The 57,671-nt window shown below is 62.2% G+C and carries 49 protein-coding genes and 1 tRNA gene (1 of these 50 running past the window's edge); 33 read left to right on the forward strand and 17 right to left on the reverse strand.

Going from position 1 to position 57,671, the window contains the following annotated elements; all coding sequences use genetic code 11:
• Positions 1-112: 112 nt before the first annotated feature.
• The gene (gene folD, locus FHT75_RS05790) at positions 113-1,012 is read left to right on the forward strand and encodes a bifunctional methylenetetrahydrofolate dehydrogenase/methenyltetrahydrofolate cyclohydrolase FolD (protein ID WP_029868027.1); all 900 of its coding nucleotides are present in this window, start codon (positions 113-115) and stop codon (positions 1,010-1,012) included.
• A gap of 13 nt (positions 1,013-1,025) precedes the next feature.
• Here folD and FHT75_RS05795 read toward each other — a convergent pair whose 3' ends face one another.
• A complete protein-coding gene (locus tag FHT75_RS05795; RefSeq protein WP_063476339.1) occupies positions 1,026-2,051 on the reverse strand; it encodes a LacI family DNA-binding transcriptional regulator in 1,026 nt (341 codons plus the stop codon).
• A 297-nt stretch (positions 2,052-2,348) separates the two neighbouring features.
• On the opposite strand from FHT75_RS05795, the gene FHT75_RS05800 reads away from it, so the two are divergent.
• The 6 genes from FHT75_RS05800 (at position 2,349) to FHT75_RS05825 (ending at position 9,404) form a co-directional block, all read left to right on the forward strand.
• Positions 2,349-3,710, forward strand: a complete 1,362-nt coding sequence (locus tag FHT75_RS05800) for an ABC transporter substrate-binding protein (protein WP_063476340.1) — start codon at positions 2,349-2,351, stop codon at positions 3,708-3,710.
• A gap of 184 nt (positions 3,711-3,894) precedes the next feature.
• Positions 3,895-4,908: a carbohydrate ABC transporter permease gene (locus tag FHT75_RS05805; RefSeq protein ID WP_029868023.1), complete on the forward strand. Its 1,014-nt coding sequence runs from the start codon at positions 3,895-3,897 to the stop codon at positions 4,906-4,908.
• 1 nt (position 4,909) lies between these two features.
• The gene (locus FHT75_RS05810; RefSeq protein ID WP_063476341.1) at positions 4,910-6,073 is read left to right on the forward strand and encodes a carbohydrate ABC transporter permease; all 1,164 of its coding nucleotides are present in this window, start codon (positions 4,910-4,912) and stop codon (positions 6,071-6,073) included.
• A gap of 34 nt (positions 6,074-6,107) precedes the next feature.
• Entirely contained in the window at positions 6,108-7,760 is a 1,653-nt protein-coding gene (locus FHT75_RS05815) for an alpha-glucosidase (protein ID WP_097544564.1), read from the forward strand.
• Between the two features lie 25 nt (positions 7,761-7,785).
• A complete protein-coding gene (locus tag FHT75_RS05820; RefSeq protein ID WP_029868020.1) occupies positions 7,786-8,874 on the forward strand; it encodes an ABC transporter ATP-binding protein in 1,089 nt (362 codons plus the stop codon).
• Between the two features lie 176 nt (positions 8,875-9,050).
• A complete protein-coding gene (locus FHT75_RS05825) occupies positions 9,051-9,404 on the forward strand; it encodes a hypothetical protein (protein WP_047613630.1) in 354 nt (117 codons plus the stop codon).
• A gap of 82 nt (positions 9,405-9,486) precedes the next feature.
• Here the strand turns inward: FHT75_RS05825 and edd are convergent, their stop codons facing one another.
• From edd to FHT75_RS05850, 5 genes are all read right to left on the reverse strand, one after another.
• Positions 9,487-11,310 (reverse strand): phosphogluconate dehydratase, encoded by a 1,824-nt coding sequence (gene edd / locus FHT75_RS05830; protein ID WP_097622990.1) that lies wholly within the window; start codon positions 11,308-11,310, stop codon positions 9,487-9,489.
• Between the two features lie 78 nt (positions 11,311-11,388).
• The gene (gene pgl, locus FHT75_RS05835) at positions 11,389-12,087 is read right to left on the reverse strand and encodes a 6-phosphogluconolactonase (protein ID WP_029868017.1); all 699 of its coding nucleotides are present in this window, start codon (positions 12,085-12,087) and stop codon (positions 11,389-11,391) included.
• 10 nt (positions 12,088-12,097) lie between these two features.
• A complete protein-coding gene (gene zwf, locus FHT75_RS05840; RefSeq protein WP_029868016.1) occupies positions 12,098-13,573 on the reverse strand; it encodes a glucose-6-phosphate dehydrogenase in 1,476 nt (491 codons plus the stop codon).
• A 134-nt stretch (positions 13,574-13,707) separates the two neighbouring features.
• A complete protein-coding gene (locus FHT75_RS05845) occupies positions 13,708-15,006 on the reverse strand; it encodes an NAD(P)/FAD-dependent oxidoreductase (RefSeq protein WP_183844731.1) in 1,299 nt (432 codons plus the stop codon).
• A 12-nt stretch (positions 15,007-15,018) separates the two neighbouring features.
• Positions 15,019-16,455: a glutamine synthetase family protein gene (locus FHT75_RS05850; protein ID WP_047613636.1), complete on the reverse strand. Its 1,437-nt coding sequence runs from the start codon at positions 16,453-16,455 to the stop codon at positions 15,019-15,021.
• A gap of 108 nt (positions 16,456-16,563) precedes the next feature.
• Between FHT75_RS05850 and FHT75_RS05855 the strand changes: the two genes are divergently transcribed.
• From FHT75_RS05855 to FHT75_RS05870, 4 genes are all read left to right on the forward strand, one after another.
• On the forward strand, positions 16,564-17,763 hold the full coding sequence (locus FHT75_RS05855) for an NAD(P)/FAD-dependent oxidoreductase (protein WP_183844730.1): 1,200 nt from the start codon (positions 16,564-16,566) through the stop codon (positions 17,761-17,763).
• Between the two features lie 196 nt (positions 17,764-17,959).
• Complete coding sequence (locus FHT75_RS05860; protein ID WP_165932281.1) at positions 17,960-18,103, forward strand: hypothetical protein; 144 nt, start codon at positions 17,960-17,962, stop codon at positions 18,101-18,103.
• Positions 18,104-18,416: 313 nt separating this feature from the next.
• Positions 18,417-20,945: a methyl-accepting chemotaxis protein gene (locus FHT75_RS05865; RefSeq protein WP_097544568.1), complete on the forward strand. Its 2,529-nt coding sequence runs from the start codon at positions 18,417-18,419 to the stop codon at positions 20,943-20,945.
• A gap of 260 nt (positions 20,946-21,205) precedes the next feature.
• Positions 21,206-23,053, forward strand: coding sequence for a methyl-accepting chemotaxis protein (locus FHT75_RS05870; protein ID WP_097622988.1), 1,848 nt, complete (start codon positions 21,206-21,208; stop codon positions 23,051-23,053).
• On the opposite strand, the gene FHT75_RS05875 is transcribed toward FHT75_RS05870, so the two are convergent.
• Entirely contained in the window at positions 23,026-23,262 is a 237-nt protein-coding gene (locus tag FHT75_RS05875) for a hypothetical protein (RefSeq protein WP_097622987.1), read from the reverse strand. The two genes, FHT75_RS05870 and FHT75_RS05875, sit on opposite strands and share 28 nt — an antisense overlap.
• A gap of 90 nt (positions 23,263-23,352) precedes the next feature.
• Here FHT75_RS05875 and FHT75_RS05880 point away from each other — a divergent pair, with 90 nt between their 5' ends.
• Entirely contained in the window at positions 23,353-24,222 is an 870-nt protein-coding gene (locus FHT75_RS05880; protein WP_047613645.1) for a LysR family transcriptional regulator, read from the forward strand.
• A gap of 111 nt (positions 24,223-24,333) precedes the next feature.
• Here FHT75_RS05880 and FHT75_RS05885 read toward each other — a convergent pair whose 3' ends face one another.
• From FHT75_RS05885 to aceA, 3 genes are all read right to left on the reverse strand, one after another.
• Entirely contained in the window at positions 24,334-25,440 is a 1,107-nt protein-coding gene (locus FHT75_RS05885; RefSeq protein ID WP_097622986.1) for a helix-turn-helix transcriptional regulator, read from the reverse strand.
• Between the two features lie 217 nt (positions 25,441-25,657).
• Positions 25,658-25,894, reverse strand: coding sequence for a hypothetical protein (locus tag FHT75_RS05890; protein ID WP_029868006.1), 237 nt, complete (start codon positions 25,892-25,894; stop codon positions 25,658-25,660).
• 21 nt (positions 25,895-25,915) lie between these two features.
• Positions 25,916-27,205, reverse strand: coding sequence for an isocitrate lyase (gene aceA, locus FHT75_RS05895; RefSeq protein ID WP_047613647.1), 1,290 nt, complete (start codon positions 27,203-27,205; stop codon positions 25,916-25,918).
• Positions 27,206-27,394: 189 nt separating this feature from the next.
• Here aceA and FHT75_RS05900 point away from each other — a divergent pair, with 189 nt between their 5' ends.
• From FHT75_RS05900 to FHT75_RS05920, 5 genes are all read left to right on the forward strand, one after another.
• Positions 27,395-28,804: a short-chain fatty acyl-CoA regulator family protein gene (locus tag FHT75_RS05900; RefSeq protein ID WP_097622985.1), complete on the forward strand. Its 1,410-nt coding sequence runs from the start codon at positions 27,395-27,397 to the stop codon at positions 28,802-28,804.
• Positions 28,805-28,929: 125 nt separating this feature from the next.
• Positions 28,930-30,027 (forward strand): polyamine ABC transporter substrate-binding protein, encoded by a 1,098-nt coding sequence (locus tag FHT75_RS05905; RefSeq protein ID WP_029868003.1) that lies wholly within the window; start codon positions 28,930-28,932, stop codon positions 30,025-30,027.
• 113 nt (positions 30,028-30,140) lie between these two features.
• The gene (locus tag FHT75_RS05910) at positions 30,141-31,283 is read left to right on the forward strand and encodes an ABC transporter ATP-binding protein (RefSeq protein ID WP_029868002.1); all 1,143 of its coding nucleotides are present in this window, start codon (positions 30,141-30,143) and stop codon (positions 31,281-31,283) included.
• Between the two features lie 4 nt (positions 31,284-31,287).
• A complete protein-coding gene (locus FHT75_RS05915) occupies positions 31,288-32,199 on the forward strand; it encodes an ABC transporter permease subunit (protein WP_047613649.1) in 912 nt (303 codons plus the stop codon).
• 3 nt (positions 32,200-32,202) lie between these two features.
• Entirely contained in the window at positions 32,203-33,021 is an 819-nt protein-coding gene (locus FHT75_RS05920; RefSeq protein ID WP_018244860.1) for an ABC transporter permease, read from the forward strand.
• Between the two features lie 61 nt (positions 33,022-33,082).
• On the opposite strand, the gene FHT75_RS05925 is transcribed toward FHT75_RS05920, so the two are convergent.
• On the reverse strand, positions 33,083-34,975 hold the full coding sequence (locus FHT75_RS05925; RefSeq protein ID WP_063476354.1) for an AsmA-like C-terminal region-containing protein: 1,893 nt from the start codon (positions 34,973-34,975) through the stop codon (positions 33,083-33,085).
• 207 nt (positions 34,976-35,182) lie between these two features.
• Between FHT75_RS05925 and FHT75_RS05930 the strand changes: the two genes are divergently transcribed.
• Positions 35,183-37,135 carry an acetoacetate--CoA ligase gene (locus tag FHT75_RS05930; RefSeq protein WP_063476355.1) on the forward strand — a complete coding sequence of 651 codons (1,953 nt, stop codon included), beginning with the start codon at positions 35,183-35,185 and terminating at the stop codon, positions 37,133-37,135.
• Between the two features lie 242 nt (positions 37,136-37,377).
• On the opposite strand, the gene FHT75_RS05935 is transcribed toward FHT75_RS05930, so the two are convergent.
• Positions 37,378-41,232 carry an ATP-binding protein gene (locus FHT75_RS05935; protein ID WP_063476356.1) on the reverse strand — a complete coding sequence of 1,285 codons (3,855 nt, stop codon included), beginning with the start codon at positions 41,230-41,232 and terminating at the stop codon, positions 37,378-37,380.
• 214 nt (positions 41,233-41,446) lie between these two features.
• Between FHT75_RS05935 and FHT75_RS05940 the strand changes: the two genes are divergently transcribed.
• The 4 genes from FHT75_RS05940 to FHT75_RS05955 all read left to right on the forward strand — a co-directional run bounded on the left by FHT75_RS05940 (position 41,447) and on the right by FHT75_RS05955 (position 42,849).
• Entirely contained in the window at positions 41,447-41,896 is a 450-nt protein-coding gene (locus FHT75_RS05940) for a phasin (protein ID WP_063476357.1), read from the forward strand.
• A gap of 131 nt (positions 41,897-42,027) precedes the next feature.
• Positions 42,028-42,104: transfer RNA gene (locus tag FHT75_RS05945), tRNA-His, on the forward strand.
• A 95-nt stretch (positions 42,105-42,199) separates the two neighbouring features.
• Positions 42,200-42,637, forward strand: coding sequence for a DUF4174 domain-containing protein (locus FHT75_RS05950; RefSeq protein ID WP_063476358.1), 438 nt, complete (start codon positions 42,200-42,202; stop codon positions 42,635-42,637).
• 44 nt (positions 42,638-42,681) lie between these two features.
• Positions 42,682-42,849, forward strand: a complete 168-nt coding sequence (locus FHT75_RS05955; protein ID WP_088930367.1) for a hypothetical protein — start codon at positions 42,682-42,684, stop codon at positions 42,847-42,849.
• Here FHT75_RS05955 and FHT75_RS05960 read toward each other — a convergent pair.
• Positions 42,846-43,727, reverse strand: coding sequence for a LysR family transcriptional regulator (locus tag FHT75_RS05960; RefSeq protein WP_063476359.1), 882 nt, complete (start codon positions 43,725-43,727; stop codon positions 42,846-42,848). The two genes, FHT75_RS05955 and FHT75_RS05960, sit on opposite strands and share 4 nt — an antisense overlap.
• Entirely contained in the window at positions 43,724-44,038 is a 315-nt protein-coding gene (locus tag FHT75_RS05965) for a putative quinol monooxygenase (RefSeq protein WP_028758282.1), read from the reverse strand. Before FHT75_RS05965 ends, FHT75_RS05960 begins: the two co-directional genes overlap by 4 nt.
• 175 nt (positions 44,039-44,213) lie before the next feature.
• On the opposite strand from FHT75_RS05965, the gene FHT75_RS05970 reads away from it, so the two are divergent.
• From FHT75_RS05970 to FHT75_RS06005, 8 genes are all read left to right on the forward strand, one after another.
• Complete coding sequence (locus FHT75_RS05970; RefSeq protein ID WP_028758281.1) at positions 44,214-45,710, forward strand: CoA-acylating methylmalonate-semialdehyde dehydrogenase; 1,497 nt, start codon at positions 44,214-44,216, stop codon at positions 45,708-45,710.
• Positions 45,711-45,962: 252 nt separating this feature from the next.
• Positions 45,963-46,445 (forward strand): iron-responsive transcriptional regulator RirA, encoded by a 483-nt coding sequence (gene rirA, locus FHT75_RS05975; RefSeq protein WP_028758280.1) that lies wholly within the window; start codon positions 45,963-45,965, stop codon positions 46,443-46,445.
• A gap of 371 nt (positions 46,446-46,816) precedes the next feature.
• Positions 46,817-48,412: an ABC transporter substrate-binding protein gene (locus FHT75_RS05980; RefSeq protein WP_018244874.1), complete on the forward strand. Its 1,596-nt coding sequence runs from the start codon at positions 46,817-46,819 to the stop codon at positions 48,410-48,412.
• Between the two features lie 87 nt (positions 48,413-48,499).
• Positions 48,500-49,504 (forward strand): ABC transporter permease subunit, encoded by a 1,005-nt coding sequence (locus FHT75_RS05985; protein ID WP_018244875.1) that lies wholly within the window; start codon positions 48,500-48,502, stop codon positions 49,502-49,504.
• 9 nt (positions 49,505-49,513) lie between these two features.
• The gene (locus FHT75_RS05990; RefSeq protein ID WP_063476360.1) at positions 49,514-50,404 is read left to right on the forward strand and encodes an ABC transporter permease subunit; all 891 of its coding nucleotides are present in this window, start codon (positions 49,514-49,516) and stop codon (positions 50,402-50,404) included.
• A complete protein-coding gene (locus FHT75_RS05995; RefSeq protein WP_063476361.1) occupies positions 50,404-51,420 on the forward strand; it encodes an ABC transporter ATP-binding protein in 1,017 nt (338 codons plus the stop codon). The genes FHT75_RS05990 and FHT75_RS05995 overlap by 1 nt, the downstream gene beginning before the upstream one ends.
• Positions 51,417-52,370, forward strand: a complete 954-nt coding sequence (locus tag FHT75_RS06000; RefSeq protein ID WP_063476362.1) for a peptide ABC transporter ATP-binding protein — start codon at positions 51,417-51,419, stop codon at positions 52,368-52,370. The genes FHT75_RS05995 and FHT75_RS06000 overlap by 4 nt, the downstream gene beginning before the upstream one ends.
• A 26-nt stretch (positions 52,371-52,396) precedes the next feature.
• A complete protein-coding gene (locus FHT75_RS06005) occupies positions 52,397-52,933 on the forward strand; it encodes a gluconokinase (RefSeq protein ID WP_210299023.1) in 537 nt (178 codons plus the stop codon).
• Here FHT75_RS06005 and FHT75_RS06010 read toward each other — a convergent pair.
• The 3 genes from FHT75_RS06010 to FHT75_RS06020 form a co-directional block, all read right to left on the reverse strand.
• The gene (locus tag FHT75_RS06010) at positions 52,923-54,170 is read right to left on the reverse strand and encodes an NAD(P)/FAD-dependent oxidoreductase (RefSeq protein WP_047613671.1); all 1,248 of its coding nucleotides are present in this window, start codon (positions 54,168-54,170) and stop codon (positions 52,923-52,925) included. The two genes, FHT75_RS06005 and FHT75_RS06010, sit on opposite strands and share 11 nt — an antisense overlap.
• Before the next feature lie 75 nt (positions 54,171-54,245).
• Positions 54,246-54,749 (reverse strand): isoprenylcysteine carboxyl methyltransferase family protein, encoded by a 504-nt coding sequence (locus FHT75_RS06015; protein ID WP_047613672.1) that lies wholly within the window; start codon positions 54,747-54,749, stop codon positions 54,246-54,248.
• Positions 54,746-55,798, reverse strand: a complete 1,053-nt coding sequence (locus FHT75_RS06020) for a type III polyketide synthase (RefSeq protein WP_063476364.1) — start codon at positions 55,796-55,798, stop codon at positions 54,746-54,748. Before FHT75_RS06020 ends, FHT75_RS06015 begins: the two co-directional genes overlap by 4 nt.
• A 168-nt stretch (positions 55,799-55,966) precedes the next feature.
• Here FHT75_RS06020 and FHT75_RS06025 point away from each other — a divergent pair, with 168 nt between their 5' ends.
• The 3 genes in view from FHT75_RS06025 to FHT75_RS06035 are tightly spaced (at most 47 nt apart) and all read left to right on the forward strand, a layout consistent with a single transcriptional unit that may run on beyond the window.
• Positions 55,967-56,503, forward strand: a complete 537-nt coding sequence (locus FHT75_RS06025) for a tetratricopeptide repeat protein (protein ID WP_047613675.1) — start codon at positions 55,967-55,969, stop codon at positions 56,501-56,503.
• A gap of 47 nt (positions 56,504-56,550) precedes the next feature.
• Complete coding sequence (locus tag FHT75_RS06030) at positions 56,551-57,156, forward strand: RNA polymerase sigma factor (RefSeq protein ID WP_047613676.1); 606 nt, start codon at positions 56,551-56,553, stop codon at positions 57,154-57,156.
• Positions 57,153-57,671, forward strand: partial view of an anti-sigma factor family protein gene (locus FHT75_RS06035; protein ID WP_047613677.1) — the 5' portion only. 285 nt of this gene lie beyond the right edge of the window; only the first 519 of its 804 coding nucleotides appear in the window; it begins with the start codon at positions 57,153-57,155; its stop codon lies beyond the right edge, outside the window. The genes FHT75_RS06030 and FHT75_RS06035 overlap by 4 nt, the downstream gene beginning before the upstream one ends.

Genomic DNA, 57,671 nt, shown 5'->3' on the forward strand with positions numbered 1-57,671 from the left:
TTCCTTGCATTTTTGATATTGCCTTGCTGCTTTCCGACAGGATAGGGCGTTAGCGGGCATTTGACGCTCGCCGACTATCCATAGATTGACGCGAAACAGGGCGGAGAGACGTGTGACGACAGTAATCGACGGCAAGAACGTAGCTGCATCGGTAATTCAGACGGTCAAGAGTGCGACGGCAGCGCTGGAAAAGAGCAGCGGCGTCACCACCGGCCTTGCGGTCGTCATCGTCGGCGACGATCCGGCAAGCCACGCCTATGTCAGCTCCAAGAGCCGCATGGCCAAGGAATGCGGCTTCAAGTCCGTCCAGCACACGCTGCCGGCCGAAACCAGGCAGGAGGAGCTGGCAGCCCTCGTCGCCACCCTCAATGCCGATCCCTCGATCCACGGCATCCTGGTGCAGCTGCCGCTGCCGAAGCCGCTCGACAGCGAGCCGATCATCCAGTCGATCCTGCCCGAAAAGGATGTCGACGGCTTGAGCGTCGTCAATGCCGGCAAGCTCGCCACCGGCGACCTGAAGACCGGCCTGGTCTCCTGCACGCCGGCCGGTGCCATGGTCTTCGTCCGCCGCACCCATGGCGAGGATCTCTCCGGCCTCAACGCCGTCGTCATCGGCCGCTCCAACCTGTTCGGCAAGCCGATGGCGCAATTGCTGCTCAACGCCAATGCGACGGTGACGATCGCGCATTCCAGAACGAAGAACCTTTCCGAGGTCTGCCGCAATGCCGATATCCTGGTCGCCGCAGTCGGCCGGCCGGAAATGGTCAGGGCCGATTGGGTAAAGCCAGGTGCGACGGTCATCGACGTCGGGATCAACCGTATTCCGGCACCCGAAAGAGGTGAGGGCAAGACCCGGCTGGTCGGCGACGTCGCCTTCCAGGAAGTCTCGGCGGTCGCCAGCACCATCACCCCGGTTCCCGGCGGTGTCGGGCCGATGACCATCGCCATGCTGATGGCCAACACCGTCATCGCCGCTCATCGTACCGCGGGACAGACGCCGCCGCAGTTTTGAAGTTCGGGATGCTCTAAACCTGGGGAACAGGGCCGGTCGAGGCCCTGACGATCAGTTCGGTCTTCCAGAGCTCCTGGTCGGGGAAGGGGCCGGCTTGCTTTACCGTGCCGATCAGCCGCTGGGCGATACGGACGCCCGCCGCCCGCAACGAAGAGCGTGTCGTCGTCAGCGGCACCGAGAAGTTTTCCGGTTTCAGCAGCGGCAGCACGTCGTCATGGGCGATCAGCGAGATATCCTCCCCGAGCCGCAATCCCGCCTGGTTGACCGCGCGGATCGCGCCGAGCGCCAGCACCGTGCTGGAGCAGAGGATTGCCGTCGGGCGCTCCGGCAATTGCAGGAAATGTTCCATCGCCAGCAGGCCTTGTTCGTCCGTCATCAGCGTATGGCTCATGCTGCCCTCGTCGAGCACGAGTCCGCGTTCGGCAAGGGCTGATATGACGCCGTTCTTCCTGCGGATGGCGAAATCGAGATGCATCGGTCCGTTCATCAGCGCAAAGCGCGTATGGCCGAGCTGCAGCAACAGCCGCGTCGCATCGTAGAAGGCCGCTTCATTGTCGATATCGAGATAGGGATAGTCGGGCTCGGAACCGAAGGAGCGGCCGTGCACGACATAGGGCATGGAGAGCGATTTCAGCATGGCAAGCCGCGGGTCGTGCCCGCGCATATAGGCGACGAACATTGCATCGACATTGCCGCTGATCGCCAGGCGCCGGAGCGCGCCCACCTCGTCATCCGGATCGGCCGGCATGATGACGAAGTGGAAATCGTGGCGCACGGCCTCTTCGCCGAGCCCGGCCAGGAATTCGCCGAAATGCACGTCGGACTGGTGGCCGGGCGCCGTCGGCATGACGAGGCCGATCGAGCCTGCCTTGCCGGTCGCAAGCCGCTGCGCCGCCTTGTTCGGCCGGTATCCGGTTTCCTTGACAGCCTGGAGCACGCGCTCCCGGGTCGCCTCGTTGACCTCGGGATAACCATTGAGCGCTCGGCTCACCGTCGTCTGCGACAGCCCCAGCAATTCCGATAGCTGTTTGAGATTCACCTGTTATGCTTCCTCCGGGCCCGCCCTGCGGCCGTCTTGAAAAGGCCTGCCGCCTCCCAGCGACATTCAAAGCGCTTTCAAATATGTAGCATTTGGCGCGCTTGACTCAAGAAAAATCGCTCCATATTTCCCGAGGGGCGTCGCTGCGCTGCGATATCCCGCGTGTTCACGGCGGGTTTTCGCGAAATGACTTGACTCCATTCCACCGAAAGTGAAATGAGTTGGGTGTCAAAGCGCTTTGAAATTTCCATTTAAGGGAGTTCGGCGCAGTTGGGATTGTGATGGGAGGTTGATCACATGAAAAAGTCATTTTTGATGGGCGTTGCCGTGGCAGCGCTTTTTGCCGGTACTGCGTCTGCAGCCGATCTGAAATTTGCGCCGGGGCAGGATTCCAAGTTCAACTGGAAGAGCTATGACGAATTCAAGGCCGCTCATGCCGATCTGAAGGGGCAGCCGCTGACGATCTTCGGGCCGTGGCGCGGCGAGGACGAGGCGTTCTTCCAGAGCGTTCTTGCCTATTTCACCGAAGCCACCGGCATCGATGTCAAATACTCCTCTTCCGAAAATTACGAACAGCAGATCGTCATCGATACGCAGGCAGGCTCGCCGCCGAACATTGCCGTTCTGCCGCAGCCTGGCCTCCTGGCCGATCTCGCCAGCAAGGGCTTCCTGACACCGCTCGGCGATGACAACTCCAAGTGGATCAAGGACAATTACGGCGCCGGCGACAGCTGGGTCGGTTACGGCACCTACAAGGGCAAGGACGGCAAGGAAGCCTTCTACGCCTTCCCTTATAAGGCCGACGTGAAATCGCTCGTCTGGTATGTTCCGGAGAATTTCGAGGAAGCCGGCTACAAGATCCCGACGACCATGGAAGAGCTGCATGCCCTGACCGACCAGATCGTCAAGGATGGCGGCGTTCCCTGGTGCATCGGTCTCGGTTCCGGCGGCGCCACCGGCTGGCCGGCGACCGACTGGGTCGAAGACCTGATGCTGCGCATGCAGCCGCCCGAAGCCTACGACAAGTGGACGACCAACGAGCTGAAGTTCACCGATCCGGCCGTCGTTGCTGCGATCGACGAATTCGGCAAGTTCGCCAAGAACGAGAAATACGTCGATGGCGGCGTCGCCGCGGTGGCCTCGACCGATTTCCGCGACAGCCCGAAGGGCCTCTTCGCCGTTCCGCCGAAGTGCTACATGCACCATCAGGCCTCGTTCATCCCGTCCTTCTTCCCTGAGGGTACGAAGCTGGGCCAGGATGCCGACTTCTTCTACATGCCGACCTATGCGTCGCATCCCGAGCTCGGCAAGCCGGTTCTCGGCGCCGGCACGCTCGTCTCGATCGCCAAGGACTCGAAGACGGCCCGCGCCTTCATCGACTTCCTGAAGACCCCGATCGCGCATGAGGTCTGGATGGCGCAGTCGAGCTTCCTGACGCCGTACAAGGGTGTCAGCACCGAGGCCTATGCCAATCCGCAGATGAAGAAGGAAGGCGAGATCCTGACCTCGGCCACCACCTTCCGCTTCGACGGTTCCGACCTGATGCCGGGCAAGATCGGCGCCGGCGCCTTCTGGACGGGCATGGTCGATTTCGTCGGCGGCAAGTCCGCCGAAGAGGCCGCTGGCGAAATCCAGAGCGCCTGGGACGGCATCAAGTAATCTTCAAATTATGCCGCCGGCTTGCCGGCGGCATGGCTTGCATGACTGGCCGGGCTCGCAAAGAGCCCGGCCATCGCAGGATATATTGTGACTGGGCAATACAAAGAGATTGACCATGACCGGCGTTGACCCGTCAGCATAAAACCGGTTGGGATAAGATCAGGGGAAGCAGGGGAGGGACGAAATGCTGTCGCAGATAGTGTCCGCTTTGGGCGTCGTGGTCGTCGCCGTTTTCGCGTGCTCGGCCTATTTCTATTTTTCGAACAAGATTCTGGATCTCGCTCTGCCGGTGAAGGATGGCGACATCCGCGCCGCATCGCGCAATCTCAACCGCCGCGCGCTGATCCGGCCGTGGTTGTTCATCGGCCCGGCGCTCTTCCTGCTCATCGTCTATCTCGTCTATCCCGTCGTTGCGACCTTCATCCTCTCCTTTTACGACCGTGCCGGTCTGCAGTTCGTCGGCCTCGCCAATTACAAATGGGCGATCGGCGACCGCGAATTCCGCCAGTCGATCTTCAACAACATCCTCTGGCTCGCCGTCGTGCCGGCCGCCTGCACCTTCTTCGGCCTCGTCATCGCGGTGATGACCGATCGCATCTGGTGGGGCAATATCGCGAAAAGCATCGTCTTCATGCCGATGGCGATCTCCTTCGTCGGCGCCTCGGTCATCTGGAAATTCATCTATGAATATCGCGGCGGCAACGACGTTCAGATCGGCCTGCTGAACGCCATCGTCCAGACTTTCGGCGGCACGCCCGAGGTGTGGATCTCCATTCCCTTCTGGAACAACTTCTTCCTGATGGTCATCCTGATCTGGATCCAGACCGGTTTCGCCATGGTCATCCTGTCGGCCGCTCTGCGCGGCATCCCCGAGGAGACGATCGAAGCCGCCGTCATCGACGGCGCCAATGGCTGGCAGATCTTCTGGCGCATCATGGTGCCGCAGGTCTGGGGCTCGATCGCCGTCGTCTGGACGACGATCACCATCCTCGTCCTCAAGGTCTTCGACATCGTGCTGACCATGACCAACGGCCAGTGGCAGACGATGGTGCTGGCGAACCTGATGTTCGACTGGATGTTCCGCGGCGGCGGCGATTCCGGCCGAAGTGCGGTTATCGCCATCATCATCATGCTCGCCGTCACGCCGATCATGGTGTGGAACGTGCGCCGCGCCAATCGCGAACTGAAGGGGCACTGAGATGACCGCTGCCGGAAGCTACTTCAAGATCGGCCCCGCCCGTCTCTTCGTTCACGCCGCCGTTCTGGTGATCGTCATCATCTGGCTGATCCCGACGCTCGGCATCTTCGTCAGCGCGCTGCGCGACAAGGACCAGATCGTCGTCTCCGGTTGGTGGACGGCCTTCGTCGGCTCGACGCAGACCGTCGCCGTCCGCTTGGGCACGCCGGACCAGCAGCAGCAGGAAGGTGCGGCCTACGTCATTGCAGGCAATGTGCTGGAAGGCCAGACCGGCCGCTCGGTGAAGGCCTTCGGCAACCGGGTGCAGCAACCCGCCGCCTACAAGGCCGGCGAGACCGCCGATCTCGGCGACGGCGAAACCCTGCAGATCAACAGCGACGGCAGCTACCGCTATGTGAAGAACGCCGCCTTTTCGCCCGACCAACGCCCGCGGCGCATTTATGCATCCGTCTCGGCGCCGCCGGAATTCACCATGCAGAACTACAACACGGTTCTAACAGGCGAGGGCATCGGCCAGTCCTTCATCAACTCGCTGACCGTGACGATTCCGGCGACGATCATCCCGATCCTGATTGCCGCTTTCGCCGCCTACGCCCTGAGTTGGATGGAGTTTCCCGGCCGCGGCCTGCTGATTGCGCTCGTCGTCGGCCTCATCGTCGTGCCGCTGCAGATGTCGCTGATCCCGCTGCTGCGCCTCTACAACGAGATCGGCGGCATGCTCGGCCAGCCGTCGAAGACCTATCCCGGCATCTGGCTGGCCCACACCGCCTTCGGCATGCCGCTCGCCATCTATCTCCTGCGGGCCTATATCGCCGGCCTGCCGAAGGAGATCATCGAATCCGCCCGCGTCGACGGCGCCAGCGACTTCGAGATCTTCGTCCGCATCGTATTGCCTCTGTCCTTCCCGGCACTCGCCTCCTTCGCCATCTTCCAGTTCCTGTGGGTGTGGAACGACCTGCTCGTCGCCATGGTCTTCCTCGGCACCGACAAGGACCACCTCGTGCTCACCGGCAGCCTGAACGCGCTGCTCGGCTCGCGCGGCGGCAATTGGGAGATTTTGACGGCGTCGGCCTTCGTCACCATCATCGTGCCGCTGCTCGTCTTCTTCGGGCTGCAGCGCTACCTGGTGCGCGGTCTGCTGGCTGGCTCGGTCAAGGGAGGCTGACCATTCCCGAACGTGACTTCAAACAGGATATTCCATGAACGTGGCTTCCCAATCGATCTCGACCCCCGACAAGGACTGGTGGCGTGGGGCGGTGATCTACCAGATCTACCCGCGCTCCTACCAGGATTCGAACGGTGACGGCATCGGCGACCTGAAGGGCATCACCGCCCGCTTGCCGCATGTGGCAAGCCTCGGCGTCGATGCGATCTGGATCTCACCCTTCTTCACCTCGCCGATGCGCGATTTCGGTTATGACGTTTCCGACTACGAGAATGTCGATTCGATCTTCGGGACGCTGGTGGATTTCGACACGATGATCGCTGAGGCCCATCGCCTCGGCATCCGCGTGATGATCGACCTCGTCATCTCCCACAGCTCGGATCAGCATCCCTGGTTCGTCCAGAGTCGCTCCAGCAAGACCAATGCCAAGGCCGACTGGTATGTCTGGGCCGACGCCAAGCCGGACGGTACGCCGCCGAACAACTGGCTGTCGATCTTCGGCGGCTCGGCATGGGCGTGGGATCCGACCCGCATGCAGTATTACCTGCACAATTTCCTGACCTCGCAGCCGGACATGAACCTCCATAATCCCGAAGTTCAGGATCGTCTGCTCGATGTCGTGCGCTTCTGGCTCAATCGCGGCGTCGACGGCTTCCGCCTCGACACCATCAATTTCTATTTCCACGACACGCAACTGCGCGACAATCCCGCGCTCGCTCCCGAGCGTCGCAACGCTTCGACGGCGCCAGCGGTCAATCCCTATAATTTCCAGGAGCATATTTACGACAAGAACCGCCCGGAGAACCTTGCCTTCCTGAAGCGCTTCCGCGCCGTTCTCGAGGAATTCCCGGCAATTGCCGCCGTCGGCGAAGTCGGCGACAGCCAGCGCGGCCTCGAGATCGTCGGCGAATACACTTCCGGCAACGACAAGATGCATATGTGCTACGCCTTCGAGTTCCTGGCGCCCGATCCCCTGACGCCGGAGCGCGTCGAGGAGGTGATGGAGGATTTCGAAGCTGCCGCGCCAGATGGCTGGGCCTGCTGGGCCTTCTCCAATCACGACGTCATGCGTCATGTCAGCCGTTGGGGCGGGCTGGTTGCCGATCACGACGCCTTCGCCAAGCTTTATGCCTCGTTGCTGATGACGCTGCGCGGTTCCGTCTGCCTCTATCAGGGCGAGGAACTGGCCCTGACCGAGGCCGATCTTGCCTACCAGGATCTGCAGGACCCCTATGGCATCCAGTTCTGGCCGGAATTCAAGGGCCGCGACGGCTGCCGCACGCCGATGGTCTGGGACAGCCAGGTCGCCCAGGGCGGCTTCTCCAGCGTCAAGCCTTGGCTGCCGGTGCCGGTCGAGCATATCCTGCGCGCCGTCAGCGTCCAGCAGGGCGACGAGGCTTCGGTGCTGGAGCACTATCGCCGCTTCATCGCCTTCCGCAAGCTGCACCCGGCTTTTGCCAAGGGCGAGATCGAATTCGAGGAGCAGCAGGGTGATGCCCTGGTCTTTACGCGCGAATACGGCAATGAGAAGCTGCTCTGCATCTTCAACATGAGCCCGGCCGAGGCCGCCGTCACTCTGCCGGCGGGAGAATGGCAGGCATTGACGGGCCATGGCTTTACCAGCAACAACTATGGCGACAAGATCGATATTCCGGCCTGGGGGGCGTATTTCGCCCGTCTGGCCTAAGGAACCGAACATAGGGGAGAGAAAAATGACTGGACTGACGCTGAAGGATATTCGCAAATCCTACGGTTCCGTGGACGTTCTCCACGGGATCGACCTCGATATCAAACAGGGCGAATTCATCGTCTTCGTCGGTCCGTCCGGCTGCGGAAAATCCACGCTTCTGCGCATGATCGCCGGCCTTGAGGCGATCACCGGCGGCGAGATGTATATCGATGGCCATCTCGTCAATGACGTGCCGCCCTCCAAGCGCGGCATCGCCATGGTGTTCCAGTCCTATGCGCTCTACCCGCACATGACCGTCTTCGACAACATGGCTTTCGGCATGAAGATCGCCGGCGAAAGCAAGCAGGAAATCGACCGCCGTGTCCGGGCGGCGGCCGAGAGCCTGCAGCTGACCAAATATCTCGATCGCCTGCCGAAGGCGCTTTCCGGCGGCCAGCGCCAGCGCGTGGCGATCGGCCGCGCCATCTGCCGCGATCCGAAGGTCTTCCTGTTCGACGAGCCGCTGTCCAACCTCGATGCCGCGCTGCGTGTCGCCACCCGCATCGAGATCGCCCGCCTGAACGAACAGATGGCCGATACGACGATGATCTACGTGACCCACGACCAGGTCGAAGCGATGACGCTCGCCGATCGCATCGTCGTTCTCTCCGCCGGCAATATCGAGCAGGTCGGTGCGCCGCTGGAGCTCTATGAGCGCCCGGCCAACCTCTTCGTCGCGAAATTCATCGGCTCGCCGGCCATGAACATCATCCCGGCGACGGTGGCCGGAACCGGAAGCCAGACGACGGTGACGCTGACCGGCGGCATGTCCGTGACGCTCGATGTGGCGACCGACGCGTCGGAAGCCGGCAAGCAGGCAAGCTTCGGCGTTCGTCCGGAGGATCTGAGGATCGCCGACGGCGCCGACTACCTTTTCGAAGGCGAGGTGTCGATCGTTGAAGCGCTCGGCGAAGTGACGTTGCTCTATATCGAAGGCCTGGTCCCGGGCGAACCGATCGTCGTCAAGTTGCCCGGCATTTACGATGTGAAGAAGGGCCAGCGGATGCGGTTTGCCGCCGACAGGCAGAAGTTGCATCTCTTTGACGCAACCGGTCATACCTACCGGAAATGAGGCGGCCATTTTTGGGGTAATCATCCCAAGAATTGTACGAGACGGGCCAAATTCTCACTTTCTGTTAAAGATCGGCTGCTACCTTTTCCTCGTTAATTTATGAGGGGGATAAGCACGTGGCCGCTTCCAATCCGTCACAGCCAAAATCTCATTTCCTGAGCAAGGAAGAATCCTTCATGTACGACCGCGAGGCGCGGTTCAAGATGGAGGACACCATGAATGCCGCGCGCATCGAATATACGGAAAAGGGCGTCATGCATGCGGCGTCGCGTCGCTGCGACATTGTCCGGATCTCGATGAGCAGCGCGACACTCGCGATTCTGACCCAGTTTAACCTGCCGAAGCAGTTCTATCTGGATATTCCGGATGCCCGCATCACCAAGGTCGGTTGCCTGCTGATGAAGGTCAATGCCAACAATACGATCGAGGTCCGCTTCCTGCGCCTGCTGACGCAGAAGGAGCTGAATAAGATCTTCGTCTACAGCACCCATCCGGCGCACCGCGACTACGTTCTCGATATTCGCGCCTGACGGGTAGCGCAGGGACTGATACAGAAAACCCGCGGGGTGCTTCGTGCGCTCCGCGGGTTTTGTCGTCTGTGGTCGGCCACGCTCAGTGGTGGAAGAGCACGCTCGCGCCCTGGTCCGAAGCGCCGACGGCGCGGCGGAACGGCGCGAAGAGCTCGCGGCCCATGCCGAATTCATTGTCGGAGAGATCGACGGTCACTGGCTCGCGCTCGGCCAAATCAGCCGCATCGACGAGCAGTTCCAGCGTGCCCTTGATCGCGTCCAGGCGAATGATGTCGCCTTCGCGGATGCGGGCGATCGGGCCGCCGTCGACCGCTTCCGGGGTGACGTGGATTGCTGCCGGCACCTTGCCGGATGCGCCGGACATGCGCCCGTCGGTCAGGAGCGCCACGCGGAAGCCGCGGTCCTGCAGCACGCCGAGCGGTGGCGTCAGCTTGTGCAGTTCCGGCATGCCGTTCGCCTTCGGGCCCTGGAAGCGCACGACGGCGATGAAATCGCGGTTGAGCTTGCCTTCCTTGAAGGCGTCCTGCAGCTCCTGCTGGCTGTGGAAGATGATCGCCGGCGCCTCGATGATGTGACGCTCCGGCTTGACGGCCGATATCTTGATGACCGCCTTGCCGAGATTGCCGCGCAGCATCTTCAGCCCGCCATTCGCCTGGAACGGCGTTTCGATGCTGGAGAGAACCTTGGGATCGACGCTCTTGTCAGGCGACGGCTCGCGCAGGACGGCGCCGTTTTCGCCGAGACGTGCATCGACCGTATAGGCTGCGAGACCCTGGCCGAAGACGGTGCGCACGTCGTCATGCACCAGCCCGTGCTTCAGGAGTTCCTTGATGAGGAAACCCATGCCGCCGGCCGCCTGGAAATGGTTCACGTCGGCAAGCCCGTTCGGGTAGACGCGGGCAAGCAGCGGCACGATTTCCGAAAGCTCGGCGATGTCCTGCCAGGTGAGATGGATGCCAGCCGCCCGCGCCATGGCGACGAGGTGCAGCGTGTGGTTGGTCGAACCGCCCGTCGCATGCAGGCCGACGACGCCGTTGACGATCGAGCGTTCGTCGATCATCTCGCCCGCCGGGGTGAATTCGTTGCCGAGCGCGGTGATCGCCAGCGCCCGCTTGGCGGCTTCGCGCGTCAGCGCTTCGCGCAGCGGCGTGCCGGGATTGATGAAGGAGGAGCCGGGCATGTGGAAGCCCATGATCTCCATCAGCATCTGGTTGGAATTGGCGGTGCCGTAGAAGGTGCAGGTGCCGGGGCCGTGATAGGATTTCGATTCCGCCTCGAGCAGCTCGGCGCGTCCGACTTTGCCCTCGGCGAAGAGCTGGCGCACGCGCGACTTTTCGTCGTTCGGCAGGCCTGTCGTCATCGGACCGGCCGGAACGAAGATCGACGGCAGGTGCCCGAAGGACAGGGCCGCGATGACGAGGCCTGGCACGATCTTGTCGCAGACGCCGAGGAAGAGGGCGGCATCGAACATGTTGTGCGACAGGCCGACGCCCGCCGACATGGCGATCAGGTCGCGCGAGAAAAGCGAGAGCTCCATGCCCGGCTGTCCCTGGGTGACGCCGTCGCACATCGCCGGCACGCCGCCGGCCACCTGCGCCACGCCGCCCGCCTCGGCGGCCGCCTCGCGGATGATCGTCGGATAGGTCTCGAACGGCTGGTGGGCCGAGAGCATGTCGTTATAGGCGGTGATGATGCCGAGATTGGCGATGCGGTCGCCGGCGAGCGCATCTTTCTCGGCGGGGGAACAGACCGCAAAGCCGTGGGCAAGGTTGGCGCAGCCGAGCACGGAGCGGGCGACACCCTTGGAAGCGGCGGCGCGCAGGCGTTCCAGGTAGCGCTCGCGGCTTGGCTTCGAGCGTTCGACAATGCGATCGGTGATCGCGGAAATGCGTGCGTGAGCGGACATGGAATATCCCTGCCTTGTTCGTTGTCTCTATCTGTTTCGGCGGCTCTGGCCTGAATCTCGGTCCGGATTGACGGCCGATCAGGGAGCCCAGTAGATCTCGACCGGGGAAGTGGCCCGGCGCAGAACGGCGCGGATCGGCATTTCTGCTTCGTCACCGCTGCCTTCCGCCTTGGCGAGAACGTCTTTTTTGCCTTCGCCCTCAATATGGAGAACCAGGAGTGCGGCATCCTCAAGACTGGAGAAGGTGAAGGTCAGGCGCGGCTCGCCGGCTCCTTCCGCTTCCATGGTGATGATGCCGCGCGGCGTCGATGGATCGAGCGCCTTGGCAAGATTGCTGCCGCCGGGAAAGAACGAGGCCGTGTGGCCGTCGCCGCCCATGCCGAGGATGACGATGTCGAAGGGTGAGCTGATCGCCCTGGTCTTCTCGGTTGCGAGCGAGGCTGCCTCCTCCACGGAGGCTGCATCCTGATAGAGCGGCAGGAAGCGTGCCGCCTTTGCCTTGTTCTGCAGCAGATTGGCATCGACCAGCAGATGGTTCGAGCGCGGATTGTCGGCCGGCACGAAACGTTCGTCGACGAGGGTGATCGTCACCTTGTTCCAGGCGATGTCGCGCGTCGACAGCGCCTGAAAGAAGGCCTTCGGGGTGGAACCGCCGGAAACGGCGATGGACGCCGTTCCACGGGCGGCAATCGCCGCCGAAAGCGTGCTCGCGACCTTGTCGGCGAGGCTGCCGGCAAGGTCTGCGGCGCTGGCGAAGGAATGCAGGGTCGATGCCATCGATGTCGTCCTAGATCTCGTCGTGCCAGGTGCGGCCGTCGCGCTCGATCAGCGCGATGGCCTGGCTCGGACCCCAAGTGCCGGCCGTATAGCCCTGCACCTGCTGGCCGGTCGTTTCCCAACCCTTGAGGATCGGATCGACCCATCTCCATGCGGCTTCGACTTCGTCGCGGCGCATGAACAATGTCTGGTTGGAGCGGACCACATCCATCAGCAGACGCTCGTAGGCGTCGGGATTGCGGACGTTGAAGGCCTGGGCGAAGCTCATGTCGAGCGACACGTTACGCAGGCGCATGCCGCCCGGACCCGGATCCTTGATCATCAGCGACTGCTTGACGCCCTCGTCCGGCTGCAGGCGGATGATCAGCTGGTTGGCGACGATGCGCCCGGCCGCCTGGTCGAAGATCGCATGCGGGATCGGCTTGAAGGTGATGACGATCTCGGACATGCGTCCGGTCAGGCGCTTGCCGGTTCTGATGTAAAAGGGAACGCCGGCCCAGCGCCAGTTGTTGATCTCGGCCTTGATGGCGACGAAGGTTTCGGTGTTCGAAACGCCGCCTTCGAGTTCTTCGAGGTAGCCCTTGACCGGGCCGCTGCCCGATGCGCCGGCGCGGTACTGGCCGCGCACCGTCGCCTGCTCGACATTCGAGGCATTGAGCGGCTTCAGCGCCCGCAGCACCTTCAGCTTCTCGTCGCGAACGGCTTCCGAATCCATCGACGAGGGCACTTCCATCGCCGTCAGGCAGAGCAGCTGCAGAATGTGGTTCTGCACCATGTCGCGCAGCGCGCCGGCCGTATCGTAATAGCCGGCGCGGCCTTCGAGGCCGACCGATTCAGCCACGGTGATCTGCACGTGGTCGATGTAGTTGGCGTTCCACAGCGGCTCATAAAGCGCGTTGGCGAAGCGCAGCGCCATCAGGTTCTGCACCGTCTCCTTGCCGAGATAGTGGTCGATGCGGAAGATCTGCTCTTCCTTGAAGGCGCGGCCGATCGTGTCGTTGAGCTGCAGTGCCGAGGCGAGGTCGCGGCCGATCGGCTTCTCGACGACGATGCGGGTCGACTTGGTGATCAGCTTGTGGTCGTGGATCTTCTGCGAAATGTCGCCGAAGATGCCGGGCGCGACCGCCAGATAGAAGGCGCGCACGCGTTCCTTGCCTTCGTCGAGCAGCTTCTTCAGCTGATCCCAGCCGGCATCGGTGCGGGCGTCGACCGAGACGTAGTAGAGGCGGGCGCAGAATTTCTCGACCTCCGCCTCGTCATATTCTCCCTTCTTCAGGTGCTCCTTCAGCGCGTCCCTGGCGAATTTGCGGTATTCCTCGTGCGTCAATGGGCTGCGCGAGGCGCCGATCACGCGGGTCGGTTCGGTAAATTGGCCTTCGATTTGGCGATGATAGAGGGCGGGCAACAATTTGCGTTCGGCAAGGTCGCCGCTGCCGCCGAAGACGACGTAATCAAAGGGCTCAACGGGAATGATCTGGCTGCTCATGAGCTTGTCTCTCAATCAGGCTGGTTGGCGGCCCTTTTAATCTAATCGATTTAAAAAAGCCAGTGTGCAGTGCAATGAATCTGTCAGGCACCGGTTTTAGAGCGAATTTCCGGAAGAGGAAATCCGCAATCGGACTAAAACTTGTCGCGAAGCGCAAACCACGACAAGGCGAGGAAAAGCAACGGCGCGCGCATGCGGGCTCCGCCGGGAAAGGCGGGAATATCGAGCGATGTGAACAGGTCGAGATCGCCGGATTTCCCAAGCACCGTTTCCGCATAGAGCTTGCCACAGTAGTTTGACAGCATGACGCCATGGCCGGAATAACCGCCGATCGAGATGACCCCGGGCATGACCTCGCGCACGAAGGGCTGGCGCGGCATGGTGATGCCGACGCTGCCGCCCCAGGCATGGGTGATGTCGATGTTTTTCAGATCGGGATAGATCTCGGCGATCTGCCGGCGAATATGCTGCGAAATGTCCCGCGGATTGTCCGCCGTATAGGCTTCGCGCCCGCCGAAGAGCAGACGGCCGTCGCCGAATTTGCGGAAGTAGCGCACGACGAAGCGCGAATCGGCCACCGCCTCGCCGCCCGGCAGCACGCTGGGATGCCCGTCGAGCGGGGCCGTGGCGCCGATGAAGGAGCGGATCGGCATGATATGGCTTGCCGTCACCGGTTCGAGGCCGTCGATATAGGCGTCGCAGGCGATCAGCGCGCGCTCGGCGGTGATCACACCCCTTTCGGTTTCGATCGTCACCTTGCCGCCGCCCTGGCGGATCGCCGTTGCCCTTGTCATCTCGAAGATCGCAGCTCCGGCATTGGCGGCGACCCGCGCCAACCCCACCAGCAGCTTCAGCGGATGGATATGGCCGGTGCCGACATCGCGCACGCCGCAATGGAACCGCTTCGAGCCAAGCCGCTCCTGGGTTTCCTTCTCGTCCATGGAGCTGATATGCGGATAGTCGTAACGCAGTGCGGCAATCTCGGCATTTTCGTAATAGGCGCGTTTGTAGCTCGCCTTATGTGCGACGTTGAGCTGGCCGGGCACATAGTCGATCTCGATCTGATGTTCGCGGGCGAAATCGAGGAGATGGCGCTTGGCCGCCTCGGCAAGATTAAACAGCGCCTTAGAGCGTTCGTAGCCGATCGTCTCCTCGAGTTCTTCCGGCCACCAGCGCTGGCCGGTGCCGAGCTGACCGCCATTACGCCCGGATGCCCCGTCGCCGAAGCGGCAGGCCTCGATCAGGACCACCGAAACGCCCGATTTGGCAAGATGATAGGCGGCCTGCAGGCCGGTATAGCCGCCGCCGATGATGGCGACGTCCGATGTTATCGAACCGTCGAGAGCGGCATAGGTCGGCCGCTCCCCGACGGTTGCCTGATACCACGATAGCCCGGGCGCGATCGGGCTCTGCCACATCTCCTGCGATGCCATGGATGCTTTCCCTCACACGTTGAGCAGAAGGAATTCCCGCTCCCAGGGGCTGATCACCTGCATGAAGGTCTCGAATTCGCCACGCTTGACGCCGGCATAAAGGCCGATGAACTGCTTGCCGAATATCTCCTCGAAAGCGGGCTCGTCCTCGAGCAGCGCCACGGCTTCGAGCAGGCCGCGCGGCAGGTCGATCGAACCCTCATTGGCCGAATCCTCGGTCGGCGCCGTCGGCTCGATCTCTTTCATGATGCCGAGCAGGCCGGCGGCCAGCGAGGCGGCGAGTGCCAGATAGGGATTGGCGTCCGAGCTCGGCAACCGGTTTTCCACGCGTCGCGCCTGCGGATCGGAAACCGGAACGCGGAAGGCGGTCGTCCGGTTGTCGTAGCCCCAGGCATTGTTCACCGGGCAGGACATATCGGGCTGCAGGCGCCGGTAGGAATTCACGTAGGGCGCCAGCATCGCCATCGCGCTCGGCACGAATTTCTGCATGCCGCCGATGAAATGGAAGAACTCCTTCGAGGCCGATCCGTCCGCATTGGAGAAGATGTTCTGGCCGGTCTCGATATTGACCACCGATTGGTGGATATGCATCGCCGAACCCGGCTGGCCCTGCATCGGCTTGGCCATGAAGGTCGCATAGATGTCGTGTTTCAGCGCCGCCTCGCGGATCGTGCGCTTGAACAGGAACACCTGGTCGGCAAGCTCGATCGGATTGCCGTGGCGCAGGTTGATCTCGAGCTGCGCCGGTCCCTCCTCGTGGATCAGCGTATCGATCTCCAGCCCCTGCTTCTCCGAGAAATGGTAGACATCGTCGATCAGCTCGTCGAATTCGTTGATGCCGGCGATCGAATAACCCTGGCCGCCGAGGATCGAACGGCCGGACCGGCCTTTGGGCGGGTGCAGCGGATAATCGGGATCGTCATTCTTGGCGACGAGGTAGAATTCGATCTCGGGCGCCACGATCGGCTTCCAGCCGCGGTCATGATAGAGGCTCATGATGCGCTTCAGCACGTTGCGCGGCGTATAGGGCACTTCGCCGCCGTCCGAATCGACGATGTCGCAGATCACCTGCGCCGTCGGGTCGGTTTCCCAGGGCACGACGGACAGCGTCGAAAGGTCGGGCATCAGCTTCAGGTCGCTGTCGCGCGGCTCGTAGCGGAAGCTCTCCGTCTCGTCGGGATATTCGCCCGAAATCGTGTGCCGGTAGATCGCCGATGGCAGGGCCAACGAGGTGTTCGAGGTGAATTTCGAGCTTGGCATCATCTTGCCGCGCGCAACGCCGGCAAGGTCCGGCGTGATGCATTCGATGTCTTCGATGCCCCTGTCCCGCAGCCACCGCGCTGCTTCCTTCCAGTTCGCAACGCCGCGCAGGGATCCGGGGTCCGGGGGAGCTTTCGTCGAGGCGGGTACGTTTCTGGCAGGCTTCAGCGTCGTCTTTTTTGGGGACATGACACACCGGTTTGCGTTGATCGTGGCGCCATCATAACCAGACTTTGCCAATTGGCGAGGGGTGCCAAACGTTGACTTTCGCCCTTTGATGGAAAAGAAGACGCTGTCTTGATCGGGGAAACGGGTTTGCAGCGCAAAAGCGACGTCATCGTCATCGGCGCCGGGGCGGCGGGCATGATGGCGGCCATCCGCGCGGGAAAACGCGGCCGGTCGGTCGTGGTTCTCGATCACGCAAGGGCGCCTGGCGAGAAGATCCGCATATCGGGCGGCGGCCGCTGCAATTTCACCAATATCCATGCCGGCCCGAAGAATTTCCTCTCCGCCAATCCGCATTTCTGCAAGTCGGCGCTCGCCCGTTTCACCCCGGCCGATTTCATCGCCATGGTCGACCGCCACGGCATTCCCTGGCATGAAAAGACGCTGGGCCAGCTTTTCTGCGACGACAGCGCCAAGGACATCATCCGCATGCTGCTGGATGAGATGCGCATGGCCGGCGCAGCGTTGCATCTCGGCGCCGAGATAAGAGGCGTCGAGAGGACGGACGCCGGCTTCCGCGTCTCGACCGGCGAGGGCGCCTATGAAGCATCGTCGCTGATCATCGCGACCGGCGGCAAGTCGATCCCGAAGATGGGCGCCACCGGCTTTGCCTATCGCCTCGCCGAACAGTTCGGCTTGGCCGTGCTCGAAACCCGACCCGGCCTGGTGCCGCTGACGCTCGATCCCGGCCTGCTCGAGAGCATTGCGCCGCTCGCCGGCATTGCCGCCCCGGCCGAAATCCGCCACGGCAGGACCGCCTTCCGCGAAGCACTGCTGTTCACCCATCGAGGCTTAAGCGGCCCCGCCATCCTGCAGATCTCTTCCTATTGGCGCGAAGGCGACGAGATCGTCGTTGCGATCGAACCGGATATCGACATTGCGGCGCATCTGAAGCGGGCAAAGCAGCTCAATGGCCGCCAGTCGCCGCAGACGGCACTCGGCGACATCCTGCCGAAGCGGCTGGCGCAATTTCTCGTCGAGCGCGAAAAGATCTCCGGCAACATGGCCGACCTGCCTGACAAGGCGCTGCTGCGCCTGGCCGCCGGCGCCCAGAGCTTGGCCGTCAAACCGTCCGGCTCGGAAGGTTACCGCACCGCCGAAGTGACGCTCGGCGGCATCGACACGGCAGCGTTGGATTCCCGCAGCATGGAGGCAAAGGCCGTGCCCGGGCTTTATTTCATCGGCGAATGTGTCGACGTCACCGGCTGGCTCGGCGGCTATAATTTCCAATGGGCCTGGGCCTCCGGTTTTGCCGCCGGTGAATGCGCTTAATACATGTCGCTCAAAAGTGCCCAGCGGTTTGGGAGAACGACTTGCATAAGACAAAGACCAAAGCCGATTCAAGACTTCTTAATAGAGGTGCGCCATCCTGTCTCAATTGGCGGTTTGCAAAATCGTTCCTAGATAATGCTTTACCGGCAAGCCGTTTTGTTGGATTGTTGTGTCAGAGAGAAGTGAGGTTTCGCGCATGACCAGAAACACACGACGCGCCCGCGCCATCGCAATTGCCGAGGCAAAGCCGAACGCCCGGATGGTGACCCTGCGTTATCTGATGCTTGCCGCCGGCGCCACTGCCGCCAGCCTCGCGCTGCTGATCTCGCACTTCATCTGATCCCGTCGGTAGACCTGGAAAGAACATTGCGGCATGCTGATCGCCGCGCTGCGGCGTTGCAGCTTACAATCTGCAACTATTTCACCGCCTTGGCTTAACCCGCCATAACCGCTTATCCGAAAATTAATATCTAATCTGACACAATTGCCCGCGATTATTTGGGCATCTCCAAGTTGTTTGGACATGAACTGGCAATGACTGCCGCCTGGTCTCCGGGTTCCCCAATGTAAATTTAAGAACGGCTTGATGTGTACCCGGCTGGCGCCATGTGGCTGCCTGCGGGAGGACTGGTGTATGAAAGGCCCGGAACGCCATGTTGATTGACAAGATTCTTTCCCGCTTCAGGATCAAGACGAAGGTTTTGATCTTCGTTCTGCCCTTCGTCGTCACCATTTCGGCGGTAGGCCTGACGGGCCTCTACGCTTCCGGACTTCTGCAGGGCCGCATGGAAATATCCAACAGCGTGCTGCAGTCGCTGAGCGGCTTCAAGGATCTCTACGGTTCGATGGACGATTTCCTGCGCGTCACCAGCCCGGAGGCACGCGACAAGCTGACCGCGGAACTGAAGACCCAGCAGGGCGTGCTCGACCGGACGCTGAACCAGGTCGGTGAAGAGGCCGCCGGCCGCGACAGCCTTGCCGAGGCATCGCACCGCACCAAGGACATATCGGGCGTCGTCGACAAGCTCTGGGCCCTGCATGAGCAGGAACAGGCTTTGCATGAGCAGATCGACGCCGCACAGAAGAGCCTGATCAGCACCCGTTTCACGGTCTCCTACCAGGCCGAGGAATTGCAGACCGCGCTCCAGAACGACGAGGGCGCCGCCACCATCACGCTGCGCACCGCCGACCGCCTGCTGAAGGGCGGCGACTTCCTCGGCACCGTCGCCAGCGGCTACAGCAAGCCGCAAACGCCGCAGGACAAGATCGCCTTCATCAACGGACAGATGCCTGCGATCATCAAAGCCCAGCGGCAGATCGCCATTTCGGTTCCGACCAACCAGAAGAACGTCATCGACGCGCTGACCGCAACCATCGACAGCATCAAGGCGATCGCTCAGCTGCCCGCTCCGACCGACGAGGACATCGCCGAACTCGGCCGCCTCGTGTCGCGCTTCCGCCAGACCTCGACCTATACGCAGCTGACGGCAACGCAGAAGATGCGCGAGGCGACCCAGCGTTTCGCCGAGCTCGAGGGCCGCATCGCCCAGACCAACTCCGTCCTTCAGGATACGCGGCGGCTGGAAAACTCCGTCTATGCGCTGCAGATCGTCCTTTCCGATTTCCTCTCCAACTCCAGTAAGGATAATCTCGTACGCCTGCAGCAGCAGGCCGGCACGCTTGGCAAGGATATGCAGGTGCTGACCACCAGCGCCAAGGGCATGGGCTTTGCCGAAGGCATATCGGGCGCGATCCAGCCGGCGCTCGACGCCATTTCCGGCGGCGGCTCGAAGATCGTCGATACGATCAGCGAGCGCGTCACCGCCTATGCCGCCGCCCGCCAGGAGCTCGACCAGATCTGGACGAAGCTGACCGATTTCGCCGAGCTGCAGAAGCAGACGGCCGGCACCGAGCGCACCCAGGCAAACAGCATCTCGGTCATGACCACCGGTCTCGGCATCCTCCTGTCGATCCTCGGCGGCATCGCCCTGGTGCTGACGCTGCAGCGCCCGATCAGCCAGATCACCGCCGCCATGCGCCGCATTGCCGAAGGGGCGCTGGAAACCAGCATCTCGGGCGAGCAGCGTCACGATGAAATCGGCGACATGGCCCGCGCGCTCGGCATCTTCAAGGAAAACGCCATCTCGAAGATCCGCATCGAGGAGCAGAGCGACGAGGAGCGTGCCGCCGCCGAACACGAGCGCCAGCGCAACGACGCCGAAAAGCACGAGATGGATCGTCAGATCGAATTCGCGGTCAATGCACTTGCCGCCGGCCTCGAACGCATGTCGCAGGGCGATATCTCGACGACGATCGAAACGCCGTTCATCGGCCGTCTCGAACAGCTGCGCCAGGATTTCAACGGTTCGATGATGCGCCTGCAGGCGACGATGAGCCAGATCCGCGACAATGTTGAACTGATCCAGGGCAACGGCAACCAGATGGCCCAGTCGGCCGAGGATCTGTCCAAGCGCACCGAGCAGCAGGCTGCCTCGCTCGAAGAGACCGCGGCCGCCGTCGACGAGATCACCGTCACGGTCCGTTCGTCGGCCGAACGCGCCAAGGATGCCGACCAGATCGTCCGCCAGGCCAAGCGCAGCGCCGACGATTCCGCCGTCGTCGTCAGCAATGCGATCGACGCGATGGGCCGCATCGAGGATGCCTCGCGCCAGATCGAGCAGATCATCGGCGTCATCGACGAGATCGCCTTCCAGACCAACCTCCTGGCGCTCAACGCCGGCATCGAAGCGGCGCGCGCCGGTGAAGCCGGCAAGGGCTTCGCGGTGGTGGCGATGGAAGTCCGCGAACTGGCCCAGCGCTCCGCAGCCGCGGCGCAGGAGATCAAGGGGCTGATTAACAAGTCGACCAACGAGGTCAATTCCGGCTCGCAGTTCGTGCAGGAGACCGGCACGGTGCTTGCCAAGATCAGCGCCCAGATCGTCACGATCAGCCAGCATGTCGAGATGATCGCCCGCGCCAGCCACGACCAGTCCAACGCGTTGCAGAGCGTCAACGCGACCGTCAACCAGATGGACCAGATGACGCAGCAGAACGCCGCCATGGTGGAAGAGACGACCGCCGCCAGCCGCGAACTGGCCGACGAGGCGGATTCGCTGCGCCGGCTGATCCAGCAGTTCAAGATCGACGGCGAGGCAGCCGCGCCGGTCTACCGCGCCGCCTGATCGCCGGCCGACCCCGTCTTCATGCGAACGGCCCCGGACTTTCCGGGGCCGTTCCTGTTTATCCCGCAGAAATCGCGCTTCGATCGAAGAGATTGAACGATAGAAGAATAACCTCGAATGCCCGCCAGTCTGTCGAGCCGCAATGGTCGGAAAACGTTCGAAAACGAGACCGGTGAATATCTCCGCCAACCCTGATTTACGGAAAATTTTCCTTAACGCTTTTGGCTTAATTTAGCCATGGTTTCTCCTCGGGGGTTTTCATGCTGCGCCTTTTCTCAACGTCGATCGTACGCCAGATCGTTGCGATCACATTGTTCCTGCTGGCGATCAGCACGGCCGCCATCGTCGGCGTGACCTATTATAATTTGAGCAATCATGTCATGGACGGGGCGATCTCCGACGCGAAGGAGGCCGCCCGCGCGATGGCCGTCCTCTACGGCGCGGCCGATCAGGGCGCAAAGATCGAGCTGAAGGACAATCAGCTCTCTGCCGTGACGGAAGACGCCATTCCGGCCCTTGCCGATCATTCGCTGGTCGACCGCACGGCGCAGTCGATTGCCGGTGTCGCGACCATCTTCCAAAAGCAGGACAGCGACTACGTCCGCATATCCACGAACGTCAAGAAGGAAAACGGCGATCGTGCCGTCGGCACCAAGCTCGCAGCCGAGCACCCTGCCCAGCCGGTTCTCGCCAAGGGCGAGGCCTATTACGGCCCGGCGGTGCTTTTCGGCCGCCAGTTCATCACCGGTTACTTCCCCATCAAGAATGCATCGAACGCCAATGTCGGCATTCTCTTCATCGGCATTCCGATGGAGGTTTATTACCAGCGCCTGAATGAGCTGCAGATCCTGGTTCTCGGCATCGGCGCCATCGTCATGCTGATCGTCGGCGTTGTCGCCTTCTACGCGATCCGCCTGTCGGTGAAGCCTTTGCAGGCGTTGACTGCGAGCGTCCATTCGATCTCCGCGGGCGATCTTGAGGGCACCATCCCTTGCGTCGCCAAGAAGAACGAGTTCGGCGACATCGGCCGGGCCCTGGCGCTTTTCCGCGACAGTGCCCGGGCGCGGCGCGATCTGGAAACCCAGGCTGCCGAACAGCGCGCTCTGAGCGATGCCGAACGCGCCAGGAACGATGCCGACAAGCGCTCCCTTGACGGCCAGATCGACTTTGCCGTCAACCAGCTTGCCGCCGGCCTGGGGCGCCTGTCGCAGGGCGATGTCTCGCAGACGATCGGCACGCCCTTCGTCGGCCGGCTGGAGCAGCTGCGCGTCGATTTCAACGCCTCACTCCTGCGGCTTCAGGATACGCTCTCCGGTATCCGCGACAGCGCCTCGACGATCCAGCGCAACAGCAGCGCCGTCTCCGTCTCTGCCAGCGAGCTCTCGAAGCGCACCGAGGCGCAGGCGGCAAACCTCGAAGAGACCGCGGCCGCGGTGGAAGAAATCACCGTCACGGTTCGGTCTTCCGCCGAGCGTGCCCGTGAAGCCAACAATGTCGTGGCTGCGACCAAGAGGACGGCCGACAATTCCGGCTCCGTGGTCGGCGATGCCGTCGCCGCGATGGAGCGCATCGAAGAGGCCTCGCAGCGCATCGAGCAGATCATCGAGGTGATCGACGACATCGCCTTCCAGACCAATCTTCTGGCGTTGAATGCCGGCATCGAGGCGGCGCGCGCCGGCGAGGCGGGCAAGGGTTTTGCCGTCGTCGCCCAGGAGGTCCGCGAACTCGCCCAACGTTCGGCCGATGCGGCGCGCGAGATCAAGTCGCTGATCGAGACATCGAGCCGGGAAGTCACGGCAGGTTCCGAATTGGTCCAGAAGACCGGCAGCGTCCTTGCCTCGATCAGCCAGGAGATCATCGCCATCAGCGGCCATGTCGAGACCATCGCCACTGCGAGCCGGGATCAGTCGGCGGCGCTGCAGGAGGTCAACGGTTCCGTCAACGCCATGGACCAGATGACCCAGAAGAACGCGTCGATGGTGGCCGAGACGACACAGGCAAGCCGCCTGCTCGCCGGCGAGGCCGATACGCTGATGGCGCTGATCGAGCGGTTCCGCATCGTCGCAGAAACCGCACCTGCTCATCTCGGGGCAAGAAGGGTCGCCTGAACCGTACGGTCGCAGCTGCCGCAGGATTGCATTGCGGCCTTGCGGGGCTTTCTCAGATCTAGATCGAGCGACGTCAGCCAGCCGCCGAAACGAATGAGGCTGTTGTCTCCGAACTCGGCATAGAATCTGTCCTCGTCTGCCCTGGAGTCGCGTCGTCTGCCGGAATGCCGATATCCGATAGTGCCTGCGATGGTCATCATGTCGATCATGGCAATGTCCTTTCCTATGTCAGACATCACCTGATCTAGGCATCGAATTTCTCTTTATAAACGGGGAAAATCCCGCTATGTTTTTCACCAATGAAAAACGCAAGCTGGGATTCCTATCAGCTTTTCCTGCAGGTCGCCCGGCTCGGCGGCTTGACCGGGGCAAGCACCGCAAGTGGACTGAGCCCGGCAACCGTCGGCCGTCGCATGCTCGATCTCGAACAGGAGATCGGCCGCGCATTGTTTTCGCGCAGCCAGACCGGATATCGTCTGACACACGATGGCCAGGCGCTGCTCGATCACCTTCAGGAGATGGAGGCCGCCGCCCGCAAGGTGGCGGCGTGGCGGCAATCCGGCGACGGCGGCACGACCGTCAGGGTCGCCGCCGGCACCTGGCTCGCCTGGCTGCTGACCGAGAATTTTGCCGCAATCCGCATGCCGGGCGATGCCTTCGCCATTTCGCTGACCATCGGCGAGGCGCGGGCAAGCCTTGCCTATCGCGAGAGCGATATCGGTATTCGGGCCTTCGAGCCCGAGGAGGCCAATCTCGCCGCACGTCAGCTCGGGGAGGTGGCCTATGCCGTCTATATCAGACGCAACACTGCCGAGACCGACGAGCGCTGGATTGCGGTTGCCGAGGAGGAGGCGATATCGGCCTATCTGCGCTGGCCGCACGCCCATGCCGCGACAGGGATCGTCGCCACCGTCAATCGGCCGCGTTCGCTGCCGGATCTGGTGCGCGCCGGCGCCGGCAAGACCGTGCTTCCCTGTTTCGTCGGCGATCTCCATCCTGAATTGCAGCGGCAGGGCGGCGAGTTGCCCGAATTGCGCCATCGGCAATGGATCGTCATGAATGCCGAGGACCGCCATCGCCCGGAGATCCGCACGGTCGCCGACCGCATGACCAAGCTCATCAGAAGTTATGCCGATCTCTTCGCCGGAAAACGGCCGAGCCGAGGTTAGAACATGTCGCGCAAAAGTGTGCAGCGGTTTTGCGATAACGACATGTGTAAAAACAAAGACTTAAAGCGTGGAAAGCGCATCTGAACGATCGCGACTCGCTCGAGCAAAAAGCTACGGCATCAACCGGCGCACCAGCGCCACCTGGCTGTTCACTCCGAGCTTGGAATAGATGCTCTTGAGATGCGAGCGGGCCGTCTCATAGCTGACATCATGCGTCGTGGCGGCTTCACGCAGTGAAAGCCCGTCGGCAATCGCCGAGGCGATCCGCATCTCGGCCGCCGTCAACTGGTTGCTGCGCGCCAGCGCCTCGTTGATATCGCTCCTCAGCGCCATGCCTGTGCGCTCGATGATCAGTGCGATCGTCGGACCTTCCAGGAAGGCGGTGATGAAATCCGATTGCAGCCTGACGAGCGTGCATCTGACGTTGCCGGCTTTCGTCTTGACGAGCGTCGTCGATGGTGGCGGGCTTACGGCTGAATGATGATGACGGCTCAGCATATCGAGCCGGGCGCCCAGCGCCGGATCATGGATGACGAGGTGTCCGGATGGGCCGGTGCCGATGCAGCTGCCCTCGGCGAGCATCCGCTCCGCCGCCCTGTTGAGCGAACGGATCTGCTGGTTCTCGCCGAGATAGACGATGCCGGCGCCGATCGCATCGAAGAGCGCCAGCCCGTTTTCATCATTCTCGGGATCGCGGCGATCGCGTCGTATGAAATCGAAGGCGCGTCTAAGATGCGGGGCGAGATCACTCAGCAGGTCGGCATTCACCCGGTTGTTGTCGGGATCGGCCGAAGAGGTCAGCGTCGACAAATTGAAGGAGCGACCATTCTCCCGCATGATGGTGACGCCGACACTGCTTTCGCAGCCGATGCTGCGGACGAAGTCATTGTAGAATTCGGTCTTGATGAGATCGCTCCTCGGCAGCATCTGCTCGGCGATGACGCCGAGGCCGACCGGCCGGACAGCGGCCTTGGGCATCCACGGATTGATCCTCGCATAATAGTGGTTATAGGCTTCGGCTTCCGTATCCTGAATGCCTGAAGCAAGCGACAGGCCGCCGGTGCGGGCGATGGCATCGTGGAAGAACAGCGTGGATTTCGCATCCGGCATCGTCCCGTTCAAAGCGTCGAGAAACGTCTGCCACGTCGTCTCGCCGAACAGGGCGGCGTAGATCAGATCGGTCAAGGCTTCGAGTTTGGGGTGCGGCGCGCCGGGCATGGGCAATTCCGTTCGAAGATGCGCCATTATGGCCCGACCAGGCGGCGGTGACAATTGCATCAAATTAGGGCGTGCAGGCGCATCGCGCCACCCGGCGCCCAAGCCCAAATCGGGACGGGTTTTCGAAAGGAATGAGCGCCCGCGCGTCTCTCCGATGCGCAGGCGCTCCGATTGGGAAATGCGGGCCGACACGGCAGCCCGCCGCTGGTCGTCTTCGTCAATGCCGGTTGGTGACGACGACCGGAATCAGCAGGTCGCCCCAGTTGCCGTCGCCGCCGTGATGACGGGCCGAGCGCACCAGTTCGACCGAGACGCCGGCCTCGACGGCTTTCATGACCGATTGGTTCAGCCGATGCAGGTCGTTGGCGAGCATGCGGATCGTCGTCTGCTGATCCTCGCTCATGCTGGTCGTCTGCTCTTCGGCCCGTTCCCGGACGCGTGTGATGGATGCCATGATATTCTCCTCCTCTTCGGGTTATTCCGCAGCCGGCTTGAACTGCGCATGTTCAGTTGAATCGTGCATCGCGGTGGTCGAAGACCGACCGCCGGTGATGGCGAGCGATACGGCGTCGAAATAGCCGGTGCCGACCTCGCGCTGATGTTTGGTGGCGGTATAGCCGTTGACCTCGGCGGCGAATTCCGCCTGTTGCAGCTCGGAATAGGCCGACATCTGCCGCTGCCGGTAGCCGCGCGCCAGTTCGTACATGCCGAAGTTCAGCTGGTGGAAGCCGGCGAGCGTGATGAACTGGAACTTGTAGCCCATTGCGCCGAGTTCGCGCTGGAACCGTGCGATCGTCGCCTCGTCGAGGTTCTTCTTCCAGTTGAAGGAGGGCGAGCAATTATAGGCGAGCAGCTTGCCGGGGTAGACCTTGTGTACGCCTTCGGCAAAGCGCCGCGCCTGCTCGAGGTCCGGCTTGGAGGTTTCGCACCAGATGAGATCGCAATGCGGCGCATAGGCGACGGCGCGCGCGATGCAGGGCTCGATGCCGTTTCTGACCTGATAGAAACCTTCGACCGTGCGGCCGGCATCATAGTCGACGAAGGGCTGGTCGCGCTCGTCGATGTCCGAGGTCAGCAGCTTTGCCGCCTCCGCGTCGGTGCGGGCGATGACCAGCGTCGCAACGCCCATGACGTCGGCGGCAAGCCGAGCGGCATCGAGATTGCGGATATGAGCGGCCGTCGGGATCAGCACCTTGCCGCCGAGATGGCCGCATTTCTTTTCCGAAGCGAGCTGGTCCTCGAAATGAACGCCGGCGGCACCCGCCTCGATATAGGCCTTCATGATTTCGAAGGCGTTGAGCGGTCCGCCGAAGCCGGCTTCCGCATCGGCAACGATCGGCGCGAACCAGGTCTCGACGGAAAGCCCCTGGCCTTCCGCGGTCTCGATCTGATCGGCGCGCTGCAGCGTGCGGTTGATGCGCTTGGCCAGTTCCGGACCGGCATTGGCCGGATAGAGGGACTGGTCGGGATACATCGCCGATGCCGTATTGGCGTCGGCCGCCACCTGCCAGCCGGAGAGATAGATCGCCTTCAGCCCGGCGCGCACCATCTGCATGGCCTGATTGCCGGAAAGTGCGCCGAGCGCATTGACGAAATCCTCCTGGTGAATGAGCCGCCACAACCGGTCCGCCCCCATTTCGGCCAGCGTATGGCGCAGCGCCACCGAGCCCCTGAGCCGCTGCACGTCGTCGGCCGAGTAGGGTCTCTCGATGCCGTCGAAACGATCAGCTGATGCGTTTGGGACAAGTTTGTAAAAATCGGTCATGCTGCTCTCCTCACTAAAAGCCGATAAAGGGTGGTGCATGACAAGATTGACAATATCAGCCGTTATGACCAGAAAAACCTTTGATTTCCTGCTCGGAAAGAGGTTAAGATGACGAGGATTGACAGAGCGGCGCTGTGAATTTGTAAAATTTTGTAAATACTGCGCTCCTAGCTTGTCAAAGGGTGTGACATGGCGGAACGGAAGATATTCGCAGGCCCGAAAGTCAGGCGCATCCGCAATGCGCTGGCGCTGACGCAGACCGCCATGGCCGAGGCGCTGGAAATATCGCCGTCCTACCTGAACCTGATCGAGCGCAACCAGCGGCCGTTGACGGTGCAACTCCTTCTCAAGCTTGCAAGCGTCTACAGGGTCGATCTGGAGGAATTGCGGGGGCAGACCGGCGGCAGTCTCGACCAGCTCAAGGAGATCTTTGCCGATCCGCTGCTGTCGGGCGAGCTGCCGGGTGATCAGGAATTGGTGGAGGTAGCGCAGGCAGCACCCAATGCCGCGAGCGGCATGATCAAGCTCTACCGCGCCTATCGCGAGCAGGCGGCAAGGCTGTCCGATCTGACGGCGCTGATGGCCGCCGAGGGGCATGCGCCGGTCGCCGCCGGCCGGTTGCCGCTGGACGAGGTGCGCGAGACGCTGGAGCGCAGGTCCGGTTATTTCGGACGGATCGAGACGGCGGCAGAAGCCTTTGCCGCAACGCTCCCCGGTGGCCTCGATCTTGCCGCCGGGCTGAAGGATTGGTTGCGTTCCGAGCGCGGTATCGCGGTGCGCGTCCTGCCCGTCCACGTCATGCCGGATCTGCGCCGCCGTTTCGATCGCCATTCGATGCGGCTTTTCATCTCCGAGCGGCTGTCGCCGGCTGACCGGGCGCATGAGATATCAATCGAGGCGGCAACTCTGGCACTGCTGCCGGCAATCGATGCCGAGCTCGACGATATCCCGCTCTCCTCAGCCGAGGCGCGCCGCATCGCCCGCTTCGAGCTTGCCCGCATCGCGGCCTTAGCGCTGGCAATGCCCTACGAGGCTTTCCTTTCGGCGGCGAAGGCGACGCGTTACGATATCGATATTCTGCGCGCGCGCTTCGGCGTCTCCTTCGGTCATGCCGCCGCGCGCCTTGCCATGCTGCAGCGCCCCGGGGCGGCGGCCATTCCCTTCTTCCTGATCGAGATCGATGCCGCAGGACACCGGCTGCGCCGGGCGGGCGCCCAGGGCTTTCCGCAGGCCCGGTTCGGCGGCGGCTGTCCGAAGCTCAATATCCACGCCGCCTTCCTGCAGCCGGGCCAGATTCTCGCCGAAACCGTGGTCATGCCGGATGGCGCATCCTTCTTGACGGTCTCCCGCACTCTGGAGGGACCGAGTGTCGAATTCGGCGAAAGGCTAAGGCGCACCGCGATCCTGATCGGCTGCGACGCTGCCCTTGGCGGAGGTGTGGTCTACGGGCAGGCGATGGCGCTCGATCCGGTCGCGATCGGTCCGGCCTGTCGCCTTTGCGAGCGACGCGGCTGCCTTTCCCGGGCTGAGCCGCCGGTGACCAGACCGCTCGGGCTCGACGAGATGGTGGCAGGGCTCAGCGCCTTCGACTTCCAGTGATGTGAAATCGTTGAGGGCGCTGGATTTTGCGCTTGTGGGCTGTGAAATTCCTTCTTAGTCTGCGTGGAAAACCAGAGGGAAAAGATGTCCGGGGATGCGGAATCTTTGAACAAACAGGAGAAGTTATGAGGTCAACCATCCTATGCGTGACGGCCGCCGCCGTTACCGCACTCCTTGCTGCCGCTCCGGCCTTTTCGCAGGAGCGCGTGGTCAACGTCTACAACTGGTCGGATTATATCGACAGTTCCATCCTCGAGGATTTCACCAAGGAAACCGGCATCAAGGTCGTCTACGACACTTTCGATTCTAACGAGACGCTGGAAACCAAGCTCTTGGCTGGTGGTTCGGGTTATGACGTCGTCGTCCCCACCGTATCCTTCATGCAGCGCCAGATCGCCGCCGGCGTCTACCAGAAACTCGACAAGTCGAAGCTGCCGAACCTGGTCAACATGTGGGACGTCATCATGAAGGGCGTGGCGTCCTTCGACCCCGGCAATGAATACAGCGTCGACTACATGTGGGGCACGACGGGCATCGGCTATAATGTCGACAAGGTCAAAGCCGCCCTCGGCACCGACGAAAAGCCCAATTGGGACGCGTTGTTCGATCCGGCGAAAGCGGCCAAACTCAAGGATTGCGGCATCTATATGCTGGATTCCCCAACCGACGTCGTGCCCTCGGCGCTCGCCTATCTCGGGCTCAATCCGAACAGCACCGATCCCGCCGATCTCAAGAAGGCGCAGGAGGTTCTCACGGCCGTCCGCCCGTTCGTCCGCAAGTTCCATTCTTCCGAATATATCAGCGCGCTGGCGAACGGCGATATCTGCATTGCGCTCGGTTATTCCGGCGATATGTTCCAGGCTCGCGACCGTGCTAAGGAAGCCAATGCCGGCGTGAAGGTCGACTACTCGGTCCCGTCGCAAGGCGCCCAGATCTTCTTCGACGTCTTCGGCATTCCGAAGGATGCGCCGCATGTCGCCGAAGCCCATGAATTCATCAACTACATGATGAAGCCGGAAGTGATCGCCAAGGCCTCGAACTTCGTCTTCTACGCCAACGGCAACAAGGCGTCGCAGCAGTTCCTCGACAAGGAGGTCCTCGACGATACGGCGATCTACCCGACGCCGGAGGTAATGGCGAAACTCTTCACCGTTCCGCCGCTCGATCCGAAGACGCAGCGGATCGTGACGCGGCTATGGACCACCGTGGTCACCGGCCAATGATAGAATAACGGCCCGGACGGAAACGTCCGGGCCTTTTTTTGACGATCCCGGCCGGGTGAAACCGGGAGCAAAAGCCAAGAATAAAAGCAAAGAATGCATTTTCGGGGAACAATATGAAGTCTCTAGGCAATATTCGCCGCTCGTTCGCACCTTGGACCGATCCGTCCGCCAAGCCCTTCATATCCATCAAGAACGTCACCAAGCGTTTCGGTGATTTCACCGCCGTCGATAACCTGTCGCTCGATATTTATCACCGCGAGTTCTTCGCGCTGCTCGGCGCTTCCGGCTGCGGCAAGTCGACGCTTCTGCGCATGCTCGCCGGCTTCGAGCAGCCGACCTCGGGCGAAATCGTCCTCGATGGCACCGATATGGCCGGTACGCCGCCCTATCGGCGCCCCGTCAATATGATGTTCCAGTCCTATGCGCTTTTCCCGCACATGACGGTCGAGAAGAACATCGCCTTCGGCCTGAAACAGGATGGCATGGCGAAGGACGAGATGACTGACCGCGTCTTGCAGATGTTGAAGCTCGTCAAGCTGGAGCAGTTTGCCTCCCGCAAACCGAACCAGCTTTCCGGTGGCCAGCGCCAGCGCGTGGCGCTGGCCCGCTCGCTCGCCAAGCGTCCCAAGGTGCTGCTGCTCGACGAACCGCTCGGCGCGCTCGACAAGAAGCTGCGCGAGGAAACCCAGTTCGAGCTGATGGACCTGCAGCAGAATCTTGGACTTACCTTCGTCGTCGTCACCCACGACCAGGAAGAGGCGATGACCATGGCAGACCGTATCGCCGTCATGAGCCACGGCAAGGTGGTGCAGGTGGCGACGCCGGCCGAGATCTACGAAGCGCCGAATTGCCGTTTCGTCGCAGATTTCATCGGCGACGTGAACATTTTCGACGGCAAGGTCGCCTCATCGGGCAACGGCACCGTCGAGATATCAGTCGACAGCGGCTTCAGCGTGCGTGTCGCCGCTTCCGAAACACCTTCTGCAGGCAGCGCCGTCGGCTTCGCCATCCGGCCGGAGAAGATGCGGGTCGGGCGCACGGCTCCCGCCAACGCGTCCGTCAACGCCGCCAAAGGCGAACTCTGGGATATCGCCTATCTCGGCGACATGACCGTCTTCCATGTGAAATTGCAGAGCGGCAATATCGTCAAGGCCTCGTCCCTCAATGCGCAGCGCTCCGTCGACGACCCCTTCACCTACGATCAGGAAGTCTGGGTCTCCTTCGACGAGAATGCCGGCGTCCTGCTGAAGGATTGACGTTATGGGCAAGCTCACCTCCGGCCTCTACAATCGCCTCGTCATCGTCATCCCTTACGCCTGGCTGCTGCTCTTCTTCCTGGCGCCCTTCTTCATCGTCTTCCGCATTTCGATGTCGACGACGGCGATCGCCATGCCGCCCTATGAGCCTGTCTTCTCCTTGGCCGACGGCTGGGCCGGCCTCTTAAGTAAGATCGGCGAATTCTCCTTCGACAATTACACCTACCTGACCGACGACCCGCTCTATTTCAACGCCTATGTGTCGAGTGTGGTGATCGCCGCGATCTCCACCCTCCTGACGCTGCTGATCGCCTATCCGATCGCCTACGGCATGGCGCAGGCGCCACGTGGCCTGCGGCCGACGCTGGTCATGCTTGTCATCCTGCCCTTCTGGACGAGCTTCCTGATCCGCGTCTACGCCTGGATCGCCATCCTCAAGCCGGAGGGCCTGTTCAACCAGCTGCTGCTGTCGCTGCACCTGATCGATGCGCCGCTGATCATCCTCAACACCAATACCGCCGTCTATATCGGCATCGTCTATTCCTATCTCCCCTTCATGGTGCTGCCGCTTTATTCGGCGCTCGAGAAGATGGACGGCACGCTGATCGAGGCAGCGCAGGATCTCGGCTGCCCGCCGATCACCGCCTTCTGGCGCGTCACCTTCCCGCTGTCGATCCCCGGCGTGGTGGCCGGCTGCATGCTGGTCTTCATCCCGGCCGTCGGCGAATTCGTCATCCCCGATCTGCTCGGCGGGTCGCAGACGCTGATGATCGGCAAGACGCTGTGGAACGAGTTCAATTCCAATCGCGACTGGCCGGTCTCCTCGGCGGTGGCGACCATCCTGTTGCTGATCCTGGTCATCCCGATCGTCTTCTTCCAGAATGTCCAGGCCAAAGCCGAAGAGCGGGGGAAATAAACCATGCTGAAATGGACCCGTTTCAATATCGTCTCCGTCACGCTCGGCTTTGCCTTCCTCTATCTGCCGATCGTGCTTCTCGTCATTTTCTCCTTCAACGAATCCAAACTCGTAACCGTCTGGGGCGGCTTCTCGACGAAATGGTATGTCTCGTTGATGAGCAATCAGGCCTTGCTCGACGCTGCCTGGGTGACGCTGCGCGTCGGACTGCTGTCGGCAACATTTGCAACCATCCTCGGCACGATGGCGGCGCTGACATTGGTGCGTTACACCCGCTTTCGCGGCCGCATGCTTTTTTCGGGCATGGTCTATGCACCGCTCGTCATGCCGGAGGTCATCACCGGCCTGTCATTGCTGCTGCTCTTTGTGGCGATCGGTCTCGACCGTGGCTTCTGGACGATCACGCTCGCACATACGACGCTGACCATGTGCTTTGTCGCCGTCGTCGTCCAGTCGCGCCTGCTGAGTTTCGATCATTCGATCGAGGAAGCGGCGCAGGATCTCGGCGCGCCGCCGGTGCGCACTTTCTTCGAGATCACCCTGCCGATCATCGCGCCCGCCGTGCTCTCCGGCTGGATCCTTGCCTTCACCCTGTCGCTCGACGATCTGGTGATTGCGAGCTTCACCTCGGGGCCGGGCGCCACCACGCTGCCGATGAGGATTTACAGCCAGGTCCGCCTCGGTGTGACGCCCGAGATCAATGCGGTGTGCACGATCCTGATCGGCGTCGTCGCCTTCGGCGTCATCTGCGCCTCGATCATCACCAAGCGCCGCGAAACACAGCGCCAGAGGGATGAGCGTGCCGCTGCGGCCGGCGCGTGAGCTGAAATTGCGTGAAACAAAAAATGAAGCGCTTCCGTTTTTCGAAGAAAACGGAAATGCTCTATTGCGCGTGCGGCGTATTGCCGAAAAGCGGCACTGGCGAGATCACCGGGTTCGGCCATGAACCGCCGACGAAGAACGGCAGCAGCGGCAGCTCTGCCGCCTTGGCCGGATCGGTTGCCTCCAGCGATCCGGAAAGCGCCAGCCCGTTCGACTGATAGGTAATGACGCCGGAAAGCGTCAGCGTCTCCGTGGCGCCGGCAATATGGGCGTCGTGCATCTCGGCGGTGCCGTTGGCGAAATCGGCCTGCAGGTTCAGCTGGTTGAAGGTGAAGGCGCCGCCTGCCGCCGCGCTCAGCGGAAAGAACGGCTTTTCGGCTGCCTGCGTGCGGAGCGCTGCGGCATCGATGCCGGGGATCGTGCCTTGCTTCGTCCAGAAGCGCAGCTTGCCGGTGACGTCGGCAAGGCCGGTCGTCCATATCGCCTTCGGCGACTGGAGGTCGAGATCGAGCGATCCTGTCGCCAGCGGCAGCGGACCTTTCAGCTGCAGGCGCTCGGCAAGAGCTGCGAAGTCGGCATCGCGGATCGACAGCTGCAGCTTGCCGCCACCGTCGAAGTCGCGCTGCGTCGCTTCCAGATGCGCGGTCATCTCGCCGCCTTCGAACTGGCTGTCGCCAATATCGAATTTCGCCTCGCCGCCGGCCACGATCATGCTGGCGCCGACATCGGAAAGCTCGAAGAGACCCATTTGCGCGCGCCGTGCCGAAAGCCTGACGTCGACATCGAGCATCTGCAGCGGCCCAGTGATGCCGGCGGAGATTTCTTCTGCCTCTCCGGCGGCGAGCCTGAGCGCGAAGGCATCGAGGAAGGGCTTGAGGTTCATCTGGTCGAAAGCGAGCGTGCCGCCGATCTTCGGCCGTTTGCCGGGCTGGGTAAAGAGATCCATCACCCCGGTGGCGCTCGCTTCGTTCAGGGAGAGGCTGAGATTGTTGAAGCGCAGCCCGCTGCCCGACGACATGATGTCGGATTCCAGCGAGGCGCTCTTCAGCGTCCCGATGCCCGGGACAGATTCGCCCGACCATGCCAGAAGGGCCGGCACATCGGGGATGCTGGCGGTGACATTGCCGGAAAGGGCCGAAAGGTTGGCGATGCTGGCAACGCCCTGGAAATGCGCCGTCAGCAGGTTTGACGTGAGCGACGTCCGTGCCTCGGCATTCCGGCCGGCAAAGGCGAGCAGCGGCTGGCGCGAGGCGAAATCGATCTTCAGGTCCTGGCCGTTGATGCGGGCGATGATGACCGCCGAGATCGCGCCGGACAGTCTCGGCCAGGCGATATCTGCGGTGACGCTGTCGAAATGAAAGGCCTTGGCGCTCTTGATGTCGGTGACCACAAGCGTGCCATCCTCGACGGTCACCGCGCCGATCTCGGCATCGAGATCGGGATCGAGCACCTCCGCTCCGTTCTCGTAGCGCACGCCGCTGATCGCGCGTGCGAGCAGGCCGGCATAACTCCAGTCGATCAGCCCCTTCTCGTCGCGCGTGAGCGCCAGGCTGGGGCGCAGCAGGTGGAATTCGTGGAAGCTCGTCCGCCCGCGGAGGGCGTCGATGAGGCTGAAATCGGCCGACAGGCTTTCAATGCTGCCGAGCAGCTTGTCGCCGCTTTCGCGCGGCTGGCGGATGGTGACCTGGTTCAGCGTGATGCGCGGCGTCGGCCAGAATTCGAGAACCGGACTGCCCTTGATCTCGGCATGGTAGCCCGTCCATTTCGACAGCGCGTCCTCGATGCCGGAGCGCACGAAGCCGGTGGAAATGAGATAGGGGGCGGCGACCCGCAGCGCCACGAAAAGCGCCAGCGCAATCAGCAGGAATACCGTCGATACACGGGCGAAGGCCGGAAGCCAGCGCGAAACGGGTCCGATCTTCCTGCGCCACCTGCGATGTCTTGACGTGCTCATGATCTCCGCCGGCAATGCAGCCGGTCATCCCGTTATGCGCTGGTTTCGGCGGATATAGGAAATATCGGGCATATGCAAATCCCATACAATGCCGCGCGTCTTTTCAAGAGGCGCAAAAGACGATGCATAGGCGACGGATCACGTCGGTTCCGCACTTTATAATGCAATGCAGCATGATATAAAGACGGCATTGGGGAGGAGGATTGAATGCAGGATAACAGACCACTTTGGGTACCTTCGGACGCCGCCGTTGCCGGAAGCCCGATCCATGCCTTCATCGAGCGTTGCAATGCCGATTTCGGGCTTTCTCTTTCGGGCTTTGAGGATCTGCATGCATGGTCGGTGGCCGAGCGGGAGAATTTCTGGTCGACCGTCTGGGATTTCTGCGGCGTGAAGGGAGAACGCGGCGCAGAGGTGCTTGCCAATGGCGACCGCATGCTGGAGGCCCGCTTCTTTCCCGATGCGACGCTGAACTTCGCCGAAAATCTGTTGTCGGGCCGCGGTGAAGGCGAGGCCATCATCTTCCGCGGCGAGGACAAGGCTGAGGATCGCTGGTCGTGGGACCGGCTGCGCGCGCTGGTCTCGAAGCTGCAGCAGGCCTTCGCGGCCCGCGGCATCGGCAAGGGCGACCGCATCGCCGCGATGATGCCGAACATGCCGGAGACCGTCGCCGCCATGCTCGCTGCCGCCTCGATCGGCGCCATATGGTCGTCCTGCTCTCCCGATTTCGGCGAGCAGGGCGTGCTCGACCGCTTCGGCCAGATCGGCCCCAAGCTCTTCATCGCCTGCGATGCCTATTGGTATTCCGGCAAGCTGCAGGATGTCGGCGCCAAGGTTGCCACGGTTGCCAAAAGCCTGGATGTCCCGACGGTCATCGTCCACTACGCCGGCGATGCGGAGGCGGTGGCGGGCAAGACGCCGGGGGCTTCGACGCTCGAGGCCTTTGTCGCGCCCTATGAGGCAAGGGAGGTCGAGTTTACGCCGCTTGCCTTCGCGCATCCGCTCTACATCCTGTTTTCTTCAGGCACGACAGGCGTGCCGAAATGCATCGTGCATTCGGCCGGCGGCACGCTGCTGCAGCACCTCAAGGAGCAGCGGCTGCATTGCGGCCTGGAGGCGGGGGAGAAGCTATTCTACTTCACCACCTGCGGCTGGATGATGTGGAACTGGCTGGTCAGCGGCCTTGCCAGCGGTGCAACGCTCTGCCTGTTCGACGGCTCGCCCTTCGCGCCCGATGGCAACGTGCTGTTCGACTATGCCGAGGCCGAAAAATTCGCGATCTTCGGCACTTCGGCGAAATATATCGATGCGGTGCGCAAGGGCGGGCTGACGCCGCGCGCAAGCCACGATCTCTCCAGCCTGCGGCTGATGACCTCCACCGGCTCGCCGCTGTCGCCTGAGGGGTTCACCTTCGTCTATGAGGGCATCAAGGCGGATGTCCAGCTCGCCTCGATTTCTGGCGGCACCGACATCGTCTCCTGCTTCGTGCTCGGCAATCCGCTGCAGCCGGTCTGGCGCGGCGAGATCCAGGGGGCCGGCCTCGGTCTTGCGGTCGATGTCTGGAACGATGACGGCAAGCCGGTGCGCGGGGAGAAGGGTGAACTCGTCTGCACCAAGGCCTTCCCTTCGATGCCGGTGATGTTCTGGAACGATCCCGATGGCGCCAAGTATCGCGCCGCCTATTTCGACCGGTTCGACAATGTCTGGTGCCACGGCGATTTCGCCGAATGGACGGAGCATGGCGGCCTGATCATCCACGGCCGTTCGGATGCGACGCTCAATCCCGGCGGCGTGCGCATCGGCACGGCCGAGATCTACAATCAGGTGGAGCAGATGGAGGAGGTGGCCGAGGCGCTGTGCATCGGACAGGAGTGGGACGACGACGTGCGCGTCATCCTCTTCGTGCGCCTTGCTTCCGGTGTGACGCTGACCGAGGATCTCGTCAAGGCGATCAAGACGCGGGTCCGCACCGGCGCCTCACCGCGGCATGTGCCGGCGAAAATCATTGCGGTTGCCGATATTCCCCGCACCAAATCCGGCAAGATCGTCGAACTTGCGGTGCGCGAGGTCGTGCACAACAGGCCGGTCAAAAACCAGGAAGCGCTCGCCAATCCCGAGGCGCTGCGGCTCTTCGCCGGTTTGAGCGAACTGAAGGATTGATGGCGATCGCAAGCTACAAGCTTTCACCCTCCATCAATCGCCTGTCATGGAAACCTTTCGTTAAGAAAGGTTTGTCAAATGTAAAGCTAACTTAGGGGTCGCACATGAACGAGGCGGCCTGAAGCCCCAGGGCTTACAACAACATGACGTTGATCGACTGAGCTCTTGTTGAACAGCACCAATTTTCGAGGCAGCCTCCGGGCTGCCTTTTCTTTATGGTGATCGCTTTCCTTTTGCGCCGATCAGCCGGCCAGCACCCGCTGCGACGGGAAGGTGATCTCGACGAGAGTGCCCTCGTTCGGCGCCGAATTGATCGAGAACACCGCCCGGTTGGCATCGACCATCGCCTTGGTCAGCGGCAGGCCGAGCCCGGTGCCGTCGCCGCGGTGGCGCGACTGGGTCGAAGAGACCTGCCTGAACGGCTTCATCGCCTGGTCGAGTTCACTGCGCGTCATGCCGATGCCGGTATCGCGGACCCTCAAGACAACGCTGCCATTGGCCTCGTAGGCGGTGGAAACGACGATCTGCCCGCCCGACGGGGTGAAGCGGATGGCGTTCGACAGGATGTTGAGCGCGATCTGCTTGATCGAGCGCAGATCCGCCACGACTTCGGGCACCGCATGCGACAGCGCCGTGCGGATGATGACGCGCTGGCCGTTCGCCTGCGGCTGCACCAGCGCCACGGCTTCGGAAACCGCCTCGTTGAGGCCGACGGCGGCAAAATCGAGGTCCATCTCGCCCGCCTCGATCTTCGAAATGTCGAGCAGATCGTTGACGATATCGAGGACGTGCCGGCCGGAGCGGCCGATGTCGTTGGCATATTCGATATAACGGGGATGGCCGATCGGCCCGAAGCGCTCGCCCGCCATCATATCGGAAAAGCCGATAATCGCATTGAGCGGCGTGCGGATCTCGTGGCTGACGCGGGCGAGGAAATCGGTCTTGTGGGCGTTGGCGGTTTCGGCCGCACCCTTGGCGTTGCGCAACTCGTCTTCGGTGCGCTTCCACTGGGTGATATCGCGGATGACGGCGCAGTAGCCATTGGAGGAGGTGAGCTGGCCCATGGTCATGAACAGCGGCACGAAGCCGCCGGCCGCCTCGCGGCCGATCACTTCGCGTCCGTCGTTCAGCACGCTGGCCACACCATGGCCGGAGAGGCCGTTCAGATAGTCGAGGACCGCCTTCTGGCTCTCATGGGCAAACAGCATGACGAAGGGTTTGCCGCGCGTCTCCTGCTCGTCGTAATTGAAAAGCGCGCTCGCCGACCGGTTCATCGAGCGGATGTCGCCCTCCGTGCCGATGACGACGACGCCGTCGGTCGCCGTTTCCAGGATCGAGCGCAATTCCTCCACTTCGACCTGAAGCTTGGCGACCTTCTCGACCATCCGCTCGGGACGGGCTTCGAAACGGCCCTCGGAGCGGCTTGCTTCACTGCGGCTGTCATCCTTGCCTTCGACCGGCATCAGCGCCAGCATCAACGCGTTGGCATCTTCCCAGCGCACCGATTGCAGCCGGGCGGTCACCGGCGCCAGCGTGTCATCGGCCTTGACCAGCATCATGGTGCTGGAGCCGGCCGCCTTCTCCTCGAGTTCGCGGCGCTGCAGCAGGGCTTCGATGCCGCCCACCTCGCGCAATGCGTCGAGCGAAGCATAGCCCGTCAGCCGCATGAATTCCGGATTGGCATGGATCAGCGCATCGCCGATATGGATGAGCACGGCGACAGGCAGTTGGTCGACCGTTCCCACCGAAAGCCCGTCGGTCATCTTGACGCGCGGCGGGATGAAGCTTGTGAGAACCTCGATCTGGCTGACCGTCTCCTCAAGTCCTTCCGTCGCCTCGTCTTCGGCGATAACAGCCGGCTCCTCGGCGACGACGTCGTCTTCGCGCTCGGCCTCGACGGCATTCTCGAAGATCGCCTCTTGCGGCGCGATTTCCTCGGGCGAGGCGATGTCAGCCTTGTCGCCGGGAGTTTCGGCCTCGGACTCTTCATGTCCAGAGGCCCCTTCGAAGCTCGCCATTTCCGCGACGGCGGATTCCACCGCCGCCGTCACGGTAGGTGCCGCCGACGCCGGGGCTGCGGGTTCCATCGGCGCTGGAGCGGCGGGCTCTTCCTTGCGCGTGCCGAAGGCTTCCAGGCGCTTGGCAATCTCGCGGAAATTCGCCTGTTCGGCGGCCGTCAGCCCGGCGCTGGTATTGTGGAGCTGAACGATCTTGTCGGAGAAACGGCGATTGGGCGTCTCGGCAATGCGAAGCGCCGGCGGCTCGTCCGAAAGATCCGCTGCCGGCCCGGCGGCAGGTGCTTCGTCGGCGCCCGTCGCCTGTTCTTCTACTGTATTCTCCGGCGCTGACGTCTCGGCGATCGCCTCTTCGGCCGTGATCTCTTCCGATCCCGTCTCTTCGGTCTCCGGTTCGGCTGCCACAAACGCCTGGTCGCCGATCTCTTCCGACACGATGGTTTCGGCCGGGACCTCCTGGGACGCGGCTTCCGCTTCATCGGCCACCGGGCCGAGGCTCGCGGCATCATGGCCGATACCATCAGGGCCAAGCGTCAGGCCGAGCGCCAGCGGATCTTCCTGCGCGTCCGAAAGCCGGACGACGCCGAAGCCGCGGAAGCCGTCGAAGTCGCGGTTGCGGGTATAGGTCGGCAGTGCTGCCAGATCGACCGGAACGACGAGGCTGGTGCCTTCGACCGGCCAGAGGATCGTCTTGCCCGACCATGTGTCGCGGCGGGCGAGCGCCTCGGAAAGCTTGCCGTCAGGATCGAGGTTGAAAAGGGCGGCGACATCGCCGAAGGCCGAACCGATGATGTGGGACGCATGTGGACCGACGGCCTCGGCAAATTCGTGGCTGACCTCGGTGAAGCAGCCATCGGCGTCGATCTTCCAGACGAAGCGCGTGGCGCGGCTATTCGGCCTGAAGACGAAGCCGGGCTCAGCCGCAAGCTCAGGAGCAGGGGCAGCGTTGGGGACCACAGGCGTTGCGATGGCGGGCTCTTCATGAACCGCTTCCGGCGCATCTTCGATAGGCGTTTCGTGGGTTTCGGCAGACGGCTCCGCCACGGCCGTTTCCACCGTCTCGGTGAAGGAGGCAAGGTCGTCCTCGATGGTCGCGGCAGGCTTGTCGGCCCCATCCGCGCTGCTATCGATCACACCGACGTCACTCGCCACCTCGGCATGTCCGGCGAGACCAGCCTCTTCGACCGCCTCGTCTTCGGATGCCGCTGCTGTCTCGGCCGGCTGTTCGTTTTCGCCGGTGATGTCCTCGAGCGTCTCCTCGACCTCTTCGATCCCCGAGACCGCGTCGATAATCTCGGTGAAGCCGGTGGCGACGGCAGGCTCGTCCTGAAGCAGTTCGGCGGCCGGCACGCTTTCCTCCTGCGCGGGCGCATCGACCGGGTCGAGCGCGGGGGCATCGATCGGGTCGAGATCGCCGATCGCGGCCTCCACGGCAAAAAGCAGATGGAGCGCCGGCTCGTCGCTGAGCTTGCCGAAGGCGGCCGGAAGATTGCCTCTGGTGGTGGCGACGGGACGCTTCACCAGCCGGTCGGGATGGGCGCCGGCAAGATTGATCAAGGTCTTTGCGGTCTGCTCTGATATGCCGAGCGACGCAAAGCCCGGCGAAGCGGCGATGACTTCGCCATTGGCGCCGATCACCGCCATATGCGTATCGGGATCATCAAGCCCTTGCAGCATCTGCGCCGCCGAGGCGCCGGCCGCCAATGGCTTTGCCGAGACCGGCACCGAAAACAGGATGGCCTTTTCGCCTGAGGAGAGCCGGATCAGTTCGGCGGCCGCCTGCACTTGGGCGCGCTGGAAGCCCTTGGCGACGCGGATCATCAGGCTTCTGTTGTCACCGATATCGGAAAGCTGGCGCGCAGCCGTTTCCAGCTGGCGGAAGGTAATGTCGCCCCGGTCGACGCCCTGGTCGAGCAGGTCATAGACCGCCGAATGGCCGAAAAGCTCCGCACCTGCGCCGTTTGCCCAGAGCAGGCGGGCAAGATCGGCCGAAAACAGGACCATCGCCTCGCCGCGTGAAAAGCGTTCCCGCACCCGTGCATGCACGGCGATATCGATGAACGGATATTGGACTGCGGGCATGTTCGAACCTTGTCGCTGTCGGCCTTCTTAAATTAACGGCTTATTAATAACTGCGGGTGGCATGCCGGTCCAGAAGAGCAGGGTGTTTTCGGCCGGAAAGGTTAACGTCTTGTGCATCGCACAATAATTGTTGCAATGCACAATGATATGTCTTATATAAGCATCATCCCAACTATCGAAGGCAGCGACTGCCTCAGCCCAAAGGATGCGACCCATGGCTACCATAAAGACCGATGACGTTTTTTCAATTGCTTCTTTCGACCCGTCCAAGTTCGCCGAATCCTTCCGTGATTTCGCCGAAAAGGGCGCCCAGCAGTCGAAGGATGCCTATGCCAAGCTGAAGACCGCTGGCGAGGAAGCCGGCAAGACGCTCGAAGCCACCGTCCAGACGGCTCAGGCCGGCAGCGTTGAGATCGGCCTGAAGGCGATCGACATCCTGCGCGTCAATTCCGAGAACTCGCTGTCGCACTTCGAAGCGCTGCTCGGCGTCAAGTCCGCCGCCGAATTCTTCGAACTGCAGACCTCCTTCATCCGCAAGCAGGCCGAACTCACTGTCGAGCAGGCGAAGTCGATCCAGGAAACCACCAAGCAGGTGGCCGAAAAGCTCGCAAAGCCTTCCAAGGACGCCGCCGAAAAGGCCCTGGCTTCCTTCAAGGTCGCCTGATCGGTCTTTTACCGATCGCAGACAAAAGGCTGGACCTCGCGTCCAGCCTTTTTGTATATTGACGAGGAAGGGGGCTTGAATTCATCGCCAAGTCCTCGTATGTGACCCCCGTCGCGCCAAGCGTGATTTATGCGGTTGTAGCTCAGTTGGTTAGAGCGCAGGTTTGTGGCACCTGAGGTCGGAGGTTCGAGACCCCCCAACCGTACCATTTCTTCCCCCACGATCAGAATGAAAACCCGGTTCCCGCCGTTTCGATGGAACCCATGCCGGCCCGCGCCGTTCTCCAGTTAACGGGAGATACGCATGTCGAAAACCCTTCTCTACGGTGCGACCAAGATCGATCAGACCAACAGCGCCTATGCGCCGGTCGAAAGCCTTGCTGCGTTCCAGTGGAAGAACCGCGTTTTCGTTGTTTTCGCCGACAGGGACAATGCCCGCGCCGCCCGCCAGGAGAACCAGCTGCTGGCCGATCGCTCGGCCCTCGATGAGCGTGACCTGGTGGTGCTGAAGATATCAGGCGCCGGCGTTCGGCCGCTCTTCGGTGCCCCCGATGGTCTCGACGGCGAAGCGATCCGCCGCGATCTCCAGGCGCCCGATGTGGGCGAGTTCGCGGCCTTTCTTGTTGGCAAGGACGGCACTGTCAAGCTGAAGGCCAGCGAGCCGATCACCGATGGCGAGCTCTTCGCCATCATCGACAGCATGCCGATGCGCGCTGCCGAATCGCTGAAGCCGGACAAATAGTCCCGAACATCGCGTCAAACCAAGATCATGAAAGGGAGGCGGTCATGTCCGTGCCCAACGAACCCATTCCCGACCAGCCGCCGATGCCGGCACCCGGCTGGAAGCCGGTGCCTCCGATCACGGAACCGGAGCCGGACAGGCTGCCCGACGAGGCGCCGGTTCCGAACCCGGACGAGAACGACGAGCCGGCAAAGCACGTGCGGGACGTTTAAAGAAAAATATGGCGCTCGGCGCTGACGAGTTCCTGCAGGAAATCGGCAACGCTCCTGACGCGCACGAGATCGCGCGCCGTTTCGTGATAGGTCGTCCAGTAGGCCCGCCGGATCGAAATTTCAGGCAGGATGCGCTGGAGCTCCGGATACTGCCGGGCGATATAATCGTGCAGAATGCCGATGCCGGCGCCTGATCGCACCGCCTCCGTCTGCCCGATCGCCGTCGATATCTCGAAGCTCGCATCCCAGCTGCGCATCACCTCGCCGGAGAAATTCAGCGAGGCGGTGAAGATCAGGTCTTCGACATAGCCGATGCGCGGATGCGCCTTCAGCGCCTCGATATCGCCGGGCGTGCCCTGGGTGGCGAGGTAGTCGCGTGAGGCATAGAGGCCGAGCGTGTAGTCGGTGAGTTTGGAAGAGACGAGCCGGCCTTGTACCGGCCGCTCCAGCGTGATGGCGATATCGGCCTCGCGCTGCGACAGCGAGAAAGAGCGCGGCACGGGTACGAGCTGGATCTTCAGTTCCGGATGGCGCTCGATCAGTCTGCCTATGCGCGGCGCCAGGAAGGATACACCGAACCCATCGGGCGCGCCGACGCGCACGGTCCCGGCAATAGCCGTATCGGTGTGGCCGAGGCTGGCCTGTACTGCGAGCATTTCGGTTTCCATCCGCTCTGCGGATGCCAGGAACACTTCGCCTTCGGCCGTCAGCTCGCAGCCATTCGTGCGGCGGATGAAAAGCCGTGTCTTCAGCGCCTCTTCCAGCGACGTCAGCCGGCGCGAGAGCGTGGCGTGATTGAGCCCCAGCCGCTTCGAGGCGGCAAGGATCTGCCCGGTGCGGGCGACGGCCAGGAAAATACGCACATCGTCCCAGTTCATGGCTTGGCACGCATGGCGATCGGATCGACCTCGATCAGCGCCAGCGATGTCACCATGCCCGCCGTCTGGTTCTTGTATTTCAGGAAATGCGGTGCCTGCAGATGGGCCTCATATGCCGCCTGGTCGGTGTAGACCTCCAGAATACGGATGCGGTTTGGGTGGTCCCTGATGGAAACGGCGCAGAGGGAAAGGACGCCGTCTTCCAGCGCCACCGATGCCTCGATTTCCTCTGCGAGCAATGCGCTATAGGTTTCCAGCGTCTCCGGAGCGATCTCCAGCTCCGCCATTCTGACGACGGGTTTCCGGCTCAACGGTTTGACCTCCCCTTGGGATTTGACTTGTCGACGTGCCGTGCCAAGTTTGTAAGCAGCAGGCCCGATGCAACGACAGGACTACAATCTACGCACAACAGTTCCTTATATCAGCGCATTGATTTGTGCAAATTGAAGTGCGATTGTCGGTCATCCAAAAACAGGAGGAACACCCATGCATGAGATCGGTCATTTCATCGGCGGCAAGCATGTTGCCGGCACCAGCGGCCGCGTGAGCAACGTCTACAATCCGGCAACCGGCGAAGTGCAGGCGACGGTCGCGCTTGCAAGCGTCGAGGAACTGCGCGCCGCAGTCGAAAACGCCAAGGCCGCGCAGCCGAAATGGGCTGCCACCAATCCGCAGCGCCGCGCCCGCGTCTTCTTCAAGTTCGTCGAACTCCTGAACAAGCACATGGATGAACTTGCCGAATTGATTTCCAAGGAACACGGCAAGACGATCGAGGATGCCAAGGGCGACGTCATCCGCGGCCTCGAAGTCTGCGAATTCGTCTGCGGCATTCCGCATCTCGCCAAGGGTGAATTCACCGAGGGCGCAGGCCCGGCGATCGACATGTATTCGATCCGCCAGCCGGTCGGCATCGGCGCCGGCATCACCCCTTTCAACTTCCCCGGCATGATCCCGATGTGGATGTTTGCGCCGGCGATCGCCTGCGGCAACGCCTTCATCCTGAAGCCCTCCGAGCGTGATCCCTCCCTGCCGATCCGTCTCGCCGAACTGATGATCGAGGCCGGTCTGCCCGCCGGCATTCTCAACGTCGTCAACGGCGACAAGGGTGCTGTCGATGCGATCCTTACCGATCCCGATATCGGCGCCGTCTCCTTCGTCGGCTCGACGCCGATCGCTCGCTACGTCTATGGCACGGCGGCAATGAACGGCAAGCGCGCCCAGTGCTTCGGCGGCGCCAAGAACCACATGATCATCATGCCGGATGCCGATATGGACCAGGCCGTCAACGCGCTGATGGGCGCAGGCTATGGTTCGGCCGGCGAGCGCTGCATGGCGATCTCGGTTGCCGTTCCGGTCGGCGAAGAAACCGCCAACCGCCTCGTCGAGAAGCTGACGCCGAAGATCGAATCGCTGCGCATCGGCCCCTACACCGATGACAAGGCCGACATGGGCCCGCTCGTCACCAAGGATGCCTATAACCGTGTCCGCGGCCTGATCGACCGCGGCATCGAGGAAGGCGCCAAGCTCGTCGTCGACGGCCGCGATTTCAAGCTCCAGGGCTATGAAGACGGCTATTTCGTCGGCGGCTGCCTGTTCGACCACGTCACGCCCGAGATGGACATCTACAAGACCGAGATCTTCGGACCTGTCCTCTCCGTCGTCCGCGCCGCGAACTATGAGGAAGCGCTGTCGCTGCCGATGAAGCACGAATACGGCAACGGCGTCGCCATCTACACCCGTGACGGCGATGCCGCCCGCGATTTCGCCTCGCGCATCAATATCGGCATGATCGGCATCAACGTTCCGATCCCGGTTCCGCTCGCCTACCATTCCTTCGGCGGCTGGAAGGCATCGAGCTTCGGCGACCTCAACCAGCACGGCACGGATTCGATCAAGTTCTGGACGAAGACCAAGACGGTCACCGCCCGCTGGCCCTCGGGCATCAAGAGTGGCGCCGAGTTCGTCATGCCGACGATGAAGTGATCTTCACGACATTCCAATCTGCAATCTGCAATTCGGGGGCCTTTCGGCCCCCGAATTTTTCGATTATAAGTTGTTGATTTTTGGTGGCGTTGTTCTCAGATGAGTTGCCGGTCGCGTGACCCCCGTGATGGGGGCGGATTGACGTCGCGGCAAATGGCCTCATAAGCTGAATGCGAATTTCATATTTTGGAATTGTTCAAAACTAGCAAACCGCCTATATAGGTCTGAACAGGCACGAGTCAGGAGAATGGCATGCGGTTGACGAAGCAGACCAACTATGCGGTTCGCATGTTGATGTATTGTGCTGCCAACGACGGGCACTTGAGCCGGATTCCGGAAATCGCCAAGGCCTATGGTGTTTCCGAGCTCTTTCTTTTCAAGATTCTCCAGCCGCTCAACAAGGCGGGTCTGGTCGAGACCGTGCGCGGTCGCAACGGCGGCGTGCGCTTGGGCAAGCCGGCGGCCGACATTACCCTCTTCGACGTGGTTCGGGTCACGGAAGACAGTTTCGCCATGGCCGAATGCTTCGAGGATGACGGTGAGGTCGAATGCCCGCTGGTCGACAGCTGCGGCCTGAATTCGGCGCTGCGCAAGGCGCTCAACGCCTTCTTCGCCGTGCTTTCGGAATATTCCATTGACGACCTCGTCAAGGCCCGTCCGCAGATCAATTTCCTTCTCGGAATCACCGGTGAGCAGCAATATCGCAAACCCGCGATCGTTGTCCCCGCCGCCTGAACTATCCCTTGTGCGTCCGAAAGGACGCACGGCGCTCTAAGCGCAGATCATGCTTCTGAACCGCGGTTGCTCCAGCAGCCGCGGTTTTTGTTTTTGCGGCGTCTCCCGGTCTCGGAAATGCGGGGGGATGGCGTCCGCGTGTCGCGATGGCGGCGCTTTTATACCAAATGCGACAAAATTCCGGTCTTTTTTGTCCGAAAATTTCCAAATGCGGCTGATTTTTGACTGAAAATTTCTAAAATTGTCCAGCTGGAAAATTTTTCTCCGTAGCCCGTTGCTTTCAGTAGATAAATATCGTTCCATCAACCGTCGATCGTGATGCCATTCTACGATCTCCAAACATCAAAAAAGAACAACCGGGAAACAATACTATGAAAAAGATCTCTGTCCTCCTGGCAGCGACGGCCCTGATTTCCGTCATGGCGACGTCGGCCTGGTCAAAGACCCTTGTCTATTGCTCCGAGGGCTCGCCGGAAGGCTTCGACCCGAGCCTCTACACGGCAGGCACGACCTTCGACGCGTCGTCGCGCACGGTCTATAGCCGTCTCGTCGAATTCAAGCATGGCGGCACCGAGATCGAGCCGGGCCTGGCCGACAGCTGGAGCGTTTCGGCCGACGGCAAGGAATACACCTTCAAGCTGCATCCGGGCGTCAAGTACCAGACCACCGACTTCTTCACGCCGACGCGTGACTTCAATGCTGACGATGTCATCTTCTCGTTCGAGCGCCAGCTCAAGGCTGACAATCCCTGGAACAAGTATGTCGAGGGCGGCTCTTACGAATATGCTGCCGGCATGGGCTTCCCGGAGCTGATCAAGTCGGTCGAGAAGGTCGATGACCTCACCGTCAAGTTCACGCTCAACCATCCCGAAGCGCCGTTCCTCGCCGACCTCGCCATGGACTTCGCCTCGATCGTCTCCAAGGAATATGCCGACAAGCTCGCCGCCGACGGCAAAATGGCGCAGATGAACCAGCAGCCGCTCGGCACCGGCCCGTTCACCTTCGTCGCCTACCAGCCGGATGCCGTCATCCGCTACAAGGCCAACGAGACCTATTTCAAGGGCAAGGAAAAGATCGACGATCTGGTTTTCGCGATCACCTCTGACGCCGCCGTCCGCGCGCAGAAGCTGAAAGCCGGTGAATGCCACCTCATTCCTTATCCGAATGCGGCTGACGTCGCCGAACTCAAGAAGGACGAGAACCTGACCGTGCTCGAGCAGGCCGGCCTGAACGTTTCGTATCTCGCCTACAACACCTTGATTGCTCCATTCGACAAGGCCGAAGTCCGCAAGGCGCTGAACATGGCGATCAACAAGCAGGCGATCGTCGATGCCGTCTTCCAGGGTGCCGCGGCCGTTGCCAAGAACCCGATCCCGCCGACGATGTGGTCCTATAACGATGCCGTCGTAGACGACAAGTACGATCCCGATGCGTCGAAAAAGATGCTGGCAGATGCCGGCGTCAAGGATCTGAAGATGAAGATCTGGGCAATGCCGGTTTCGCGTCCGTACATGTTGAACGCGCGTCGCGCCGCCGAATTGATGCAGGCCGACCTGGCCAAGGTCGGCGTCGATGCGGAAATCGTCACCCATGAATGGGCCGAATATCTGAAGCTCTCGTCCGACAAGAATCGCGACGGTGCCGTCATCCTCGGCTGGACTGGCGACAACGGTGATCCCGACAACTTTATGGATACGTTGCTTGGCTGCGACGCTGTCGGCGGCAACAACCGCGCGCAGTGGTGCAACAAGGAGTTCGACGATCTGATGACGAAGGCCAAGCAGACGGCCGACGTCGCCGAGCGCACCAAGGCTTATGAGCAGGCTCAGCTGATCTTCAAGAAGGAAGCTCCCTGGAATACGCTCGACCACTCGTTGGTCTTCGTTCCGATGAGCAAGAAGGTCTCGGGCTTCTTCATGGATCCGCTCGGCATCCACCGTTTCGACGGCGTGGACATTTCCGAATAATAAAAAATCTGTAAACTACCCGGTCAACGCCGGGTGCGGCCGGCGGTCAGGTTGCCCTGACCGCCGGAAACTATTGGAAAACCTGCTATGTTGCGTTTTTTCATCGGCCGCCTCGCGGTGCTGATCCCGACGTTTCTCGGCGTTTCGCTCATTGCCTTCTCGTTCATCCGCCTGATTCCCGGTGATCCGGTCATGCTTCTGTCGGGTGAACGTGTCATGGCGCCGGAACGTCACGCCCAGATCATGCACGATCTCGGCTTCGACCGGCCCATATATGTGCAGTATTTCGATTATATCGTAAAAGTGCTGCACGGCGATCTCGGCACCTCGATCGTCACCAAGCGGCCCGTTCTCGGCGAGTTCTTCACTTTGTTCCCGGCAACGCTGGAACTTTCGCTCTGTGCCATCATCATCGCGGTCTGTCTTGGCGTGCCCGCCGGCGTCTTTGCGGCCGTCAAGCGTGGCACCTGGTTCGATCAGAGCGTGATGGGTGTTGCCCTCATCGGTTATTCCATGCCGATCTTCTGGTGGGGTTTGCTGCTGATCATCTTCTTCTCCGGCTATCTCGGCTGGACGCCGGTTTCCGGTCGCATCTCACTGATGTATTTCTTCAAGCCGGTCACCGGCTTCATGCTGATCGACAGCCTGCTGTCAGGCCAGAAGGGCGCTTTCGCCTCGGCCGTCAGCTATCTCATTCTGCCGACCATCGTGCTGGCGACCATCCCGCTTGCCGTTATCGCCCGCCAGACGCGTTCGGCGATGCTCGAGGTTCTGGGCGAGGATTATGTCCGCACGGCGCGCTCGAAGGGCCTGAAGCCGCTGCGCGTCGTCGGCGTGCATGCGCTGCGCAATGCGATGATCCCCGTCATTACCACGATCGGCCTGCAGATCGGCGTCCTTCTTGCCGGCGCCATCCTCACCGAGACGATCTTCTCCTGGCCGGGCATCGGCAAATGGATGGTCGATTCGGTGTTCAAGCGCGATTATGCCGTGGTCCAGGGTGGCCTTCTCCTGATCGCCGGCGTCATCATGCTGGTCAATCTGATTGTTGATGTTCTCTACGGCTTCATCAATCCGCGCATTCGTCATTAGGAGCGGTTCATGAGCACCGTCACCGTCAAAACCGGTCAGCCATCTGCTGTTGCGGAGTTCTGGCATTATTTCTCTCGCAACAAGGGCGCCGTCATCGGCCTCGTGGTGTTCACCATCATCCTGGTCGTCGCAGTCCTCGCACCGCTCTTTGCGCCACATCAGCCGAACGAACAGAACCGCGCGGTGCTGCTCGCCGTGCCGGCCTGGATGGAGGGCGGCAGCGCCTCCTTCCCGCTCGGAACGGATGCCGTCGGCCGCGATATCCTCTCGCGCCTGATCTATGGCGCGCGCTTTTCGCTCTTCATCGGCGTCGTCGTCGTCACACTTTCGGTCATCTGCGGGGTGCTGATCGGCCTCATCGCCGGATATTTCCGCGGCAAGGTCGACACCGCGATCATGCGCCTGATGGACATCATCCTGGCCTTCCCGTCGCTACTGCTCGCGCTCGTGCTGGTGGCCGTCCTGGGGCCTGGCCTCACCAACGCGATGATCGCGATTTCGCTGGTCAATCAGCCGCATTTCGTGCGCCTGACGCGCGCCTCGGTCATTTCAGAGCGCGAGAAGGAATATGTGATCGCCTCGCGTGTCGCCGGTGCCGGCACCTTCCGGCTGATGTTCAAGACGATCCTGCCGAACTGTCTGGGGCCGCTGATCGTTCAGGCGACGCTCGCCTTCTCGGCGGCGATTCTCGATGCCGCCGCCCTCGGCTTTCTCGGCATGGGCGCCCAGCCACCGACACCGGAATGGGGTACGATGCTGGCCGAATCCCGTGAGTTCATCTCGCGCGCCTGGTGGGTGGTGACATTTCCGGGTCTTGCCATCCTCATCACCGTCCTCGCCATCAACCTGATGGGCGACGGCCTGCGCGATGCGCTCGATCCCAAACTGAAGAGGTCGTGATGTCGCTCCTCGAGATTGAAAATCTGACTGTCGAATTCCAGACCTCTTCCGGTCTGTTCCGCGCCGTCGACGGCGTGTCGCTTGCCTGCGACAAAGGCGAAATCCTGTCGGTCGTCGGTGAATCCGGCTCGGGCAAATCCGTTGCCATGCTGGCGCTGATGGGGCTTCTGCCCTGGACAGCGAAGATCACCGCCGACCGTCTGCAGTTCGACGGCAAGGATCTGCGCGGCATCTCCGCCCGGCAGCGCCGCAGGATCGTCGGCAAGGATATGGCGATGATCTTCCAGGAGCCGATGTCGAGCCTCAATCCGTGCTTCACGGTCGGCTTCCAGCTCGGTGAGACCCTGCGCTTTCATATGGGCCTCAACCGCAAGGAACGCCGCCAACGCTCGATCGAGCTCTTGAATCTCGTCGGCATTCCGGCGCCGGAAGACCGCCTGTCGAACTTCCCGCATCAGATGTCCGGCGGCATGAGCCAGCGCGTCATGATCGCCATGGCGCTCGCCTGCAATCCGAAGCTGCTCATCGCCGATGAGCCGACGACCGCGCTCGACGTGACGATCCAGGCCCAGATCCTCGATCTGCTCGTTCGCCTGCAGAAGGAGCAGGGCATGGCGCTGGTGCTGATCACCCACGACATGGGTGTCGTCGCCGAAACCGCCGAGCGCGTGCAGGTGCAATATGCCGGCCAGAAGGTTGAGGAGCAGCCGGTGAGGGCACTCTTCCGCGATCCGCATCATCCCTATACCGCAGCCCTGCTTGCGGCCCTCCCGGAACGCGCCAAAGTCGGCCAGCGCCTTCCCTCGATCGCCGGTGTCGTGCCCGGTCAGCACGGTCGCCCGACAGGCTGTCTTTTCGCGCCGCGCTGCGGCTTCGCCACGGTCGAATGCGATCGCGGCGTCGTTCGTCAGGGGCCGGAGTTGGGCCTGGCGCTCTGCAACTATCCTTTGAAGGACGGCAAGCCGCTCGGCCATCCGGGCGTGATGGCCGTTGAAACTGCAGGAGACCTCGTATGACGGATGCTGTTCTCGAGGGCAGGGATCTCGCCCGCTTCTACACCGTCAACCGTGGTTTCTTCAAAGCCGACGCCACCGTCAAGGCGCTGAACGGCGTCAGCTTCAGCCTCCATTCCGGCAAGACGCTCGCTGTCGTCGGCGAATCCGGCTGCGGCAAGTCGACGCTCGCCCGCCTGGTCACCATGATCGAGGATCCGACGTCAGGGCAGTTGCTGATCGACGGCAAGCCCGCCAATGTCGGCGACCGCAGCCTGCGCAGCCAGGTGCAGATCGTCTTCCAGAATCCGTACGGCTCGCTCAACCCGCGCCAGAAGGTCGGCTCGATCCTCGAAGAGCCACTGAAGATCAACACCGATCTCAACGCCGCCGCCCGCCGCCGCAAGGTGGAGGAGATGATGGCGCGCGTCGGCCTGCGTTCGGAGCATTATGGCCGTTATCCCCACATGTTCTCAGGCGGCCAGCGTCAGCGCATCGCCATTGCCCGCGCCCTGATGCTGCGGCCGAAGGTGCTGGTGCTCGACGAACCGGTCTCGGCGCTCGATCTGTCGATCCAGGCGCAGGTGCTGAACCTCTTGATGGACCTGCAGAAGGAGATGGGTCTTGCCTATCTCTTCATCTCGCATGGCCTGTCCGTCGTCCATCATATCGCCGACGAGGTGATGGTGATGTATCTCGGCCGCCCGGTCGAAACCGGTCCCGCCGCCGAGGTCTTCGCCAGGCCACGCCATCCCTATACGGCCGCCTTGCTGTCGGCCACGCCGATTGCCGATCCCGACCGCGAGAAGAGCCGCATCCGCCTGCAGGGTGAGCTGCCGTCGCCGTTGAAGCCGCCGTCGGGCTGCCACTTCAATCCGCGCTGCTGGAAGGCGCAGGACCATTGCCGCCAGGTTTCTCCCGAATTAAGGGGAGAGGGCGCACAACAATATGCCTGTCACTTCCCGCTCGATTGAGCGGGAAACATCGATTGGGAGGAATCATGTCGGAGCAGATGAACAAACCCCATGCGATCATCGTCATGGGGGTCAGCGGCTGCGGCAAATCCTCCGTCGGCGAAAAGCTCGCCGAGGCCCTGCACCAGGCCTTCGTCGAAGGCGATGCGCTTCATCCGGCCGCCAATGTCGAAAAGATGTCGAAGGGCATTCCGCTGACGGATGAGGACCGGATGCCCTGGCTCGACCTAATCGGCGAGGACATGCAGGCCTCGCTTGACAAGAGCGAGGGCATCATCGTCTCCTGCTCGGCGCTGAAGCGCGTCTATCGCGACCGGCTGCGGGCGGCTGTCGGCGGCAATCTGTTCTTCGTCTATCTCGAAGGCTCCAAGGCGCTGCTGACGAAGCGGATGGGCGAGCGCAAGGGCCATTTCATGCCGGTCTCGCTGCTCGAAAGCCAGATGGCGACGCTTGAGGTGCCCACGGGCGAGCCGGGCGTCGTCACCGTCGATATCGACGACACGGTGGACGGCATCGCGGCGACCGCTCTCAAAGGTCTCTCTGCTCTCGGCATCACGGCTTGAAACGCTGCGGCGAATAGGCCGCAATATCGATGAACGGCGTCTCGCCGGTGATGAGTTCGGCAAGCACGCGGCCCGTCACCGGCCCGAGCGTCAGCCCGTGATGGGCATGGCCGAAGGCAAACCACAGGCCCTGATGGCGCGGCGCCTTGCCGATAACCGGCATCATATCGGGCGTGCAGGGGCGAGCACCCATCCAAGGCTCGGGATCGAGCCGCCTGCCGAGCGGGAAGATGGTGCGCGCGACGGCTTCGGCCCGGTCGAGCTGGACCGGCGTCTTCGGCGCGTCGAGCGTTGCAAACTCCGCCCCGGTCGTCAGGCGGATGCCGCGGTTCATCGGCGCCAGCAAGTAGCCGCGTTCGGCATCGAGCATCCAGTTGTTGAGCACGGCATCGCCCTCGGCGGCATAATGCATGTGATAGCCGCGTTTGACCCCGAGTGGGAGGGAATAGCCGAGCCGGCGCGTCGCAACGGCCGCCCAGGGGCCGAGCGCTATGACGGTATCCTCGGCTTCGAGCGGACCCTCTGTCGTCATGATCTTCCAGCCGGAGCCGAACGGACCGAGCGAGGCGGCATCCCCGGTGACGAAACGGCCGCCGAGGCTTTCGAAATAGCGGCGATAGGCCGATGTCAGCGCATGCGGGTCGAGCACCGACCAGGGGTCGCGCCAGCGGATAGCACCGGCGAAATCGCCGGAAAGATCAGGTTCCATGCGGGCGATATCGGCCGGAGCCAGGCTGTCGTACTCCACCCCGAATTCATTCTGCCAAAGTGCTGCCTCCGCAAGAGCCGCGTCGCGCTTGGCCTGCGTGCGGAAAAGCTTGATCCAGCCATCCTTGCGGATCAACGCTTCAGCCTGCGACGCTTCGATCAGGTCCTTGTGTTCGGCAATCGAATTTTCGATCAGCGGCGCATAAGCCCGGGTGATGAGCGCGTGGCGGCGCGCATTGGAGTTCCACCAGTAGCGGGCGAGAAAGGCGATCTGGCTCGGCAGCGTGCGCAGGTGATAATGCGCATCGATGCGGTTATTCAGCGCATAACGCAGCAAAAGCCCGAGCTGCTGGGGAAAGCCGTAAGGCGCGACACCTTCGCGCTGGATCAGGCCGGCATTGCCGAAGGAGGTTTCGTTGCCCGGATCCTTGCGGTCGATCAGCGTCACCTGCCGGCCGCGCCGCTGAAGATGGATGGCCGTGGAAACCCCGACGATGCCGGCGCCGAGCACGATTGCGTTCTTCGTCATTTCCCCTGCATTCCGCGTTGTTTGTCGGGGTGAAAATGCCCTTGCCGATGATGCGGCGCAAACGAAAAATCGCATTCATTTCAAAATCATTGCGCTTTTCAGTGCGGCATTTTCAGCCTTCACGCGGACATGGAGGATAAGCGCGTTGAGCAGCGAAAAGACGATCGCGTAAAGCGGCAGGCCGAAGGCGAGGGGAAGGGCGGCGATCTCGCCAATGACGATCGCGTAATTCGGATGGCGCAGGAAACGATAGGGCCCGGATCGGACGAGCGGCGCACCAGGCAGGATGACGATGCGTGTCGTCCAGCGGCCCTTCAGCGTCGCCAGCACCCAGAGCCGCAGCACCTGCAGCCCCATGAACACGACAAACCAGAAGAACTCGACCGGCCTGCCCAGTGCGAGCAGCCACAGGCCGATGATCCAGCCGGCATGCAGCGCCACCATGGCGGGATAGTGCTCTGCTGCCACCTCTCTGGCGCCTCTGGCGAGAAGGGCGGCGGTGTTGCGCCGGGCGAGCACGAGCTCGCCTAGCCGCTGCAGCGTCACGAAGGCCAGAAGCGCGATCGATGGCCACATCATGCCACCCTCCGCAGCGTCACGCAGCTCGCCGAAAAGCCCGGCCCCATGGCGATCATCGCGGCACGCTCCGGCAATCCGGCGCGGATCGCCCGTTCCAGCACGAACAGGATGGTGGGCGACGACATGTTGCCGTATTCGGCAAGCACGGCGCGCTCGTGATCGAGCGTGCCCGGCGCCATCGACAGCGCGCTTTCCATCGCGGCCAGCACCTTCATGCCCCCGGGATGACAGATGAAGCGGCCGATATCCTCCGGCCTCAGCCCGTTGCGCGCCAGAATGGCCGTCACTGCCGGCCCGAGCTCCCTTTCGGCAAAGGGCGGCAGCGATTGCGCCAGCACGATGCCGAAGCCGCCATCGTCGATCTTCCAGCCCATGATATCGAGCGTGTCGGGAAAGAGATGTTCGCCGGTCGATTCCACCTCCGCCAGCCCGTCTCCGCCCGCACGCAGCACGCAGGCGGCCGCGCCGTCGCCGAAAAGCGCTGTCGCGATGATGTTCGGCCGCGTCAGCTCGTCCAGCCGGAAGGCCAGCGTGCAGAGCTCGATCGAGACGAATAGCACGACGGCGCCCGGTCGACTTTGCGCCAGCCGCGAGGCGATCGCAAAACCCGACACGCCGGCCGCACAGCCGAGCCCGAAGACCGGCACGCGCTCGATATCGGTCCTGAAACCCATTCTGCGGGCAAGCTGCGCATCGAGGCTCGGCGTCGTAAAACCGGTGGAGGACACGGTCACGACACAGTCGACATCCCCGGCCTCAAGCCCTGCCTGGCGAAGAGCCGAGCTGGCAGCCTCGACGAAAAGCCCGCCCGCCACCTCTGCATAGGCCTGCATCCGGTCCTGCCAGCCATGCGGCTCGTCGAACCAGGCAAGCGGCCGCGCCGCATGGCGCTTTACGATGCCGGCGCTATCGAAGACGCGGGCAAGATGGCGGAAATCCTCGAAACGGTCGGCAAACAGCCGGGCCGAGGCTTCGACCGCCTGTTTTTGCAGAATGACATGTTCGGGTGCGGCGACGGCGAGGCTGACGAGTTTCACGGTATCGGTCACGGAATTCTCCTTGTCGTTCCCGGCGGAACGGAAAACACGCGGCCCGACGATTTATTCGGCCTCGTCGGCTTCACGAAGCAGTGATGGAGAAAATGGAGACGTCGGCGAATAAAGCCAGATGCAGCGGTGTTCTCTCCTCGCAACGTCACTTCTAGAGGAATTTCTCCCATGACGATCATGACAGCCCGTATCGCTTCCATCCTTGTCGGCGGCTGCCTTGCCGCTTCTGTTCTCTCCGGTCCGGTCTTTGCCGTCGGCGATGACAGCAGCACCACGCCCACCTGCAAGAAGGGCGAGATCTACGACCAGAAGGCCAAGAAATGCGTCAAGCAGCAGAGTGCCAACGTCTCCGACGAGAACCGTGCCGACTATGCCTATTCGCTGGCCAAGGCCGGCCGCTATGAGGAGGCGCTTGCCGTGCTCGACACGGTCAAGGATCAGAACACGGCCGAAGTGCTGAATTATCGCGGTTATGCCACCCGCAAGCTCGGCCGCACCGACGAAGGCATCTCCTATTATCTGCAATCGGTGAAGATGGACCCGCAATATGCCAAGGTCCGTGAATATCTCGGCGAAGCCTATGTCATCAAGGGCCAGCTCGATCTCGCCAAGGAGCAGCTGAAGTCAATCAAGGCGATCTGTGGCACCACTTGCGAGGAATATCAGGATCTGAACGCCGCAATCCTCAACCCCTCGAAGATCTGATTGGGAAGCCACGGGCAGGAAGATGGAAGCACGGAAGGGATGTAAGAATGTCGGTCGCGCGCACCCACTTTCCTGCCTATAGTCACGCGAGAATGGAATCGCCGGTTCATCCGGCGGTTCCGAAAGATGTTGGATCGGCGGAGGCGGCCATCGCGAGTGAAGCGGATATCAGGAGCGGCCTGACGGAAAATCTGGCAAGGCTCTGGCGTTATGGTCTCGTTCTCTCGCATCAGCGCGATGTCGCCGACGACCTGGTGCAGGCGACCTGCCTTCGCGCACTGGAGCGCGCCGACCAGTTCATCCCCGGCACCCGGCTTGACCGCTGGCTGTTTTCGATCCTGCATTCGATCTGGCTGAACGAGATCCGCTCTCGCCGGGTGCGTCAGGGCCAGGGTTTCGTCGATGCCGGGGAGACGCTGACCTTCGACGGCGCCCACGACACCGAAACGCATGTGATGGCGGGTCAGGTGTTGAGACAGGTGAACGCACTGCCCGAGGCGCAGCGGACGGTGGTTTTCCTCGCTTATGTGGAAGGACTTTCCTATCGCGAGGTTGCAGGCATATTGGATATCCCGATCGGAACCGTGATGAGCCGGCTGGCGGCCGCCCGCGCCAAGCTCTCCGGCGCCGGATCGGAAGGGGGACGGCAATGAACACCAAACACACCATTCCCTCCGACGAGGACCTGACCGCCTTCATCGACGGCGAACTGACGGCCGAAGAGGCTGCGCGCATCGAAGCCCTCGTCAGCGAAGATGAACACGTCGCCGAACGGCTGGAATTCCTGGCGCGCGCCAGCCTGCCGTTCAAGCAAGCCTTCGCCCCGCTGCTCGCCGAAGCCCCGCGTCAGAAGCTGGAGACGATGCTCGCCGCCATCCCGGCGCAGCAGCGCGCAAAATCCGCTTCTGCACTGACATTCGACAGCCGTCGCCGGTTCCTCGGCGCGCTCGCCGCCTCGCTCATTGCCGGCATCGCGATCGACCGCGCGGTCATCGGCATCGGCGCACGCCTTTCGGCAAAGGACGAAAACAGCGAATGGCGCAGCGTGGTCGCCGACTATATCTCGCTCTATACCCCGGAAACCCTGGCCGGCCCGGTGCCTGCCCGGGAGGCCCAGGCCGCCCAGCTCGGCCCGCTTGATGAGAAACTCGGCCTCTCGCTCTCCCCC

The sequence above is a fragment of the Rhizobium sp. BK112 genome (assembly GCF_014193215.1).
Classification (GTDB): Bacteria; Pseudomonadota; Alphaproteobacteria; order Rhizobiales; family Rhizobiaceae; genus Rhizobium; species Rhizobium anhuiense.

Coding starts and splice junctions, on each gene's coding strand:
- FHT75_RS05800 (WP_063476340.1), top strand. CDS start 2,349: ATGAAAAAGTCATTTTTGATGGGCGTTGCCGTGGCAGCGCTTTTTGCC.
- FHT75_RS05805 (WP_029868023.1), top strand. CDS start 3,895: ATGCTGTCGCAGATAGTGTCCGCTTTGGGCGTCGTGGTCGTCGCCGTT.
- FHT75_RS05810 (WP_063476341.1), top strand. CDS start 4,910: ATGACCGCTGCCGGAAGCTACTTCAAGATCGGCCCCGCCCGTCTCTTC.
- FHT75_RS05815 (WP_097544564.1), top strand. CDS start 6,108: ATGAACGTGGCTTCCCAATCGATCTCGACCCCCGACAAGGACTGGTGG.
- FHT75_RS05820 (WP_029868020.1), top strand. CDS start 7,786: ATGACTGGACTGACGCTGAAGGATATTCGCAAATCCTACGGTTCCGTG.
- FHT75_RS05825 (WP_047613630.1), top strand. CDS start 9,051: ATGTACGACCGCGAGGCGCGGTTCAAGATGGAGGACACCATGAATGCC.
- edd (WP_097622990.1), bottom strand. CDS start 11,310: ATGTCCGCTCACGCACGCATTTCCGCGATCACCGATCGCATTGTCGAA.
- pgl (WP_029868017.1), bottom strand. CDS start 12,087: ATGGCATCGACCCTGCATTCCTTCGCCAGCGCCGCAGACCTTGCCGGC.
- zwf (WP_029868016.1), bottom strand. CDS start 13,573: ATGAGCAGCCAGATCATTCCCGTTGAGCCCTTTGATTACGTCGTCTTC.
- FHT75_RS05845 (WP_183844731.1), bottom strand. CDS start 15,006: ATGGCATCGCAGGAGATGTGGCAGAGCCCGATCGCGCCCGGGCTATCG.
- FHT75_RS05850 (WP_047613636.1), bottom strand. CDS start 16,455: ATGTCCCCAAAAAAGACGACGCTGAAGCCTGCCAGAAACGTACCCGCC.
- FHT75_RS05860 (WP_165932281.1), top strand. CDS start 17,960: ATGACCAGAAACACACGACGCGCCCGCGCCATCGCAATTGCCGAGGCA.
- FHT75_RS05865 (WP_097544568.1), top strand. CDS start 18,417: ATGTTGATTGACAAGATTCTTTCCCGCTTCAGGATCAAGACGAAGGTT.
- FHT75_RS05870 (WP_097622988.1), top strand. CDS start 21,206: ATGCTGCGCCTTTTCTCAACGTCGATCGTACGCCAGATCGTTGCGATC.
- FHT75_RS05875 (WP_097622987.1), bottom strand. CDS start 23,262: ATGATCGACATGATGACCATCGCAGGCACTATCGGATATCGGCATTCC.
- FHT75_RS05880 (WP_047613645.1), top strand. CDS start 23,353: ATGAAAAACGCAAGCTGGGATTCCTATCAGCTTTTCCTGCAGGTCGCC.
- FHT75_RS05885 (WP_097622986.1), bottom strand. CDS start 25,440: ATGCCCGGCGCGCCGCACCCCAAACTCGAAGCCTTGACCGATCTGATC.
- FHT75_RS05890 (WP_029868006.1), bottom strand. CDS start 25,894: ATGGCATCCATCACACGCGTCCGGGAACGGGCCGAAGAGCAGACGACC.
- aceA (WP_047613647.1), bottom strand. CDS start 27,205: ATGACCGATTTTTACAAACTTGTCCCAAACGCATCAGCTGATCGTTTC.
- FHT75_RS05900 (WP_097622985.1), top strand. CDS start 27,395: ATGGCGGAACGGAAGATATTCGCAGGCCCGAAAGTCAGGCGCATCCGC.
- FHT75_RS05905 (WP_029868003.1), top strand. CDS start 28,930: ATGAGGTCAACCATCCTATGCGTGACGGCCGCCGCCGTTACCGCACTC.
- FHT75_RS05910 (WP_029868002.1), top strand. CDS start 30,141: ATGAAGTCTCTAGGCAATATTCGCCGCTCGTTCGCACCTTGGACCGAT.
- FHT75_RS05915 (WP_047613649.1), top strand. CDS start 31,288: ATGGGCAAGCTCACCTCCGGCCTCTACAATCGCCTCGTCATCGTCATC.
- FHT75_RS05920 (WP_018244860.1), top strand. CDS start 32,203: ATGCTGAAATGGACCCGTTTCAATATCGTCTCCGTCACGCTCGGCTTT.
- FHT75_RS05925 (WP_063476354.1), bottom strand. CDS start 34,975: ATGAGCACGTCAAGACATCGCAGGTGGCGCAGGAAGATCGGACCCGTT.
- FHT75_RS05930 (WP_063476355.1), top strand. CDS start 35,183: ATGCAGGATAACAGACCACTTTGGGTACCTTCGGACGCCGCCGTTGCC.
- FHT75_RS05935 (WP_063476356.1), bottom strand. CDS start 41,232: ATGCCCGCAGTCCAATATCCGTTCATCGATATCGCCGTGCATGCACGG.
- FHT75_RS05940 (WP_063476357.1), top strand. CDS start 41,447: ATGGCTACCATAAAGACCGATGACGTTTTTTCAATTGCTTCTTTCGAC.
- FHT75_RS05950 (WP_063476358.1), top strand. CDS start 42,200: ATGTCGAAAACCCTTCTCTACGGTGCGACCAAGATCGATCAGACCAAC.
- FHT75_RS05955 (WP_088930367.1), top strand. CDS start 42,682: ATGTCCGTGCCCAACGAACCCATTCCCGACCAGCCGCCGATGCCGGCA.
- FHT75_RS05960 (WP_063476359.1), bottom strand. CDS start 43,727: ATGAACTGGGACGATGTGCGTATTTTCCTGGCCGTCGCCCGCACCGGG.
- FHT75_RS05970 (WP_028758281.1), top strand. CDS start 44,214: ATGCATGAGATCGGTCATTTCATCGGCGGCAAGCATGTTGCCGGCACC.
- rirA (WP_028758280.1), top strand. CDS start 45,963: ATGCGGTTGACGAAGCAGACCAACTATGCGGTTCGCATGTTGATGTAT.
- FHT75_RS05980 (WP_018244874.1), top strand. CDS start 46,817: ATGAAAAAGATCTCTGTCCTCCTGGCAGCGACGGCCCTGATTTCCGTC.
- FHT75_RS05985 (WP_018244875.1), top strand. CDS start 48,500: ATGTTGCGTTTTTTCATCGGCCGCCTCGCGGTGCTGATCCCGACGTTT.
- FHT75_RS05990 (WP_063476360.1), top strand. CDS start 49,514: ATGAGCACCGTCACCGTCAAAACCGGTCAGCCATCTGCTGTTGCGGAG.
- FHT75_RS05995 (WP_063476361.1), top strand. CDS start 50,404: ATGTCGCTCCTCGAGATTGAAAATCTGACTGTCGAATTCCAGACCTCT.
- FHT75_RS06000 (WP_063476362.1), top strand. CDS start 51,417: ATGACGGATGCTGTTCTCGAGGGCAGGGATCTCGCCCGCTTCTACACC.
- FHT75_RS06005 (WP_210299023.1), top strand. CDS start 52,397: ATGTCGGAGCAGATGAACAAACCCCATGCGATCATCGTCATGGGGGTC.
- FHT75_RS06010 (WP_047613671.1), bottom strand. CDS start 54,170: ATGACGAAGAACGCAATCGTGCTCGGCGCCGGCATCGTCGGGGTTTCC.
- FHT75_RS06015 (WP_047613672.1), bottom strand. CDS start 54,749: ATGATGTGGCCATCGATCGCGCTTCTGGCCTTCGTGACGCTGCAGCGG.
- FHT75_RS06025 (WP_047613675.1), top strand. CDS start 55,967: ATGACGATCATGACAGCCCGTATCGCTTCCATCCTTGTCGGCGGCTGC.
- FHT75_RS06030 (WP_047613676.1), top strand. CDS start 56,551: ATGTCGGTCGCGCGCACCCACTTTCCTGCCTATAGTCACGCGAGAATG.